This window comes from Pseudomonas sp. LB3P58, from assembly GCF_054897895.1.
The window spans coordinates 2,605,908-2,663,578 of record NZ_JBUBVE010000001.1; the positions used below are offsets into that span (position 1 = coordinate 2,605,908).

Here is a 57,671-nt window from a genome sequence, read left to right on the forward strand (position 1 = left end):
ACATTTAGTACATCGATTCGGGATCACCACTTTCAGCAACAGGTTTCGTCAAATCTAGCGCGCCTTTCAACCATTGCGCCGGTGTTTTTGTGCTTTCAGGGCAGTTGCCCATGTTGATACATAGATTATCACCACTTCTTCCGAGCTGTATCATCGCATAAACGTTATTTTGGTTTGCTGATTCCTCGTACCACTTTTGAGCTTCGGTGGTCATAAACCGCTTTTCTTTGCGCAGTTCTTCGGCTAAATAAAATTGTGCTTCTGCATCTCCGGCTTCTGCTGCAATATGCAACTCAAGTTGCGCATTTTTATATTGGTTGAATAGCAAGATTCCTCGCGATTTGGCAGCTTGCTGATCCGGATTGAGGTGTGCGTTTGCGTTACCTGATAAAGCTAAAGTGAATAACGCACCGATAATGAATTTTTTCATTTTACATCGCAGAGATAGGCGATCTGGCCTCCACTCAAGGACGAGACTTAGCACACTGAAACTCCTATGGGTGGAAGGTATAGGGCTGATTTTAGAATTCAATTTTTTCAGGGTAAAAAGACAGCGGGGGGTGCTCATTTTTCAATTTTTTAGCAAGCTGCGTTGCATGTTCAATTTCTTTGGGGGTCATATCTTTTGCTATTTGCGGTAGCGTTTCTTCGACGTCAACCTGAGCAGTTCCTCCGCCGTCTAGTTCTTTCAATAGCGAAATTAATGCGTAGCCTTTAGTTTTGTCCATCGTAAAGCCTAATGTATTAGGCTCGACAGCCAAAAAATAGCCATAGTTGTAAACGCCGGATTCATATCCAGTAGAAGCTGCTTGCTCTACCCAGTATCGGGCCTGTTCTAGATCTCCATTTTCTCGGTATATTCCAAAGAGCTGCATCATTGCTTTAGGGTTTCCGCCTTTTGCAGAGGCCAAAAACCAAGTCTCAACCGATTGCTGGCGCTTCCAAGGTAGCAATAAACCTTCTCCTTGACGGCCACCGATAGCCATCCGATATTGCGCGACGGGGCTTCCAGCATTAGCAGATTTTTCTAACAATTTATGGTCGGCTGTTAATTCATACATTATATATAGTGATTCAGCGTCACCTTGATCAGCTTTTTCTTGTGCGATCGTTGTCGCTTCTGCCAACCATTCCTCTGGTTTCTTTTTTCCACTTGGGCAGTTGTTCATGGTCCTGCATAGATCGCTGTTACTCCTGCCAAGTCGGATCATTGCGTAAAGATCACCTTGTTCAGCGGCAGCCTCATACCATGTATAGGCTTCGGTAGTGATATATTGCTTTTCTTTACGCAGATCTTCGGCCAAATAGAATTGAGCCTCTGCATTTCCGCCTTCTGCTGCAATCCGCAATTCGGGTTGGGCAGCTTTGTATTGATTGAACAGCATCAATCCCCGAGCTTTTGCTGCTTGCTCAACAACGGTGAGGCCTGCGCATGAAGAGTCTGAAAAAAATAGTGCGAACAGAGCGATTATTCGGAGACGTTTCATAGGCACATGCGACTCACTTTTTCTATAAGCGTCGACGATAAAGTCGGCGATATATCTGCAAAAAATAATTACTTCAGGAAAAGTCGGCCCGCAACTGAGCTCTAGTCGTCAAGCTATTGGTCTCTCAGTATCCAAGTTTGTCAGGATAAAATGAAAGTGGTGGATGAGAGTCTTTCCACTTTTTCGCAAGTATCTTAGCTTCATCGATTTGTCCAGGGGACATTTTTGCTGCTATTTCGGGTAGGACTTCGTCCACATAGGGTTTGATGTTTCCTCCTCCATCGAGCTCGGTGAGTAGGGATGTCAACGCGTACCCTTTAACCAAGTCGAGCGGAAAATCGTAAAGTGATGGCGCGTGTGCCAAGTAAGCACCATAGCTACTCACACCTGTTTCATACCCCGTTTTTGCTGCTTCTTCAATCCAATGACGAGCAACGCTGAGATCACCTCCGTTCTCATAAAGGTATGCTGAGTATTCAAGCATTGCTTTTGAAAAACCACCTTCTGCGGAAGCCTTCAACCACTGCCCAATTACTTCTTGACGTTTCCAGGGTAAAAAAAACGTTTCTCCTTCTTTATATCGATTTGCCAGTAGCCATTGCCCTTGTGCATAGCCAGCTTCAGCTGATTTTTCAAGCCAGTCTAATTTGGTTGTAGCGAGATACATGATGTACATCGCTTCGCCGTCACCGCTATTCGCTTTAGGCTCAGCGATTTTCCATAGATGCTCGAGCCATTCACCTGGGTTCTTCGTGCCTTTAGCGCAGTTGTTCAGCGTGCTGCACAAGTCACTTTTTGATGTCGCAAGTTTAAACATTGCATAGTAGTCACCTTGCGCCGCCGCGGCTTCGTACCATTTTTGGGCGACTGCGGTAATGTATTGCTTCTGCTGACGTAACTCTTCCGCTAAATAAAATTGGGCTTCTCTGTCTCCCGCTTCTGCCGCGATCGTGAGTTCAGGAGTAGCAATTTTGTATTGATTGTAGCGGGCCAAGCCCTGAATTTTACTCAGTTGCTGCTGAGGGGTAAGATCTGCTTGGGCGTGGCAACTCATCATAAATAGAATAGAAATTGCTAGTGCGACGCTGGTTTTTATAGAATGTGCCTTTAGACGCGGTTGTGTTCCTTGATGCGTCCATGGATAGATTCTGGAACTCAAAGTTACAGGCCTAATTTTTCTGGGTAGAAGGACAGTGGTGGGTGTGTGGCTTTCCACTCTTTAGCAAAATGATTGGCTTCGGTAATTTGTTCTGGCGTCATCTTTTCCGAAATAAGAGGAAGTTTTCCTTCGACATAAGCTAGGACGTTACCACCTCCGTCTAGCTCTTTCAGCAACGATACCAGTGCATAGCCTTTTATGAGGTCGATAGGGTATCCGACTTTATCAGGGGTATGAGAAAGATAAGCGCCGTAGCTACTTACAGCGTCTTGGTAACCAGTTTTTGCAGCGATCTCAAGCCAATGACGAACGCCTTCCATATCACCACGCTCATATAAAATAGAAATGTATTCGATCATGGCCTTTGGGTTTCCACCTTCGGAAGATGCTTTCAACCACTTCTCTTCGGCGGATTTACGATTCCACGGTAGTAAAAAACTACCTTCTCCCTCCGAATAACGATTGGCTAACAGCCATTGTGCCGGGGCGTAGCCTGCTTCTGCCGATTTTTCTAGCCATGTTAGATCAGACTTTGCGTTATACATGATGGCCATTGCTTCGCCATCCCCCTTCATAGCCCGAGGCTCCGCCGTTTTTATTAATAACTCTAACCAATCACCAGCACTTTTAATCCCATAGGGGCATTTGTTTGCCACCGCACATAGGTCCCCACCAGCTGTGGCGAGCTGAAACATTGAGTAGTAGTCGCCTTGAGCAGCAGAAGCTTCGTACCACTTTTGAGCTTCGGCGGTCATAAGCTGTTTTTCTTTGCGCAGTTCTTCGGCTAAATAAAACTGTGCTTCTGCATCTCCAGCTTCAGCTGCAATACGTAACTCTGGTGCGGCTATTTTGTACTGGTTGTAAAGGGTGATTCCTTGGGTTTTAGCAATCTGTTGCTCGGGTGAAAGTTGTGCAAATGCATTGTTGGTAAATGCCAATAAAAATAGCGTTGCAGTAAAAAGAGGCTTGAGTAACATTTTTTTTCACCTTGGGTTACTGGGTTTTGCCAATGTAGGTTGCTTTTCCACCCGGTACAAAAGTCCTTCCGTAATATTGGACGCGATGACATGACCCGTCTAGGCGCGCTCCGAGCGTATTTACGTGCGTTTTGTATCTTGCGCGCATTTCATCGTTTTGGTCACCAAATAGCCTTTGAACTGCTTCAGACATAAAATTGTCCATTTTCAATCTATTCTCGCAGTAGCTTTGCTCCGCATTGCTCGAAGCTTTTGTACCAAATCGATTCATGCTCATACATGCTTCTTCAAACTGCGCTTGCGCTAGAGGAATCGTTCCTTGCGCCTTGGCTTGATTCAAAATCCAACCAAGTATGCGCTCAACGGCTTGCTGTTGGAGTAAATGGCATTGATCTTTTGTATAGGCTTTTTCAACAGGCTTGGATTCCGTACCTACAGTCACATACTCTCTAATTTTGAAAGATTCCGCCGCCGAAACAAGCGTCATCAACATAGGACCAAGAGCACCAGGCGTTGCAGTCAGGAACCATTTTTCAAGTTCTGCTTGTTGGCGGTAGGTCATGATGGAATGCGCAATGGATGCACCACGACCACCACCAGTCAACGCCTCATACAAAGACATCACCATATCAATACCGACCATATAAACCATGGCGACTTCCATCCCTGCCGCACCGAGGAAGTTTAGTTTGTCGATATAGTCGGCTGCCTCATCGGTCACAAATATCAGGGATTTATCCTGGTTTTTATGCATTTCGCGGCGTAGCAAGTTGATCAGGTCGGTGACGCCGTCATAACCCACTTCGAACTGGAATTCCCCACCAGCCCCCGGTCCGACGATGAGCGATGCCTTGAACCGCATGATAAAGCGGCCTTCGTTCAGAGAAATGGCGACATCGGCATTTACCCCCAAGCCGTATGCAGCGGTGAAGCCCGCTGTCAGTCGCGCCAAGCTGAACCATTGACTGGTTTTCGCGTTGTTTGCACTGTTTGCCATTCCCGGTGCAGGTGGGGTGCGCAGGGCTGCGATTTCTTTGGGAGGTGCCCAGTTCAACGCACCGGTCAACAAGATCCCTGCCTGTACACCGGCGAACAGGTTGAACTCCGCTTTACCAGCGTCTTCGATCCTGACTTTCGCTGCGTCCCCGGTAAGTTCTTGCCCACTGCGTACCGTTGCGGCTGTTGCTTTAGAGGTTTCTGGCCGTTTGGCATCCTTGATTTCTGGTAGATTTAGACCGCCTTGTACGTTGGCTCGCCCTAGCTGCACGCTGGATGAAAGGAGTAGGGATGCGCCGGTATAGCCCCAAGCTCTGGCTCCCAAGTGAAGGGAGAACCTGCCAAGATTCAAATTTTTGCGGTTTTTCTCGTAATCCAGGTACGGAATCAGGATGTCTTTGGCCTGATCTCTGCCCGGAAGATCCAGTTTCATCAACTCGACTTCGCCACGAGCGAGGTCGATACCTAAGCTCACTTCTGCTTTGGCAGATGCCTTGAAGTTATCCGCCACGCTGAAACTAGGGGCGGTGACCTTTGCAGAGACATGGATTGACGATTGAGGTGGTGTCAGGCACCGAACCAATTGCGCTTGCGGGCTATTGTCGAACAGTCGAAGGGAGCTTCGGACCTCTTCTTTGAATAGAAGCTGGCGCAGGCGCAAGCCCCAGGCTTTGCGCGCGCCTTCGTCATCCAATGTGTCGACTTTATAATTTTTCGATTTCAGGTAGGTGAGAAAGATTTCAACATCAAACCAACCCTTTTCGTCAAACCAGTTACTTTGTTGGTCCTTGATGGCTACGGCGCCTTGTAGGCGTAGCCACTCATGGAAAGGGTTGTCTTCGGTATCCGTTCCCGCTTTAGCAGTGCTATCGCCGGGGTTCTTACTCAGTCCTTTCTTTGCACTGGCGCCGACTTCACTCCAGTCTTTCTTCAACGATTTTTCGATGCCTTCCAGGTTCAGAAGACTCAAGTGTTTCAAGGCCGAGTTCGGACTGTTGAAAAGGGCAACTTCCCGCAGCGGAAAACCCGCCTTGACCAGGCGCTCTTCAGGCTTTGGCTGGAACTGTTCAGGTTCCCAAAGCAGATGTCGTAGTGGCAATGCAGCAGCGACGGCAGCTTCAGCGTCTTCCCGAAGCTGGAAACGAGCCTGTTGAATACGCTGCCATTCAACTTCCTCTGCCTCCACGATGCCTGCGGGTGCGGCGACGTTTTGACCGCTCGCGTCGATCCAAGCTTTATATTTCGATCGAATCTGCTCACTGAGTTTTGTTTGCTGCTGCTCCATCTCAAGATACGACTTGAACTTCTCGACCCCAGCGCTAATGTCTCCGGTGTCTGGAATGAATGCGAACTCCGGCAATGCCAAGCCGTAATCTGCAACCTTAAAAATCGAATCAATATAGGCGGCGAAGTCTTTTTCGACTTTTTTGCGGTCACTGGCGACGCCTTCCAAGTAACTGCACATGCGAGCTTTGCCGTCGATTACGCAGTTGGTAGCGTCGGCATAAGCCTTCTTGTTTTTCTTGAAGTCTTCTTCCTTCAACGTGGTCAGCTTTCCGCTCGCCGTAAGGGCTTGGCGAGCCTTCAGGTAGGTCTGTACGCGTTTGCGTGCCTCTATAGCGCCGGGCGAGAACAGGTTGCCACTTTCATAGAAGTAACCTTCTTCCTTAGCTTGAGCGACAGCGATATTTTTCAGCTTCGTCCACTCGTGATAGAGCTTCTGTAGCTTTTGTCCCTGATTGTTGGCTTCAAGCAAGCTGTCCTGTTGCTGGTTGGCCAGTTCACGATTGCGGGAGTAATCGGATTGATCAGGCATTTTGTCGAGCTTGGCTGCATTTGCAGCTTCTCTGCTGACTGCCTTCAAGCGCATTGCCATTGTCGGCTGCGCGATATCTGGCTCTTGCGCCTCAATCTCCAGCATCCTGCTTTGTTGTTCACCTTTCAGGAAATTTGTCAGCTTGGGTTCCAGAAAGTACTCCAGCAGTCCTGTTGCATTCATCCCTTTCAGCCGTTCCTCTGGCGATTTGCTGGCACTGACATGCTGTTCCAGCTCATTCATCGCTTCTTTAATGGAACTCGCCGCTTTTTCGGGCAGCAGGTAGAACATCTTTTCTTTCGTGGCGTAAATCACTTCGCCATAAGTCGTCGAGCAGGGCGTTTTTACCTTGTCGAAAGCGTTCGAGCAGCTTTGAGGTGCTTCCGGCTGCGGATCTAGTTCTTGAGCCGGCTGTTTTTCGACGGGGGCGGTGCCTGCCGATGGCTGTGTAGCGGGAGTAGAGAAGTCGGCCTTGGGTACAGCGCTGGTATTGGATTCCATAAATGCTTCCATTCATTCGTTACGCGGACGGGTTCATCAGGCGGCGCTGGTAGCGAGTTGCTTCAGCTGTTCAACCTTGATGAACGACTCTTCCCTGGATTGCAGGATGGCCATGGCCTGGGGCTGTGTTTCGAGCAGCGGGCCATTGGCGATGTGGGCCAGTTTGAGTAAATGCCGGCCTTCGTAGATGTTGTGATTGACCAGCACATCAAGGTTTTCCGCGACATTGGGCAGCTCTTCGTCAGTCGGCTCGCCAAATGCGGCGTATTGCTCATCGACCCAGTAGACCCAACCCAATCGCTCTTGAACCTTTGGTGCATCGTCCGGGATGTTGAACGCTGAGACGTCGCCCAGCCATTCGAGTTCTGAGACTGGGCGCCAGCTCAACCAATTACCGTTGCCAGCACCGAAATGAGTCGGCGCAGGGGTGTAGACGTGATGCCACGGACCGAAGAGCTGGTGCGAGGTTTCGCTGGCGGTGTAGGCCAGTGCGGCCCACAGGCTTGGTTTGTGATAGCTCAGCAGGCTTTGGCCGCCGGAGCCGTCATTGGCGCGTAACAGCCAGCGTGCATGGGCCAATGCTTTGGCTGGGTCGTCAGTGGTCAGGGCGATGCCGGAAAAGTTTTCTTCACAAAGCTTTGCAGCTTCGGCGGCCAGGCGGCTGCCCCATGGAGCGTTGAGCCACAAGGGGCCGTCAGCGGCGATCTCGGCGAAATCGGTGCCGATGAACAAGCCTTGGGAGTTCATCGGTTCGCCGACACGGTAAAGGCGGTTCATGGCCTCAGGCTGGCGGGTGCGGTCGATGATGAAGCACAGCGTCTGGCTCGACGGTTCTCTTGGCAGTTGCTCGAACGAATGGCGGGGTTCGGCGAGGAGGGCGTTCAACGCTTTTACATGCATGTGCAATCCTTACGGCTGCAGGCGCCGTTGCTCTGTTTTCCGCACAACGGAGTGATGCCGGACTCGTTCAGGCGTTTTGGCAGTGGTATCGGGACTTTGCCGGCCTTATCCGCATCCGCCACCTTCATCGGTCCTGGCAACAACGGCGCAGCAGGCGTCCCCGACCCCGGACCACCCCCCGAGTTAACCTTGACCTGCGCACCACTAATGGTCACGCCCCCCGCATCAACTTTCACAAAGCTCCCGCCAGCCTTGGCCGTCAGCTCCATGCCACCCTCAACCACAACCTTTTCCCCAGCGTTGTAGTGAATCTCCTGACCCGCCTCGACAAACTGCGCCGTCCCCACTTTCACATGCTGAGTAACGGCAACCGTCAGGTGATCATTAGCCCGAGTTTCAGTCTTGCGGTCGAGATGGGTAATCCGATGCTCTTCAACCTTGAACTCGCTTAAAACATTCGCCTCAACGGTGTCATGCCGCTCATTGCCGATACGGATCTTCTGGTCATGCTCAATGTTTTCATCCCAATCCCGCTGGGCGTGCAGATAAATCTGTTCCGCACCTTTCTTGTCTTCAATCCGAAACTCGTTGTAGCCGTTGCCGCCCGGTGAACTCAGGGTCTTGAAGGTGCTGCGGGTTTTGTTCGCCGGCAAATCGTACGGGACGACGTTTTCCTTGTGGTACAGGCAGCCGGTGATCAGTGGTTGGTCGGGGTCGCCTTCCATAAACGACACCAGCACTTCCATGCCGATGCGCGGGATGGCGATGCCGCCGTAGGCGCTTCCGGCCCAGCCGGTGGCGACGCGCAGCCAGCAGCTGGTGTTGTCGTCGGCCTGGCCTTCGCGGTCCCAGTGGAACTGGACTTTGACGCGGCCGTATTGGTCAGTGTGGATTTCTTCACCTGCTGGGCCGGTGACGATGGCGGTCTGGCTGCCCAGAACTTTGGGTTTGGGGTGTTCGAGGGCAGGGCGGAAGTGCGCGTCCCACGGGGTGGCGAGGAAGCGGTTGCGGTAGCCTTGGTGGAAATCGTCTTTGTTCTGGGTGACGTCGCTGGTGACGTTTGCGCCGAGCACTTGCGGCTGTTTGCCTTCGTGCACCACTTCCAGCAGCAGCCAGAGGTCGTTCCACTCGGCGCGCGGGTGTTCGCTGAGGGCCAGGAAGTGGCCGCTGACCAAGGTTGGCTCGTCGCCTTTGCCTTCGGCCAGTTTGTAGTCGCTGCGGTGGCGTTCCAAGGCGCGGGTCGCCAGTTGCTTGCCGCGTTCGCGGTCGGTGAAGCGGCCGGGGTAGTCGTAGTCTTCCAGGTCCGGGGCGAATTCGCTTTTGGCGGCGCCTTCGGGAAGGATGCGCGGTTTTTCGAAGTCGTAATCGCGGCGGCTGACGCGGGTGGTGCGGGTTTCCAGGCGCAGGTTGAAGCGCTTGATCACCGGTTTCTCGGCAGCCATGCCGGAGTCTTGCTGGTAGGCCACTGGCGCGAGTTTGCGGAACACCGTCTGGTCATCGCCGAACACCAGTTTGTGGCCGCTGGCACTGTGCTGGAAGTGGAAGTGAATGCCTTCTTCTTCGCACAGGCGCTGGATGAAATGCAGGTCGGATTCGTCGTACTGCACGCAGTAATCGCGTTCCGGGTAGATCGCGCCGAGCTGGAAGCTGTAGGCGTCGGCCAGGATGCCGCGCGCTTCGAGGACCTGAGCGATGATCTTCGGCACACTTAAATGCTGGAAAATCTGCTGGTCATGGTTGTGGCGCAGGTAGGCGAGTTGCGGCACCAGGCTGATGCTGTAACGGGTCAGGCTTTTGCCGGAGTCGCCTTGCTCGATGCGGTACACCAGACCGTGGATGATGCCTTTGCCGGTGGCGCCGAAGGTCAGGCAGCCGGGATTGTGCAGCAACTCTTCGAGTTTCAGGTCGGGGCGCGCGCTGACCAGCTCGATGTCGAAACAGAACGGCTGGTTGAGGGTTTCGCGACCGACGAAGCTGAGTACCTGAAGGTCAACGGAAACGCCTTCCAGCGTCAGGGAAATATGGGTTGCGTTCGCGTCCAGCATGCCTTTAATTCCGTCCTTTGAATAAGCTGGGGCGGATGGTGCAGGATTAAAGCGCCTCGTTCAAGGAAACGAACAGTCATTTACCGACTAAAGTCGTCTGTAGCCCGTAAAAGCCTTCTGCCATCATCGCCGCTCACTTCTGTGTGTCCACTTCATCCTGGCAAGTTACTTGTCCGGGGCGAAGGCTATTTTTTTGGCTTATTGCGCCTTGCGCAAACGCTGCACTGTTGGAGCTTTTTTTCATGCGTCCCCCCTTTATTCTCATCACCGCGCGCCAGTCACTCGGCTTCGGCGCTTTAGTCCTGTGCGCCGGTTTTACCGGGTCGGCTTTTGCGAGCGGTTTTATCGACGACACCACGGCGAAAATCGAATCGCGTACGGTGTATTTCAATCGCGACTTTCGCGATGGTCACTCGTCCACCGAGCAGGGCGCTTCGAAGCGTGAAGAGTCGGCTCAAGGTTTTATTCTCAATCTGCAATCGGGTTACACCGAAGGCACCGTCGGTTTCGGTATCGATGCCTTGGGCATGCTGGGGCTCAAGCTCGATTCCAGTGCCGACAGCAGCAACAGTGGTTTGCTGCCGTCCACGGGTCAGGATCCGCGTGGGTCGAAAGACGAGTACGCAAAACTGGGCCTGACCGCCAAAATGCGCGTCTCGCAAAGTGTATTGAAGTACGGCGCACTGCTGCCGGACGTGCCGCTGCTGAAGTACAACGACGGTCGTTTGCTGGCGACGATGTTCAACGGCGCAATGCTCACGTCCAAAGAGGTCAAGGACCTGACCTTTATGGCGGCGCGGCTGGACAAGTACACCGCCCGGGATTCCACCGATTCCCAAGACATCCGCGTGCACTGCAAGAACAAACGTTATGCCTGCAACGTCACCGCCGATCATTTCGACATGTACGGTTTCGACTACAAGATCAACGAGCGCCTGACCGGTCAGTATCACTACGCCGAGTTGGAAGACATTTACCGTCAGCACTTCGTCGGCTTGCTGGCCAACCAGCCGTTGGGCGAGGGCGTGCTCAAGGCTGACCTTCGATTGCTCAAGAGTGCCGACAGCGGCGCTGCTCGTGCAGGCTCCATCGACAACCGCGCCCTGAGCGGCATGCTCGCTTACGCCATCAGCGGTCACACCTTCAGCGCTGGTTGGCAGCGCATGAACGGCGACAATTCGATGCCGTATCTGGATGGGACCAATCCGTACTTGGTCAACTATGTACAGGTCAACGACTTCGCGGCTGCGCAGGAGCGCTCGTGGCAGTTGCGGTATGACTATGACTTCAAGGCGATTGGCATTAATGGGCTGAGCTTCCTGACCCGTTATGTGAACGGTGATCACATCAAGGTGCTGGGCAGTGATCAGGAAGGGAAGGAGTGGGAGCGCGACAGCGAACTCAAGTACGTGGTGCAGAGCGGGACGTTCAAAGATGTCAGCCTGCGGTTGCGCAATGCGACGTACCGGACGAACTACGAGAAGTTTGCCCGGGATGTCGATGAGACCCGGTTGATCGTGAGTTACAACTTTTCGGTGTTGTGACCGGTAGGAGCTGCCGCAGGCTGCGATCTTTTGATTTTGGCCATTAAAAGCAAGATCAAAAGATCGCAGCCTGCGGCAGCTCCTACCAGGAGGTGTGCCAGATGTGTCAGGTGAGTTGCTGGCGATATGGCAAGTCCGGCCCGGTCTTGCTGCACGTCATCGCCGCCGCTTGCACTGCAAATTTGAGCATGGCGTCGATTTGCTCACGACTCAGTTGCTGCACGCCCTCAACCGAATCCAGCTGCTGCTCCGTCAGCCAGGTAATCAGCGCTGCCTGGAACGTATCGCCAGCGCCCACGGTGTCGGCGATTTTCACTGAACTCGCCGGCACCGACCATGAACCATGGGCGCGGCTGAACACCGTCGCGCCCTCGCCACCACGGGTCAGAAACACCAACTGACAGCGATGCTGCAGCCAACCTTCAACCACCCGTTGCGGATCCTGCTCGGGGTACAACAGGCTCAAATCCTCATCGCTGACTTTGATCAGGTCGGCCAGCTCAACCAAGGTCGCAATCCGCGAGCGCCACAGGTCGATATTCGGCTCAGGATTCAGCCGCACGTTGGGATCAAGGCTGATCAAGCGTTTACCGCTTTCCCGTTGCACCAACGCCAACAGCGTGTCGGCAATCGGTTGCACCACCAGCGAAAACGAACCGATGTGCAGGCCGCGTACTTCAGGTCCCAGTTCTGGCAGGTGCTCCAGTTTCAGCTGACGATCCGCGCAGCCTTCACCCCGGAAGCTGTAATGCGGTGAACCATTGGCTCCGACGGCCACCATCGCCAAGGTCGTAGGCGCAGCGAAATCCACCAGGTAATCCGGGCGCACGCCTTCATCCTGCAGCACCTGCTGCAAGCGTCGACCGAGGTAGTCGGTGGACAGGCCGGCAAACAGTGCTGCATCCACCCCCAAACGGCGCAAACCTACCGCCACGTTGAACGGCGAGCCGCCGGCAATCGCCTTGAAATTCACTTTTGAAGCCAGGCCGCTGGCATCGTCTTCACTGAAGAAATCGAACAGCGCTTCGCCACACACCAGGTACATAGTTATTCACTCTTCAAAGGGTTGCGACATGCTGTTGATAGCGTTCGTAGGCCAGCTGACAGGCCGCCACATTGTCTGCGATCGGCAAGGTTTCGCTGGCCGGATCGAGCTTCGCGCAACGCTCGCAAAGGTCCGCGAGGCTGTCTTCATGCCCGTTTTCCCAGGACTTGCACCACGCAGCCTGAATCGCGGCGCCAAGGGCCGCGGCTTCGCTTTGTTCGGTGCAGGTGACCGGGGTGTTCATGATGTCGGCGACGATCTGGCGCCACACCGGGCTTTTTGAGCCGCCGCCGATCAGGCAAATGCTGCGGCTTTGTAAGCCATTCTGGCGCAGCAGGTCCAGTCCATAACGCAAACCGAAGGTCGTGCCTTCGACCACCGCGCGGCACAGGTTGGCCTGAGTCAGGTTGGTCATCGTCAACCCCAGCAAGCTGCCGGTGGCATGGGGCAGGGCGGGGACGCGCTCGCCGTTGAGGAACGGCAGCATGCACACGCCTTCAGCACCGATGGGTGCTTGCGCGACGAGTTCGTTGAACTGCTCGATATCCAGCTCGAACAACTCGCGAATCACCCCGGTCGCGTTGGTCAGGTTCATGGTGCAGATCAGCGGCAGCCAGCCACCGCTGGAGGAGCAAAACGTTGCGACTGAAGCGTCCGGGCTGACTTTCGGCTGGTCGGCATAGGCGTACACCGTCCCCGATGAACCGAGACTCATGGTGATAGCGCCGGGCTTTATGTTGCCGGTGCCGATGGCGCCCATCATGTTGTCGCCACCGCCGCTGGAAACCAGTGCTTGCGGGTTGATGCCCAGGTGTTCGGCGATGCTCGGCAGGATCGTGCCGACCGCTTGATGAGCGTCGATCAGCTCCGGCAACGCGGCTTGCAGTCGCCCGGAGGGATCGATATCCCGCAGCAGCTGCAGATCCCACTGGCGGGTGCGCACGTTGAAATAGCCGGTGCCCGAGGCGTCTCCGTACTCGCTGCAACTGCGGCCGGTGAGCCAATAGTTGAGGTAGTCGTGGGGCAGCAGGATGCGGGTGATGCGAGCGAAAATCTGCGGATGTTGTTCTTTGGTCCAGAGCAGTTTGGAAACGGTGTAGCCCGGCGCGATCACAACGCCGAGGCGTTCCAGGGAGCCTTTTTCGCCACCCAGATGGGCAAGCAGACGGTCGTTCTCCGGGGTGGATTCGGTGTCACACCAGAGTTTGGCCGGACGCAGCACCTGGCCCTGATCGTCGAGCAGCACCAGCCCGTGTTGCTGGCCGGAAACGCCGATGCCGAGGATGTCCTGGCCGTCGACCTTCGCCGCGAGCAATGCACGGCGGGTGGCAAGCGCGAAGGCTTCCAGCCATTGCGAGGTGTCTTGTTCGCGGCGGCCATTGGCGCCACTGATCAAGGTGTGGGCGGCGGCGCCCTGGCCGCGCACCTGACCGCTGACGGCGTCGATGATGATGGCTTTGGTGCCTTGGGTGCCGCAGTCGATGCCGAGGAATAGTTGTTGGTTTGCCATGGAAGATCCTTGGTGTGTCAGGTCGATCTCGGTGAAGCCATTCGCGAGCAGGCTCGCTCCCACATTGGATTGTTGTCGAACACAAAATCTGTGTTCGCTGAGATCTACTGTGGGAGCGGGCTTGCTCGCGAAGACGGCAGCAGGTTCACCACCATTCTTACGCCAGAACCCGCTCCAGCGTCTGCGTCACCCCCACATCGCGCAAGCTGTTACAGCACCACTCAAACGCCGCCACGAATTCCGGCGAATGCGGAATCGCCGCACCAAAAATCTCCTCAACCTCCAGCAAGCGCTGCGTGATCAACGCATCATCCGCCACCAACGCCTGACAAAACGCCGCCCGCGGATCAGGAATGCTGTAGGTTTCGCCATTCTCGTCCACGCCCTTCAAATACAACGCCCATGCGGCTACTACTAATGCCGCCCGTTTGGTCTCTTGCCCATCAGCAATCAATCGATTGATCGTCGGCACGGTGAACTTCGGAAACTTCGACGAACCGTCCGAACACACGCGCTCCAGCTGATCGGCAATCGCTTGGTTGGAGAAGCGCGCCTCCAGGGTGTTTTTGTACTCGGTCAGGTCAATCCCCGGCACGGGTGACAGTTGCGGGGTCACGTCCAGGTCCATGTAGGCACGCATGTAGCGCACGAACAGCGGATCGTTCATGGTTTCGTGAACGAAGCGGTAACCCTTCAAAAAACCCAGATAAGTGAGTGCGAGGTGACTGCCGTTGAGCAGTTTGATCTTCATCTCTTCATAAGGCGTGACGTCGTCGGTGAACTGCACGCCGACCTTTTCCCAGGCTGGACGACCATTGACGAACTTGTCTTCCAGCACCCATTGCACAAACGGTTCGCAGACCACCGGCCAGGCATCGTCGATAGCGTGTTTATCGTGCAGTTGCAGCTTGTGTTCGGTGCTGGTCATCGGCGTGATGCGGTCGACCATAGCGTTGGGGAAACTCACGTGGGTGGCGATCCAGTCCCGCAGACCGGCATCGCACAGGGCGGCGAACGCCAGTAACGCTTTGCGAGTGACCGCGCCGTTGTGCGGCAGGTTATCGCAGGACATCAAGGTGAACGCGGGCGTGCCGGCTGCACGGCGTTTGGCCAACGCGGCGCAGAGAAAACCGAACACGGTTTTCGGGGCGTTGGGGTGTGCCAGGTCGTGCTGGATCTGCGGCTGCTGGGCCATGAACTCGCCGTTGCTGTCGTCGATACAGTAACCGCCTTCGGTAATGGTCAGCGAAACGATACGGATCTCGGGGCTGGCGAGTTTGTCGATCAGCGCTTGTGCGCCGTCTTCGGCCAGCAGCATGTCGCGAATCGCGCCGATGACCCGAACTTCGGTGTCGTCGGTATCGCCCAACTCGAACAGGGTGAAGAGGTAATCCTGCTCCTTGAGATCGTCCCGGGCGCGGCGGTCTTCGGCGCGCAGGCCGACGCCGCAAATGGCCCAGTCCAGACCTTCGCCGGTATTCATCAATGCGTCGGTGTAATACGCCTGATGCGCCCGGTGAAAACCGCCGACGCCAATGTGCGCGATGCCTTGACGCGTGTCGCTCAGGGCGTAGGCGGGCAGGACCACCTCGGGGGCGAGGCGGTTGAGGTTCTGTTTATTCAGTTTCATCACATGCACTCTAAAATCAGGCCGCAGCGCGCAACGGGCGGGTCAGCGCCACACCGTCGGCATCGAATAAGTGGCAGTGTTCGGCGTCCAGATGCAGGCTCAGCGACTCGCCATAACGGCTGGCCAGGTCGCCGCGAACGCGCATGGTCAAGGCTTCGCCCGACGAGGTCACCACGTGGCAGAAGGTGTCGCTGCCCAGGCGTTCGCTGACGTCGGCGGTGACCTGCAAGGTGCAGTCGCCGGTTTGCGCGAGATTCAGGTGTTCAGGACGAATGCCCAACGTCACCGCACCACCGACGCTCAAGTTGGCGCCGCTCAGCGGCAACGTGATGCGGGTGCCGGCGTCCAGCAGCACTTCACAGCTTTGGCGCTCAATGCGGGTGACTTTGCCTTTGAGGAAACCCATTTTCGGCGTGCCCAGGAACCCGGCGACAAACAGGTTGGCCGGCTGGTGATACAGGTCCAGGGGCGAGCCGACTTGTTCGACTTTGCCGCCATTGAGTACCACGACTTTGTCGGCCATGGTCATGGCTTCGACCTGGTCGTGGGTCACGTAGATCATCGTGGCTTTGAGTTCTTTGTGCAGGCGCAGCAGTTCCAGGCGCATCTGTACGCGCAGGGCGGCGTCGAGGTTGGACAGCGGTTCGTCGAACAGGAAGATTTTCGGATTGCGCACGATGGCGCGGCCGATGGCCACGCGCTGACGCTGACCGCCGGACAACTGTTTCGGTTTACGTTCGAGCATCGGCCCGAGTTCAAGGATGCGTGCCGCTTCGCCGACTTTTTTCTCGACTTCGGCTTTCGGGACGCCGGCCAGGTCGAGGGCAAACGACATGTTTTTGCGCACGCTCATGTGTGGGTACAGGGCGTAGGTCTGGAACACCATCGCCAGGTCGCGCTTGGCCGGGCTGACTTCGGTGATGTCGCGGCCATCGAGTTCGATGGTGCCGCCACTGACTTCTTCCAGGCCGGCAATCAGGCGCAGCAGGGTGGACTTACCGCAGCCCGACGGGCCGACGAACACCACGAACTCGCGGTCGTTCACTTCCAGGTCGATGCCTTTGATGATGGAAAAGCCTTCGAAGCCTTTTTGCAGATTCTTGATTTTCAGGTTGGCCATGATGATGGGCCTCCACGTGTTGTTATTCAGTTGAGCCATGCGGTCTTTTTGTAGGCCTTCGCCTGCTCGCGATGAGGCCGTGTCAATCGACATCATTGTTTAATGACAGACCGCCATCGCGAGCAGGCGAAGGCCTACAGGGATCTTCATTTCACGGCGCCGAACGACAGGCCGCGGACCAATTGTTTCTGGCTGATCCAGCCGAAGATCAGGATCGGCGCGCAGGCCAGCGTCGAGACCGCCGACAACTTGGCCCAGAACAGACCTTCGGGACTTGAGTAGGAGGCGATCAATGCGGTCAGCGGCGCGGCTTTCGACGAAGTCAGGTTCAAGGACCAGAACGCCTCGTTCCAGCACAGGATCAGCGACAACAGCACCGTGGAAGCCAGACCGCCCTTGGCGATCGGCAGCAGCACCCGGACCATTTCCTGCCACAGCGTGGCACCGTCGAGGCGTGCGGCTTCGAGGATGTCCTTGGGGATGTCTTTGAAGTAGGTGTAAATCATCCAGACCACGATCGGCAGGTTGATCAGCGTGTAGATCACGATCAGCGCGATGCGCGTATCGAGCAGGCCGAAACTCTTGGCCAGCAGGTAGATCGGCATCAGCACGCCCACCGGTGGCAGCATCTTGGTGGAGAGCATCCACAGCAGCGTGCCTTTGGTGCGTTGGGTTTCGTAGAACGCCATCGAATAGGCCGCCGGCACCGCGATCAGCAGGCACAGGGCTGTAGCGCTGAACGAAATCACCACCGAGTTCCAGGCGAAGCTGAAGTAATCGCTGCGCTCGTTGATGTGCAGGTAGTTCTCCAGCGTGGGCGTGAAGATGAACTGCGGCGGCGTGGCGAAGGCATCGATTTCGGTTTTGAAACTGGTCAGCACCATCCAGAAGATCGGGAAGAAGATCAGGATCGCGATGGCCCAGGCCAGGGTGCCGAGCAGCAGGCTTTGCAGACGGCGGGATTGTTGAAGGGTCATGGCGCAGGCCTCAGGCTTTGTCTGTCAGGTTTTTGCCGATCATGCGCACCAGCACGATGGCCGCGATGTTGGCGATCACCACCGCGATCAAGCCACCGGCGGACGCCATGCCGACGTCGAACTGCACCAACGCCTGGTTGTAGATCAGGTAGGCGAGGTTGGTCGAGGCATAGCCGGGGCCGCCGTTGGTGGTGGTGAAGATTTCGGCGAACACCGAGAGCAGGAAGATGGTTTCGATCATCACCACTACGGCGATCGGCCGTGCCAGGTGCGGCAAGGTCAGGTGCCAGAAAATCGCGATTGGCCCGGCACCGTCGAGGCGCGCGGCTTCCTTCTGTTCCTGGTCGAGGGACTGCATGGCGGTCATCAGGATCAGAATCGCGAACGGCAGCCATTGCCAGGACACGATGATGATGATCGACAGCAGCGGGTAGTGCGCCAGCCAGTCCACCGGTTGCGCGCCGAACAGCTTCCAGACGTAGGCGAGAATCCCTGACACCGGGTGAAAAATCAGGTTTTTCCAGATCAGCGCACCGACGGTGGGCATGATGAAAAACGGCGAGATCAGCATCACCCGTACGATGCCGCGCCCCAGAAACTCACTGGCCTCCAGCAGCGCACTGATCAACACGCCGAACACCACGCTGATCAGCAGCACGCTGCCGACCAGCAACAAGGTGTTGGTGGCGCCGGGCAGGAAACCCGAGTCGCTGAGGAAGTAGCTGAAGTTCTCCAGCCCGACGAACTCGTTCTCGCCGGGGTAGAGCAGGTTGTAGCGGATCAGCGAGAAGTAAACGGTCATGCCCAGCGGCACGATCATCCACAGCAGCAACAACGCCACCGAGGGGCTGACCAGGAACCAGCCGGGGTTAGACAACCGGCTTTTACGCACCGGTTGGGGAATGTCCATGTGAGCTTTGGCAGTTGAAATATTCATGGCGATAGAACCGATAAGGAACAGACAAATGAAGATCAACTGTGGGAGCGAGCCTGCTCGCGAAAGCGGTGTTCCAGTCGCCAGAGATGCATCGGATGTACCGACCTCTTCGCGAGCAGGCTCGCTCCCACATTGAAATGGCGGGTTACTTGGGGTAACCGGCGCGCTTCATTTCACGTTCGGTGGTTGACTGGGCAGCGGTCAGGGCCTGGTCGACCGTGGTCTGGCCGATCAGTGCCGCCGAGAACAGCTTGCCGACCTGGGTGCCCACTGCCTGGAATTCAGGAATGGTCACCAACTGGATGCCGATATACGGCACGGGCTTGAGGGTCGGCTTGCTCGGGTCCGCGGCTTTCAGCGATTCAAGGGTTACTTTGGCGAACGGCGCAGCCTTCATGTACTCATCGCTGTACGTTGAAGCGCGAGTACCTGGCGGCACGTTGGCAATGCCGTCTTTCTCGGCAACCAAAGCGCCATATTCCTTGGAAGTGGCCCAGGCACTGAAGGTTTTCGCGGCGTCCTTGGCCTTGGAACTGGTCGGAATTGCCAGCGCCCAGGAATACAACCAGGCCGAGCCCTTGTCGGTGGTCTCGTGCGGAGCGTAGGTGAAGCCGACGTGGTCGCTAACCTTGCTTTGGGTCTTGTCGGTGACGAAGGAGCCAGCGACGCTGGCATCGACCCAGATCGCGCACTTGCCGCTGTTGAACAGCGCGAGGTTTTCGTTGAAGCCGTTGCTCGACGCGCCCGGCGGGCCGGATTTTTTCATGGTGTCGACGTAGAAGTTCAGCGCGTTTTTCCACTCGGGGCCGGTGAATTCCGGTTTCCACTGCTCATCGAACCAGCGCGCACCATAGGCATTGGCGACGGTGGTGATCAGCGCCATGTTCTCGCCCCAACCGGCCTTGCCGCGCAGGCAGATGCCGTACTGTTCTTTATCCTTATTGGTGAGTTTGCTGGCGAATTCGCTGATCTGGGTCCAGGTCGGGTGCTCGGGCATGGTCAGCCCGGCTTCCTTGAACAGATCGGTACGGTAATAGGTGATGGAGCTTTCGGCGTAAAAGGGCAAGGCATACAGCGAACCCTTGACCGACAGGCCTTCACGCACCGATGGGAACACGTCGTCCAGGGCGTAACTGGCCGGCAAGTCCTTCATCGGCTCCAGCCAACCTTTGGCGCCCCAGAGTGCGGCTTCGTACATGCCAATGGTCAGTACATCGAACTGTCCGCCCTGAGTGGCGATGTCGGTGGTCAGGCGTTGGCGCAGGACATTTTCTTCCAGCACCACCCAATTGAGCTTGATGTCCGGATGCTCGGCCTCGAAGGTTTTCGAGAGCTTTTGCATGCGGATCATGTCGCTGTTGTTGACGGTGGCGATGGTCAGGGTCTGGGCGCCGAGGCTGACGCTGCTGAGGGTCATGCAGGTGAGGGCAAGCAGAGCTTTTACAGAAGGTTGCATCGTGCACTCCTTTTCTGCACCCGGCGGGTACAGAAGGACAGTTATTGTTTTTGTGTCTTCCGACGGCAGGAAGAATGTGCACTGATTACAGCCTTCAATTGATGACGTGACAAATCATCCATCGCACTTGGATCGATACTATTTTGCACTGGTGTTTGGAGGGAGAGGTGCAGGGAACGGCTTTTTAGCGGTTAGACCCTATGGATTCCGTACAGGTTTTCAGGCGTTTAACCCAGGTTCTGCTCGGTCAACCGTTGCACGGCCAATCGCCGGTAATGGGACGGCGTCATGCCCTTGAGTTGCTGAAAACGCCGATTGAAGTTGGAAATATTGTTGAAGCCCGATTCGAAACACACATCGGTTACCGGTTTGTCACCGTCGGCCAGCAGCTCACAGGATTTGCTGATGCGCAGTCGATTGACGAATTCGATGAAGCAGCGGCCGGTGGCTTGCTTGAACACTCGACTGAAATAAGTCGGTTTCATGCCCAAGTGCTCGGCGACTTCTTCCAGCGGCAGTTCACGGGCGTAATGCGCGAAGATGTAATCCACTGCCCGGTTGGTGCGATCGATATTGTGCTCGTCGGCCAATTGCGGTGTCGTAGCCCCGGACAGCAACTGATAGTCGTCAGAGGTCGCCAGCAACTCCAGCAGAATGAAAAAGTGTCCGAGGCGCGTCACGCCTTGGGTATCGGCGATGCGCTGCATCAACGTCATGGCCTGGCGAATGGTGCGTTTGCAGCGAAACTCGATGCCGTACTGGGCGCGCTCCAACAGCGGCGCCAGCGTTTTGAGCTCGGCAAATACCAAGTGGCCGCTGTCGAATAACTCATCCGTGAAGTTGACCAGCATGTCGCGCTTGGGCACCACTTCGTCTTCGGCCACCTGGCTGATCCAGTTGTGGGGCAGGTTGGGGCCGGTGAGGAATAGCGATTCTGGATAGAAGTTACCGATGTAGTCACCGATGAACACTTTGCCGGAGCTGGCGACGATCAGGTGCAGTTCGTACTCCTTGTGAAAATGCCAACGCACCAACGGGCAAGGAAAACCGTGCTGGCGGTAGATGATGGACAACCCGTTGTGGTCGTCCATCAGTTCGTAGGAGGGGTCTGTCACGCGGGCTGTTCGGGTCATGTCAGGGCGCTTTTCTTGTTATCGCTGTCCGATCATGCCTCTTTTGGCGCCTGCTGTGCCAGCCTGCCACGACTTTCGCTTAGGCCGACTGGTGCAACCTGTCTCCGTAAACCGCTTTCATGCTGGTTGCACTCCAGCAGTAGCGGACAATATCCGCCTCGTCAAAGAAATCGGTGCTGATGATGCTGCACCGGGTGACCCAGTCGCGGGTGGTGTGGAACCAGTCGTTGATTTGGTTTTTGATGTGCTGCGGGCCACCCAACAGCGAATAACACGTCGCCGGCAAAGACCAGAGAAATGTATCGTAAGGCGCTCCCACCAGGGTGGTCTGGATATGCGATTGCAGATCGCTGGTGTCGGTGAATACCTTGCCGTTCCATTTGTGAGGTATATGCGGCCAGAAATACTCACTGTCCAGCCCGGGCTTCGTCTGCGCTGCCATGACAATGCGGCGCTGCGAACTGGCGCGCTTGAGCTGTTCCACGGTACTACGCGCGTCCGAAGGACGGATCAAACGCGAGCCCAGGCGGCGCATCAGAAAATCATTGAATTGTCGGTAGTCGAAAGGCTTCGCTGCATCCCCTAACTGGTGGAAGTCGAGGACGATGAATTCGTCCGGGTTTCGAGGAATATCGTCACCGCGTCGATCAGTTCATCAAGAATGCGGTGGGACTGATAGCCGTTGTGATGGAAGTAGAACACCGGTACTACCGGGCCGGCGGTACAGCCAAGCCGGATATCGAACGCCCGTGCCCCGTTGGCCAGTTGCCAGGCAAATGAGTCGTTCTGGCACGTTGTCCAGTTGCCGACCACCACCTCATAGTTGGGCGCTTTTTTGTCCATGCCGGCGTTATGCGTACCGGGCCAGACAATATCAGTCAGCTTCAACTGGCCGATATCCAGTACGTTGCTCATCCATTTTTGTTTGTCGGGTGTGGTTGCTGTATTGCGGGTCATGACAATTCCTTGTCGTTGATTCGCCCCATCCGTGGGGAGAAGAAGTTCATGTGTCGGATGTGGCTGGGTGCCACATCCGTATCACTCGCCTGAGACAAAAGGCTTTCATGACCCAGCATAGAAGTGCATGGCAGTATTGCCAGCGTCGGAAACACTTACACAAGAATAGCTATTTGATGGCGCGAAAATGGTTAATTTCGCTTGCTCGCTTTCGTCAGGTTTACAGTTCGGCAATAAGAGACGATGTTGGACTCTTCAATGAAATCGACATTGATGATGTTGCACTTTGACGCCCAGTCGCTTTTGTTTGGATCAAACCAGGAATTAAGCGCGTCATGAATATCCACGGGGCCACCGAGAGCGCTGTAACTGGTGGCGGAAAGTGACCACGGCGCCCAAGTGCCTGGCGAGTATTTCAGCACATTAATAATGTGCTGTTTCAAATCAGCGGCATCGGTGATGGCGCTGCCAGACCATTTGTGCCCGATCTGCTCGTGAAATACGTTTCGATCAAGAGCACTGTGCCATGGGGCGGCGACTAAAATTCTTTGTAAAGAGCTGATTTGTTTGAGCTGATACAGGCTCAGAGACAGATTTTTGGTGGGGATTATGCGATTGCCAAGATACTGTTTCACCATGCTATTGAAGTTAGTGAAATCAAACCTATCACCCTGCAGTTGATGGAAGTCTAGAATAATGAATTCATTCGGGCTCTCCTGAAGAAATTGTTCCACGTCGGTCACAAGATTCTTCAAGGTGCGAGAATTGCGGGAGCCGTTGTGATGAATGCCGAACTTGTCGAGTCCTTTTGCGCTATCGTCCTGCAATAAACGGATATCGAGAGCCCGAGAACCGTGACACAGCTGGCTGTAGAACGATTCATGCTGACATGCCACCCAATGGGCGGGAGGGCCGAAAAACGGCCAGGACGCTTTCCAGTCGCTGCCTGCGTTGTGTGTACCCGGCAGTGTCAATTCACAGAGTGACAATGTATCAATTGCCGGCGTGGCTAGCATCCAGTTTTTATGCGTACTTTTGTTCTGAACAAAGTTATCCATTTAATGCATCCTTGCATTGTTTTTAAAAAGAGAAGTTGGTTGTGTCGAACTTAACTAACGAAGCTTAAGTTTGGCAGATTTTTATAGGGTGTGGAGTTGGCGTGGTCAACAAGGGTGGCGATGCAAAATATTTATTGTTGGTATAAATTCTATGGCGTAATTCGGTTCTTCGCCTCAATCCATTGCGCCATATATTGCGTGCTTTTATGGTGGTGATGACGCAACATGCTTCCCGTAAAGTTATCGCTTCTAAGTTGTGCCAAGTGTTGTTGGCAATACAACAACTTTTCGATCAGCGCCGGACCATGTTCCGATTGTCGATAACGATCGGCCAGCAATGCCTTCCCTTTGGATTGGGCGTCCGTCCACAGAACCTCGTCCTTGTACAGCTGAACCGCGCAATCGGCGAACGCCTGTGCTGTTCGGGTCACAGCACCCGGCCAGAGATGTTCGCCATGCATCGCTTCTGCGCCGATTGGCGTTGTGATCGTGGGCGTGCCACACAACATGGCGTCGACAATTTTGCCTTTGATTCCGGCACCGAAGCGTAGGGGGGCCAGACAAATCCGTGCGCCAGACATGACTTTTAAAGCATCTTCCGCCCAGTTCATTACATGGAAACCCTGGCCGGGGTTGTGCAACGCAGTCGCTTTGGGCGGTGTGTAAGCACCGTAAATGTGCAATTGAGCCGTTGGCAGTTGTTGGCGGATCAGCGGCCAGATAGTGGTTTTCATCCAGAGCACTGCGTCCCAGTTGGGCGCATGACGGAAGTTGCCGATGCTGAGAAAGTGCGCGCGGTCTTCAAAAGAAACCGGTGGCACGCTCGGTAGATCGACCATCAGCGGGCACCAGTGCAGCAAGTGGCGCGGCAGCTTGAATTGCTCGACCAGCAACTCGATCTCTACTTCTGAAATCATCAGATTCAAGTCACAACGATAAATCGCCGCGATCTCCCGTTTTGCCAGATCGGTCTCGGCCATCAGCTCAAACTCTTCACGCAACGCCGGCGCGAACAATTCATTGAAATCGTTGGCGTCGTCACTGGCCTTCAATCGCTCTTTGAGGCGTTGATGGCGGGCATCCCGCAGGCTTTGCAGGTCGGAGGTCTCAAGCACGCGCAACGCATCGGGGCAGTGTTTTTCGACGCGCCAACCAAACTGTTCTTCCATCATGAACCGATCGAACAGAACGATATCCGGGGTCAGTTCGCTGATGAACGTGTCGAAACTGCCGTTGTTCAATTCGATCGGGACTTCGCGAATGCCCAAGACCGTCAGGTCTGCCCGGTGTTCACCAGTGCCGGCCGGGCTACTGAAAGTAATGTCCCAGCCTTGCTGCAAGAAGGCCTCGAGAATTTGCATCATATGCCCGCCGGCCGCTGAAGAGCGGGGCTCGGGCCAGACGTAACCAATGACCAGGACTTTGGTTGCGCGGGGCTGAGTCATGAACGGACATTCCTTGATGCGAGCAGAAGGCAGGGGACAAAAGCGGGGGCGCAATTAAAGCACAGGCGAAGGCGATCCCGATGCCCGCACTGGTCGATATCAGGCGTTCGCGAGAATGCCTTTGACCTTGTCGCGCAGTTGATCAATGGAAAACGGCTTGCCGATCACCGACATTCCAGCAGGCACATCAATACTTTCGGCATAACCGCTAGCAAACAAAATCGGCAATTCAGGGCGAAGCATCCGCGCCTGTGTGGCCAGTTCACGGCCGTCCATCACCGGCAAACCAACGTCTGTCATCATCAAATCGATGTACTGATCTTCATCGTTGAGAAACTCCAGCGCCTGTTCGCTGCCATCGGCCTCGAGCACCTTGAACTCGAGCTCCTCCAGCACATCGACAATCAGCATGCGTACGATGGCGTCGTCTTCGACGACAAGGATGATGGACGCGGTGGCGGACATAGTGGGGTTCTCAGAGGATGAATTCGCAGTTGTCGGTCGATCGAAATCGCCGGGCTCTTGCTTGAGTAAGTGACGGAACCCGACAAGTTCCCACGCGGTAGAAAAAAGAATAGCCGCACACGTGCCGGCAAGGATAACCGCTCCTTTGCGCTGGAGCAGTGGAATGTAGGATTTTGCTCGAAAAGGTGTCAGAAAATTGGATCAATCCGGCGCTTTTGGGGCAAACTCCTTGGTTTTCAACAGTTCGACAAGGTTTCCCCCATGACATCCGCGTCTTCGGTTGATGAGCAACGATTCCGTAAACTCCTGAGCCGCAACGTCAGCCTGCCGTTGGGTGTCGGCGTGCTCAGTGCAGTGTTCTTTGTTTTGCTGATTACTTATCTGCTGTCGATGATCCAGTGGGTCGAGCACACCGACCGGGTGATCAATAACGCGAATGAATCGATCAAGCTGACCGTCGATTTGGAAACCGGTATGCGCGGCTTCCTGCTCACTGGCGACGAGCACTTTCTTGAACCCTACGAAACGGCCAAGCCGCGAATCGGTGTCGCCCTCAATACCTTGCTCGAACTGACCGCGGACAATCCGGTGCAGACCGACCGCCTGCACCGGCTCCAGGCCTTGCAGAATGAGTGGGCCACTTACGCGCAGGCAATAATTGAGTTGCAGCGATCCAGCGGCGATTACCGCAGCGCGGTCAAGGCCGGGCGCGGCAAGCGGCTGACCGATGAGATCCGCAAGCAATTCGAAGACGTGATCGACATGGAGCAGCAGTTGCGCACTACGCGCAACGAGGAAGTGCGCCGCACCACGATCTGGAGCATCAGCCTTTATCTGTTGTTCATCGCCGGGATCAGCGCCTTGCTGGCCTACATTGGCCGTCGGGATTTGCTCAACCTTTCGCAAAGCTACATCGCCAACCTCGCCGCGCAACAGGCCAGCGCTCGTCGTCTGGAACAGCAGGCCTGGCTGCGCAATGGCCAGACCGAACTGGCCGAGCAAGTGCTGGGGCAACTGTCGCTTAACCTGCTGGGCCGCAACATTCTGCAGTTCTGTGCGCAGTACCTCGGCACCGCGGTGGCGGCTATTTATGTCCGTGAAGAACATGGCGGTCTCAAGCGCATTGCCTCTTACGGTTTCTCCCGCGAGCAGGAAGCGCGCGAACAGCAGATTTACAGCGATGAAGGCATTGTCGGCCAGGTAGCGAACCAGGCTCGCTTGATCCGTCTCGATGACGTACCGAGCGATTACTTCAAGGTCAGCTCCGGTCTGGGCGAAGGTCTGCCGCATAGCGTGCTGGTGGTGCCAACCAGTGATGACGATCGGGTCAACGGTGTGATCGAACTGGGCTTCTTGCGCCCGCTGACGGACCGCGATGTTGAATTGCTTGAACTGATTGCCGGCAACATCGGCACGTCCATCGAGGCCGCTCGCTATCGTCAGCGCCTGCAGGAAGTACTGGCCGAAACTCAACAGCTCAATGAAGAGCTGCAGGTTCAACAAGAAGAACTCAAGACTGCCAACGAAGAACTGGAAGAGCAGTCGCGGATTCTCAAGGAATCTCAGGCGCATCTGGAGACCCAGCAGGTCGAGCTTGAACAAACCAATGAGCAACTCGCCGAACAAGCGCAGATCCTCGCCGACCAGCGCGACGCCATGGACCTGAAGAACAGCGAGCTCCATCAGGCCCAGACTCAGCTCGAAGAACGCGCCGAAGAGTTGCAGCGCTCGAGCAAGTACAAGTCTGAATTCCTCGCCAACATGTCCCACGAGTTGCGCACGCCGCTGAACAGCTCGTTGATCCTGGCCAAGTTGCTGGCGGAAAACCCTCAGGAAAACCTCAGCGCCGAGCAGGTCAAGTTCGCCGAGTCGATCTACTCCGCCGGCAATGATTTGCTCAACTTGATCAACGACATTCTCGACATTTCCAAGGTCGAGGCCGGCAAGCTTGAGATGCGACCGGAGAACACCAGTGTCGCGCGTCTGGTGGACGGCTTGCGCGGGATGTTCCAGCCCCTGGCGACCGACAAGAAACTGGATTTCCAGGTCGAGGTGCAGGCCGGTGCGCCGATGATGATCTTCACCGACCGCCAACGTCTGGAGCAGGTCATCAAGAACCTGCTGTCCAACGCGGTGAAATTCACCGAAAAAGGCACGGTCAGCCTGACGGTCGCCAGCCAGCCCAGCGACGGTATTGCCTTTATCATTCGCGATTCGGGGATTGGCATTGCCGCGGATCAGCAGGACAGCATTTTCGAAGCCTTCCGCCAGGCCGATGGCACCACCAATCGCCGTTACGGTGGCACCGGCCTGGGCTTGTCGATTTCCCGTGACCTGGCCGCCTTGCTCGGCGGTTCCATCAGTGTCACCAGCGAGCCGGGGCAGGGCAGTGTGTTTACGCTGGTTTTGCCGCAGCAATACGTCGAACCGGGCGAGGATCCTGTCGAGGCGATGAGAGCCACGCCGGTTGCCTTTACACCGAGAGTGACGCCCGCTGCGCTGGTACCAGTGATCGCCGAAGTTGAAATTCCGCGTTTCGACGACGATCGCACCAAGGCACCATTCGCCACTCGTTGCATTCTGGTGGTGGAAGACGAGCCGAACTTCGCCAATATCCTTTACGACCTGGCGCATGAGCTGGGGTATCAGTGCCTGGTGGCGCACGGCGCGGACGAGGGTTACGACCTGGCCAAGGAATTCATCCCGGACGCCATTCTGCTGGACATGCGTCTGCCGGATCATTCCGGGTTGACTGTGTTGCAACGCCTGAAGGAACACGCCGAAACCCGGCACATTCCGGTGCATGTGATTTCGGTGGAAGACCGAGTCGAAGCCGCGATGCACATGGGCGCTATCGGTTATGCGGTCAAACCGACTACCCGCGAAGAACTCAAGGACGTGTTTGCCCGCCTTGAGGCCAAACTGACCCAGAAGGTCAAACGCGTCCTGCTGGTCGAAGACGACGATGTGCAGCGCGACAGCATTGCCCGACTGATCGGCGACGATGACATCGAGATCACTGCTGTTGGCCTGGCGCAGGATGCGCTGGATCTGCTGCGCACGACGATTTTCGACTGCATGATCATCGACCTGAAGCTGCCGGACATGCTCGGCAACGACCTGCTCAAGCGCATGTCCACGGAAGATATCTGTTCGTTTCCGCCAGTGATCGTCTACACCGGGCGTAACCTGACCCGGGACGAAGAGGCCGAGCTGCGCAAGTATTCGCGCTCGATCATCATCAAGGGCGCCCGCTCGCCAGAGCGTTTGCTGGATGAGGTCACACTCTTTCTGCACAAAGTCGAATCCACGTTGTCCCATGAACGCCAGAGGATGCTCAAGACCGCGCGCAGCCGCGACAAGGTTTTCGAGGGTCGCAAGGTGCTGCTGGTGGACGACGATGTACGCAACATCTTCGCCCTCACCAGTGCTCTGGAGCAAAAGGGTGCAGTCGTGGTCATTGGCCGTAACGGTCGTGAAGCGATTGAAAGACTGAATGAAGTCGAGGACATCGATCTGGTGTTGATGGACGTAATGATGCCGGAGATGGATGGTTTCGAAGCCACCATCGAGATCCGCAAAGACCCGCGCTGGCGCAAGCTGCCGATCATTGCGGTGACGGCCAAGGCCATGAAGGACGATCAGGAGCGCTGCTTGCAAGCGGGCTCCAATGATTACCTGGCCAAGCCCATTGACCTGGACCGCCTGTTCTCACTGATTCGCGTGTGGTTACCAAAAATGGAACGCATTTAGTGGAACGCAATTTTTCAGTGGAGCGAAATAGCGAAATCGAAATTCGCTTGTTGATCGAGGCGATCTACCTCAAATACAGCTATGACTTTCGCGACTACTCCGGCGCTTCGATCAAGCGCCGGGTCAATCACGCGTTGAGCCAGTTCGAGTGCACGACCATTTCAGCGTTGCAGGAAAAGGTCTTGCACGACCCGACGGCGTTCATGCAGTTGCTGCAACTGCTGACGATCCCGGTCAGCGAAATGTTCCGCGACCCTTCGCATTTCCTGGCGATCCGTCAGGAAGTGGTGCCGCTGCTCAAGACTTACCCCTCGATCAAGATCTGGATCGCCGGTTGCAGCACGGGTGAAGAGGTCTATTCGATGGCCATTCTGCTGCGCGAAGAAGGCTTGCTTGATCGCACCATCATCTACGCCACCGACATCAACCCGCGCTCGCTGGACAAGGCCAAGCAAGGGATTTTCTCCATGGAGAATGTCCGCGCCTACACTCATAACTACCAGCAGGCAGGTGGCCAGCGTTCATTCGCCGACTACTACACGGCGGCCTACGGTTACGCGATTTTCGACAAGACGCTGTGTGAGAACGTGACCTTCGCCGATCACAGCCTGGCGACTGACAGTGTCTTTTCAGAAACTCAATTAATTTCGTGTCGTAATGTTTTGATTTACTTCAACAAAAAGCTTCAGAATCGTGCTTTCGGTTTGTTCCATGAGTCCCTTTGTCATCGAGGATTTTTGGCGCTGGGCAGCAAGGAAACCCTGGATTTTTCGGCCTTTGGCAACCAGTTCGAGCCGTTGGTCAAACAAGAACGGATTTACCGCAAATCATGAACAGTGCAGCGGTTTTGCCTTCTATAGAGGCCATCGTGATCGGCGCCTCGGCCGGCGGAGTGGAGGCGTTGCTGAATATCCTCAGCCCACTGCGAGAAGGCTTCAAGCTGCCGATCATCGTGGTTTTGCACCTGCCGGACGAACGTCGCAGCCAACTGGCCGAGGTGTTCGCACGGCGAGTCGCCATGCCTGTAATGGAAGCCCGCGACAAGACGCAGGTGGAAGCCGGTACGCTGTATTTCGCGACTCCGGGTTATCACTTGTCGGTGGAGCAGGACCGCAGTTTTTCCTTGAGCCTGGAAGCCCACGTGCATTATTCGCGACCGGCCATCGATTACCTGTTCGAGTCGGCTGCTGATGCCTACGGTTCAGCCCTGGCCGCGGTGTTGTTGACCGGCGCCAACCGCGATGGCGCCCGCGGTCTGGCCCAGGTCAAACGTCGTGGCGGCATGACCATTGTCCAGGACCCGGATGAAGCCCAGGTCGCGACCATGCCTCAGGCGGCGCTTGATATACACCAGCCGGACCACATTCTCCCTATACGCGGCATCGGCCGTCTGCTTGTCGAGCTGGAACGAATCGCATGTTAAGTACTATCCAGGCCAAATTGCTGATCGTCGACGATTTGCCGGAGAACCTGTTGGCGCTCGAAGCGCTGATCAAGCGCGAAGACCGTATCGTCTACAAAGCCTTGTCCGCCGACGAAGCCTTGTCGCTGTTGCTGCAACACGAATTCGCCATGGCCATTCTCGACGTGCAGATGCCCGGCATGAACGGCTTCGAACTGGCCGAGCTGATGCGCGGCACGGAAAAGACCAAGAACATCCCGATCGTGTTCGTCAGTGCTGGCGGTCGCGAGCTGAACTACGCCTTCAAAGGTTACGAAAGCGGCGCCGTAGATTTCCTCTACAAGCCGCTGGATATCCACGCGGTCAAGAGCAAGGTCAACGTGTTCGTCGAACTGTATCGCCAAAGCAAGGCGATGAAACAGCAGGTCGAAGAGCTGGAGCAAAGCCGCCGCGAGCAGGAAGCGCTGCTCAAGCAGTTACAGAGTACCCAGCTGGAACTGGAGCAAGCGGTGCGCATGCGCGATGACTTCATGTCCATCGTCGCCCATGAAGTCCGCACGCCGCTCAATGGCCTGATCCTCGAAACCCAGTTGCGCAAGATGCACCTGGCCCGGGATAACGCTGCGGCGTTCACCCTGGACAAGATGCATGCGATGGTCGACCGCGATGAGCGGCAGATCAAAAGCCTGATCCGACTGATTGAAGACATGCTCGATGTATCGCGCATTCGTACCGGCAAGCTGTCGATCCGACCGACGCGCTTCGATCTGTCGGCGCTGGTTCGCAGCTTGTTGCAGAACTTTGCCCCGCAGGTCGATGCTGCCGAGTCCACGGTCACCCTGGAGGCCGAGCAACCGGTGGTGGGCAGCTGGGACGAGTTTCGCGTTGAACAGGTGATTTCCAACCTGCTGACCAATGCTTTGCGCTACGGCGCCAAGAGTCCGATCACCGTTAAGGTGTACAGTGAGAGCGGTCAGGCTCTGGTGGAAGTACGCGATTTCGGGATCGGCATCGGCGAAGAGAACCAGAAGCGTATTTTCCAGCAGTTCGAACGCGTCACGGCCAAACACGCTGTCGCGGGGTTGGGGCTGGGATTGTTTATTTCCGAGCAGATTGTGGCCGCCCATGGCGGTTCCATTACCGTCGAAAGCCGGATTGGCGAAGGCGCCTTGTTTCGCGTTTGTCTGCCGCTGTAGGAAAACAGCCAGATAAACGCAACCTCTGATCGACCCCACGGTCGTATCAGCAGCTATTGACCGAACAAAGGCTTCCCATGAGTGAAGATGCACAAGACGTCGTATTGATCGTCGAAGATGACCCCTCCATTTTGATGGTGCTGTCGGCCTATCTGTCGGGTGAGGGCTACCGGGTGTTGCAGGCCGAAAACGGCGAGCAAGCCTTCGAAATTCTGTCGAGCAAACCCCACTTGGACATGATGATCACCGACTTCCGCCTGCCGGGCGGAATCTCTGGCGTCCAGATCGCTGAACCTGCCGTGAAGCTGCGACCGGAACTCAAGGTGATCTTTATCAGCGGTTATCCGCAGGAGATCCGCGAGACGGACAGCCCTATCACCCGTAAAGCGCCGATTCTGGCCAAGCCGTTTGATCTGGATGTACTGCAAGAGCTTATGCAGGAAATGCTCTCGTAAGGTGCTTTGCTCCTACGGGTAATGCTGTTCACTTAAGGTTGGGGTACATATCCGTTTCTGCGGTAACGGCGGCTGGCGGTTTCGCTTTTACAGCGAGTCACTTTCGAAAAGCGCGAAAGTAACCAAAGCGCTCTTGCCCCTCCATTCGGTGCCTCGCCTGGGCTCGGCATGCCCTCACTCCGGCATTGCTCCGGGGGCCCGCCGCCATCGGCCATCCATGGCCGGGGGCGGCTACCGCGGCATCCTTGCCGCGGTGCCCCCTGCGCAACGCCTGCGTTCGGCCTCTGGGAAAGGGGCAACAGATCAAAATCAAAAGCCACAGAGCAAGATCAAAAGATCGCAGCCTCGTTTCACTCGACAGCTCCTACCGTGGAGAGGGGGTGCACGCACGCTCCTCACCACTCAACAGGCCGAGCGTTAGCTCGCCTGCAGCCTTTGATCTTGATGCACCGCCCCCTCGAGAGGCCGAGTGGAGGTTCTGCGCAGTGGGCAACCCGGCATGGATGCCGGGTTAGCCGCCCCCGGCCATGGATGGCCGATGGCGGCGGGCCCACGGAGCAGGACCGGAGCGAGGGCATGCCGAGCCTAGGCGAGGCACCGAACGACAGGGGCAAGAGCCCTTGGTTACTTGGGGCTCTTCCAAGTGACTCGCTGTAAAAGCGAAACCGATAGCCGCCGTGACCGCAGAAACAGATATGCACACAAAAAAACAGGTCGACCCTTGATCCACCGCCCCCTAGCTACGCATGTGTGTACCTGGAAACCCCGACCTTAAGAGAACAGCTTTACGCTCCTGCAGGGGGCGCGTCAGATCCGGATCATCTCCCGCACCTTCGCCGTCAGCAGGTCGAAGGTGAACGGCTTGGTGATCATCTGCATGCCTGGGTCAAGGAACCCACCGCGCACCGCCGCGTGTTCGGCATACCCGGTGATGAACAACACCTTGAGATCCGGCCGGTATTGCCGGCCAATTTCCGCCAGTTGCCGGCCATTCATGCCGGGCAACCCAACGTCGCTGATCAACAGATCAATACGCTGCCCGGAATCGAGAATTGGCACCGCGCTGTCGGCATCGCCAGCCTCGACGAAGGCATAGCCCAGATCACTCAACACCGTACTGACCAACACCCGCACCGCCGGATCGTCCTCGACGATCAGTACCGTTTCGCCATTCTGGGCGAACGGAGCGTGCTGGACGTCCACCGGGCAGTCCTGAGGCACGTCACCGCCGAATCGCGGGAGGAACAGACTCACCGTGGTGCCTTCGCCCACTTCACTGTGAATGGCGACGTGGCCGCGCGATTGTTTGCTGAAACCATAAATCATCGACAATCCAAGGCCTGTGCCCTGGCCGATTGGCTTGGTGGTAAAGAACGGATCAAAGGCCCGATTGATGGTGCTTTGCGGCATGCCACACCCGGTGTCCGTGACACTCAGCACCACGTAATCACCCGGTTGAAGGTTGCTCTGGGCTTCGGTGAAGCCAATGTCCAGATGCTGATTGCTGGTTTTCACCACCAGTTTGCCGCCATCGGGCATCGCATCCCGAGCATTGATCACCAGATTGAGCAGGGCGCTTTCCAGTTGATTGGGATCGGCCTCGGCCACCCAGAGTTGCTCGTTCAGCTGCATGTCCAGCTGAATGGTTTCGTTGATGCTGCGCTGAAGCAGCTCGCCCATGGAGACCACCAGGGTGTTCATCTCCACGGGTTTGGAGTCCAGCGACTGACGCCGGGAGAACGCCAGCAGACGGTGGGTCAGGCCTGCTGCGCGGTTGGCTGAGGTCACGCCCAGGTCGATAAGGCTGTCCAGATCGTCGGTGCGCCCACGGGCCAGACGTCGGCGCAGCAGCTCCAGGCTGCCGATGATGCCGGTCAGCATGTTGTTGAAGTCGTGGGCGATACCGCCGGTGAGCTGGCCGACCGCTTCCATCTTCTGCGATTGGCGCAGGGCTTCTTCATTGTGTCGCAGCTGGGCGGTGCGTTCCTCGACCTGCTGTTCGAGGGTTTCGAGTGTGTTTTGCAACCGCAGTTCGCTTTGACTCAGATCGATCAGCCGGTCCCTGGCTTCGTACTGTCGTCGACGTCCGCGCAACGCGGTGGTCACCAGGCTGATCAACGTAACCGGGTGAAAAGGGCGCTCAAGAAAGGTCACGTTCCCCAACTGTGGACCGTAGCGCGACGCGGGGTTTTGTTCCGGGCCGCCATGGTAGGTCATCAATACAATCGGGAGGTCCGACCAGGCCGGCTGTTGCTCGATCAGGCCGAGCAGCGGTTCAAGATCACCGCCCAACAAAGCCTCGGAAGAAATCAGCAACAATCCTGCCCCTTGCTCCAGTTCGCGGCACAACGCCACCAGGTCCCGAGTAATCACCCCGTCGTAACCCGCTTCATTGAGCATCATCAGCGCAATCTGGCTGTCGCGACCCAGCGGCGCGAGAATGATCGCGCGCTCGGACATCGCTTCCTGGGCAATCACGGGCTTTGTTCCTCAAGCAAGGGTTTGCTGGCACCCAGATAAGTGGGAACGCCACGCAATACCCCCTGAAATGCATCCAGCGGTTCACCAATGGTCATGCCCTGGGCACTGATGCGGTATTCACGAATGGTCGATTCATGGCTGCCGGTGCGTTTCTTGATGATCGAGATCGCCCGGCGAACCTTGCCCAGTGCCTCGAAGTAGCGCAGCAGGATGACCGTGTCGGCCAGATAGGTGATGTCCACGGGAGCCTGCATGTCACCGACCAGTCCATGTTGGGCGACGGTCATGAAGGTCGCGGCACCCTGGCGATTGAGGTACAGCAGCAACTCGTGCATGTGCAGTACCAGCGCGTTTTCCTCGGGCATCGCCGCCTGATAGCCATTGATGCTGTCGATCACCACGGTCTTGATATTGCTCTCGTCGACGCAGCGACGAACCCGGTAGGAAAACTCTCCGGGGGACAACTCGGCCGCGTCCACTTGCTCGATCAGCAGGTTGCCAGTGTCTTGCAGCGCCTGGAGGTCGATGCCGATGTTCTTCATGCGCTCGAACAGCAACCCGAGCTCTTCATCGAAAATGAACAGCGCAGCTTTTTCGCCACGGGCCACGGCGGCAGCGGCGAAGATCATCGAGATCAGCGATTTGCCGGTACCGGCCGGGCCGAGGATCAATGTGCTGGAACCAGTCTCGATCCCGCCGCCGAGCAGGGCGTCCATGGCCTTGATGCCGCTGGACAATTGCTGGCGGACATAGCGACCGCGGTGCTCGGCCGCCACCAGACGCGGAAAAACATGCACGCCATCGCCCATGATGGTGAAGTCGTGAAACCCGCCTCGGTACTTCTGGCCACGGTACTTCACCACACGGATCCGCCGACGCTCGGCGCCATAATTGGGAGTCAGTTCCTCAAGGCGAATGACGCCGTGGGCCACACTGTGCACGGTTTTGTCGAGGGATTCGGTGGTCAGGTCGTCCAGCAACACCACGGTGGCGTCATAGCGCACGAAGTAATGTTTGATTGCGAGGATCTGGCGACGGTAGCGCAGTGAGCTTTGGGCCAGCAGACGGATCTCGGAAAGACTGTCGAGCACCACGCGAGTCGGCTTGACCCGTTCGACCACTTCGAAAATCTGCTTGGTGGCTTCGCCCAGCTCAAGGTCCGAGGAATACAACAGGCTCTGCTGATGCTCGGCATTGAGCAGGCTTTCCGGGGGCGTCAGCTCGAAGATGTGGATGTTCTCATCCAGCTCCCAGCCGTGGGACAACGCACCCTGTCGCAACTCCCGCTCGGTTTCCGACAACGTGATGTACAACGAGCGCTCGCCGGCACGAGCGCCGGCCAACAGGAAATGCAAAGCGACGGTGGTTTTGCCGGTACCGGGTTCACCCTCCAGTAAAAACACATGCCCGCGGGACAAACCACCGGCCAGGATGTCATCCAGACCTTCGATGCCGGTGGCGGCTTTTGCACTGATCAACTCGTTTGATGTAGACAAAAAATGCCCTCTCATGACTAGGGGAAGCGAGGCAGCAGGCTATAAGTGCCTGAATGGACTGCCTGTTCTCTTGACCCTTGGCCGAGACGACGAGTTCAACGAAATTTTTGCTGTTGTTAAAGCCCTTGCTGCAAGGCCGGGTCGTCGGGATTGAGTTGTTCAAGTTGCGCCAACAGAATCTGCACGTTCTGCAACTGGCCGCTTTCTTTCCAGTAGTTGATCAACAATACCCGGGCTCTCCGGTCGGCCGGGTGGCGCTGGACGATCTCCTGCAACTGTTTCTGCGCCGCTTCCAGCTCCTGTTCATCGTGAAGCGTGGTGGCCAGATCGTAACGGTAATCCTTGTTGTCCGGCTCCAGCTCCACGGCTTTGGAAAGGCCGAGCAGGGCGAACTCACTTTGCCCGTGATGCAGCAGCCAGAGTCCCAAGGCATGTTGCAGGTAGGCCGAGTCGGGCTGAGCTTTTAGCTGCTTGGCCAACAGTTGTCGGGCAGCATCGTTTTGGCCCAGGCGATCCAGCACGTCGATTTGCATCACCAGCGCGGGCAGGTTGCCGGGCGCAAGACGCAAGGTGTTCTGCAGTGCCTGCTGCGCTTCTTTCAATTCGGCATTGTGCAGATGCAGTCGAGCCAGTTGATATTGGTTGTCGGCGCTTTCCGGTTGACTCTTCAGGTCCTGTTCCCAGGCATCGATGGCCTGCTCCAGCGGCCCGAAGTACAAACCGAGATCGTCCGGCGACAGCCCCAGCAAGGCATTCACGGCGGCATAGCGGACGCGCTGTTCGCCGTCATCGAGTAACGGGCCCAGCAGCAGGCTGCGCTGACCGCTGGGCACCAGACCGCTGATGCTTTTGATCGCCGCAATACGCACGTCCGGCGACTCATGCTGCAAGTCCGCATCCGCCAGTTTCAGGGCCACGGAGCTGGGGTAGTTGGGCAGTTCGGCATGCAACCAGACGCGGCGTTTGACCGATATGTCGGGGCGGCCCAATTGCTGGTAGAGCACCCGCGCTGCGCCCGGTTGGCCTGCGCGCGCCTGATTCAGCGCCTCGCTGTAGCCACGCTTGATCGCCTCCGGCACGGCGGGGGTTGTGCTGCGCAGGGAAAACCAGGCAAGGCCGATGGCAAACAGGACGCAAAGGCTGATGATCAGATAGCGGCGGGACTGGGGCATGCAGGAATCCGGAAGCTGGCAAGCTGTTGCAAAGGTGCCAGCTTCGGTCAGGCAAGGCTGTGAGTCAAACCCAGACTCAGTTCATTACGTAAGTCAGTCGATTCAAGGCAGTCTGGCTTTTCAATGATTTTGCCTACAGGTTGCGTCGACATTGAAACCCGTCGAGGCGCGTTGGCAGTGACTACGCTTGCTGGAGATGACTCGATGAGCGCTCCCATGCAACCGCTGCTTCAGTACTTCAAAGCGATACTCAACCCCGGGCCCGGCGTGGCGTTGTTCGCCCTGCGGACCATCGCGGCCGGGCTACTGACGTTGTATCTGGCGTTCCTGTTCGACCTTGAGCAGCCCAAGTGGTCGATCATGGCGGTGGTCATCGTCAGCCAGCCATTGGGCGGCATGGCCCTGGCCCGGAGTTTCGGCCAGGTCATTGGCACCACACTCGGGGCGGTCGTGGCGGTGTTGATCATGGCGATCTTTCCCCAGGCGCCCCTGCCTTTCATCCTCACCCTGGCCTTGTGGCTGGCGCTGTGTACCGCCGGCGGCACCTTATTGCGCTACACCAGTTCCCAGGCATTTGTTTTGAGCGGGTACACGGCGGTGGTCGTGGCACTGCTGGCGGTACCCGATCAGGACGGTACGTTCCTTCTCGCCGTCACCCGCGTGACCGAGACGCTATTGGCGGTGGCTTGCGTGTGCGTGGTCAGCCTGCTCACTGCGCGGCCGGAAGCGGTGGCCCGAGATTACTTCGCCAAGATCGATCAGGTCATCAAGCTGCTCGCGACCCACGCTGCTGCCGTCATTCGAACCGAGGAAAGCGAGGCCGATTTCCATCGGAGGCAGATGCAACTACTCGGCGCGATCAGCGCCCTGGAGGGGGTACGTCGGCATTTGTATTTCGATGCGCCACGGTTGCGCAGCGCCAATGAGTTGGTGCAGTTGCTGGGTAATCAGCTGGTGTTGTTGACGTCGCGGTTGACGGCTTTGCGTCACCAGCGGGAGCTGCTTGCCGAGCGCTGGAAAGGTGCCTTGCCGGAGGAGATACAGCGATTACGCGCCGAAGAACTGGTCTTTCTCGAAGAGTTGGCCCTGGAAGGGCGCTCATTGTCGACCCAAGCCCGGCAGCGTTTCTCGGCGCTGCAACAGCGTTTCGATGACCAGGCCTACAAGGCCGAACAACTCACCGAGACGATGCCAGCCACCCTGCGTTCACTGGCCTGGGCACTGCGCTGGGAACAGGCGCGGATGCTGGAGCAGCTCGGCCAGATTCTCGAACTGAGCGACGCAATCCAGGACGGGCGTGCGGCCAGTAGCATGTTTCGCGGCCAGGACAACCCCTTGCATCTGGATTTCACGTTGGCGGCGATGAACGCGATCCGCGCATTTACCGCGTTGCTGGTGGCCGGCCTGATCTGGATCGAGACCGGTTGGGACGGGGCGCGTGGCGGGATGATCGTGGCGGGAATTCTCTGTTCGCTGATGGCGACTTTTCCCCGGCCGTTGCTGGCCAGCCAAAGCTTTGCCAGAGGGCTGGGTCTGGCCTTGGGGGTATCAGCGCTGTATCTGTTCCTGCTGATACCGATGATCAGTGACTTCGAGTTACTCGCCTTGTTGTTAACCCCATTGCTGTATGCCGTCGCGGTGGGGTTGTCCAGTCCGCCAACCACGGGCACAGGCATTGGTCTTGGACTAACGACAATGCTGTTGTTGGGCCCGCAAAACACAGAAATCGGCCAAAACAGTGCCATTCAGTGGTTCGAGTTTGCCGGTTCTTATATCTGCGCAGCCGCGCTGGCGCTCAGTGTCTATGCCTTGATCTTCCCGTTCAGGCCCGTTTTGCGAATACGCCGGCTGTTCAATGAAAACTGTGAGCAGGTCTACGCTTTGCTGAAGACGCCGGCCACCGATGAGCAGCAATTTGCGTTTGAAAGCCGCATGGTCGACCGCCTGACCATGATGTTGGGACTGTTGCCGGCCACCAACGACAAGCAATCCAGCGAGCTGTTCGAAGTCAGCCTCGGGTGCATGGCACTGGGTGTGGCGTTGAACCAGCTCAGACAACAGGGGCGAAGCAACACGTTGCTCAGTACTGAACAGCAAAACCGTTTGCTCGCTGCTGTCCGTGAGACCGGACGATTGATCGCCGGGCGGCCCGGGATTGACCTTGAACAGCTGCTCGGAAATCTGCGTGTCTTGGGCGACGAAATGGACGACCTCCATTTAGACGTTCATGAACACCTGTGGTCGGTCTTCAGGATGCGCGTGGCGTTGTTGATCGTGGTGTCGTTTCTGGAGCGACATCGCAAATACTTTCAACCCGCAGAAACGGAAGGAGTGCCGACCCTTGCCCATTGATTTTGAATTGGGTGGCGTCTACTTGCCGCCGATTGCCCAGGCGTTACTGCTGGCGCTACCGATTTACCTGGTGCTGGACTGGATCTTGCGCCGCATTGGCGTGTTGCGGTTCGTCTGGCATGAAGCCTTGTTCGAAGGCGCGTTGTACGCCTGCGTTTGCGCAACGCTGATTCTGGTCATGGGAGCTTGATGCTTTGAAGAAGATCCTTGCCCGACTTGCGACGGTGGCGGTGGTGTTGCTGGCCTTTGTTCTCGGCTGGTTTGCCTGGGAACATTACACCCGTGCCCCCTGGACCCGGGATGCACGGGTGCGTGCCGATGTGGTGACCATGTCCGCCGATGTCTCGGGGCGCATCGTCGGCCTGGGCGTGCAGGACAACCAGCATGTGGAGAAAGGCCAGTTGCTGCTGGAGATCGACCCGGCGCGCTATGTCCTGGCGGTTGAGCATGCCAAGCGTTCGGTGGAAGTGGCGAAAGCCACCCTTGGCCAGTCCGAGGCAACGATTGTCGCCAGTGAAGCGTTGCTCCGCCAGCGTCAGAGTGAAGAGCGCCGACGGCGCACGCTCAAACAGCGGCTTGCGATTTCTGGTGAAGAATGGGAGAAATCCAGCACGGAAGTGGCGGTGGCGCAGGCCGAGTTGCTGCGCAACCAGGCCAATCTCGGTTTGGCCCAGGCTAACGTGCAATTGGCCATCGCCGCATTGACCCAGGCCGAACTGGATTTGCAGCGCACGCGGGTCGAAGCGCCCGTGACGGGTTACGTCACCAACCTGCTGACCCGTCAGGGTGACTATGCCGCGGCCGGTGGCGCGCTGTTGGCGCTGGTGGACAGCGACTCGTTTTATGTCAGTGGCTATTTTGAAGAAACAAAGTTGCCGCGAATCGAGGAGGGCGACCGGGTCAGGATCGAATTGATGAGCGGCGAAACCTTCGGCGGCACTGTGCAAAGCATTGCCTTCGCCATTTCCGACCGGGAGAACCTGCCCGGCGGTCGCCTGCTGGCCAACATAAACCCCAGTTACACCTGGGTCAAACTGGCGCAACGGGTGCCGGTGCGGATACAGATCGACCCCGATTACGCGGCCAAAAACCGACTGCGTGCCGGGACCACGGCCACCGTGACAGTCCTTGAGTCTGAACACAGTAAAAATCAGGCAAAAAAAAGCCCCGCGACCGAATGAGGCGCAGGGCAAAGGAATTGGTTGGTTGCGACCAACCAAAGGAGCTCGTTAAAACTTTACTTGCTGGCGACCGTCTCTGGTTGCCAGCCACCGCCCAGGGCTTTGTAAATCGCGACAATCCCGCGATACAGTTCGACTTCGGCCTGGGCCTGAGTGTCCTCAGCCGCCAGACGCTCACGCTGGGCGTCGAGCAGGACGAGGAAGTCCGCCGTGCCTTCGCGGTAACGAATTTCGGCGAGGTCGGCCGCGGCGCGGCTGGATTCGCTCTGACGAATCAGCGAGATCAAGCGTTGTTGACGTTTGCCGTAGTCGCTAAAGGCGTTTTCCGATTCTTCCAACGCCAACAGGACTTGCTGCTCGTAGGTCGCCAGGGCGCCTTCGGCATCCGCATCGGCACCCCGTAGACGGGCGCGCACGCTGCCAAGGTCGAACGCCGCCCAGGTAATGCTTGGGCCCAGTGCCCAGGCGTTGGCCGCCGAGGAACCGATTTGCGAACCACGCCCGGCGGTGAAGCCAAGGAAACCGCTGAGGCTGACCCGTGGGAACAAATCAGCCTTGGCCACGCCGATACGGGCAGTGGCGGAAGCCAGTTTGCGCTCGGCGCTGAGAATGTCCGGGCGACGTTGCAGCAGTTCACCCGGATCACCGATCGGCAGGGCCTTGGCGATCGCCGGCAAGTCTTTGGGACTCAGGTCGACGGTCAGCTTGTCCGGCCGCTCACCCAACAGGGTGGCGATGCGGTTTTTCTCCCGAACCTGTTCAGCCTGCAATTGCGGCACGCTGGCTTCGACGGACGCCAGGCGTGCATCGGCACGCTCCACATCGAGCTGATCGCCGACACCGGCATCACGCAGGCTGACGGTGATCTTGCGCGACTCCTGCTGATTGTTCAGGTTGGCCAGGGCGATCTTTTCCCGCAACTGCGCACCGCGCAGTTGACCGTAGGCGTCCACCAGTTCGGCAATCATCGAGACTTGCAGTTGGTACAGATCGGCTTCGAGCGCTTGCTGTTCGGCGTCGGCGGATTCCAGGTTGCGCTGGATACGCCCAAACAGGTCGATCTCCCACGCCATGTCCAGGCCAAGGTCGTAGCGTTCGCTATTGACCCGTTTGGTGGTCTGGCCCGGAATCTGACCCTTGCCCAGGTCACTGCTGACCCGGCTGGTGATAGTCGGCATGGCGTCATTGCTGACGTCATCACGAATTGCTCGCGCCGCTTTCCAGCGGGCAAAGGCTACACGCAAATCACGGTTGCCTTGCAGCGATTGAGTCACCAACTGGTTGAGGGTCGGATCTTCGAACTGCTGCCACCAGATGCCTTCGAAACGCGAGCGGTCGAAGTTCTTCTGACCGGCGCTGCCATCGGTGGCGGTGGTGATGTTGGCCGGCTCAGTGGCTGGGGTCTTGTAATCCGGGCCGACGGCACAGGCACTCAGGGCCAGTACCAGAAGGCTCGGCAGGAAGGCTTTCAGGCTCATTGTTGCGCCTCCAGTTTCAGGGCCTTGGCCGCTTTGCGCTTTTCACCACGCTCCACAAAGTTACGAATCAACACGTAGAACACTGGCGTCAGCAACAGACCGAAGAAGGTCACCCCGAGCATCCCGGAGAACACCGCCACACCCATGGCATGACGCATTTCGGCACCGGCACCGCTGGAGAACACCAGAGGCACAACACCCATGATGAACGCGAAGGAAGTCATCAGGATCGGCCGCAGACGCAGACGGCAAGCTTCCAGTACCGCGGCGAGCGGGCTGAGGCCTTCGTCCTGCTGTTTATCCTTGGCAAACTCGACGATCAGAATCGCGTTCTTACAGGCAAGCCCCACCAGTACGATCAAGCCGATCTGGGTGAAGATGTTGTTGTCGCCTCCCGAAGCAATCACACCGGTGATGGCCGACAGCAGAGTCATCGGTACGATCAGGATCACCGCCAGTGGCAGGCTCCAGCTTTCGTATTGAGCTGCGAGTACCAGGAACGCCAGCAGTACGCAGAGCGGGAACACGAACAGTGCGGTGTTACCGGACAGAATCTGCTGGTAGGTCAGGTCGGTCCATTCGTAGGTCATGCCGTTCGGAAGTTCTTCCTTGAGCAGTTTCTCGATGGCTTTTTCGGCCTGGCCGGAGCTGTAGCCGGGAGCTGCTGCACCGTTGATTTCCGCGGTGATGAAGCCGTTGTAGTGCATCACACGGTCCGGGCCCGAGGTGTCGCTGACTTTGATGAAGGTCGCCAGCGGGATCATCTCGCCTTTGTTGTTACGCACTTTCAGCTGACCGATCTGGTCCGGTTCGAGACGGAACTGCTGTTCAGCCTGAACGTTGACCTGGTAGGTACGACCAAAGCGGTTGAAGTCGTTGGCATACAGCGAACCCAGGTAGATCTGCAAGGTGTCGAAGATGTCGCTGACGGCCACGCCGTGGGTCTTGGCTTTTTCGCGGTCGATAGCTGCATCGACCTGTGGCACGTTCACGGTGTAGCTAGTGAACAGGGCGGCCAGTTCCGGCACGTTATGGCTCTTGGTGATGATGTTCATGGTTTCTTTGTACAGCTCGTCATAGCCCAGGTTGCCCCGGTCTTCGATCTGCAGGCGGAAACCACCGATGGTGCCCAGGCCTTGTACCGGCGGCGGCGGGAAGATCGCCATGTAGGCTTCCTGGATCCCGGCGTACTGGCCGTTCAACGCACCGGCAATCGCACCGGCGGACATGCTCGGGTCTTTACGCTCGTCGAACGGTTTGAGCGTCACAAACACGATGCCGGCGTTAGGGCTGTTGGTGAAACCGTTGATCGACAGGCCAGGGAAGGCCACCGCACTTTCCACGCCAGGCTGTTTCAGGGCCAGGTCGGACATGCGTTTGATCACGTCTTCGGTACGGTCCAGGCTCGAGGCGTCCGGCAGTTGCGCGAAGGCCACCAGGTATTGCTTGTCCTGGCCAGGTACGAAACCGGTCGGAGTGCTGGAGAAACCGAAGAAGGTCAACACCATCAGGCCTGCGTACAACAGCAGAGCGATGCCGCTGCTGCGGATAACCCGGCCTACAGTGCCGACATAGCCATGGCTGGCCTTGTCAAAGAAACGGTTGAACGGACGGAACAGCCAGCCACCAAAGATCTTGTCGAGGACCTTGGAGAAACGGTCCTTCGGTGCGTCATGGCTTTTGAGCAACACCGCAGCCAGTGCAGGCGACAGCGTCAGCGAGTTGAACGCCGAGATCACGGTCGAGATCGCAATGGTCAGGGCGAATTGTTTATAGAACTGCCCGGTCAAGCCGGAGATGAACGCCGCCGGGATAAACACCGCACACAGCACCAGCGCCGTCGCGATGATCGGACCGGTCACTTCACGCATGGCCCGTTTGGTTGCTTCGACCGGCGTCAATCCCAGTCCAATGTTTCGCTCGACGTTCTCCACCACCACGATGGCGTCGTCCACCACGATACCGATGGCCAGTACCAATCCGAACAATGACAGGGCGTTCAGCGAGAAGCCGAACAGGTGCATCACGGCAAACGTACCGATCAGCGAAACCGGCACCGCCACCAACGGAATGATCGAGGCGCGCCAGGTTTGCAGGAACAGGATCACCACCAGAACAACGAGGATCAGTGCTTCGAAGAGGGTGTGAACTACCGCCTCGATGGAGCCGCGAACGAAGATCGTCGGGTCATAGACGATGCTGAAGTCCATGCCTTCCGGGAAGCTCTTTTTCAGCTCCGCCATCTTGTCGCGCACTTCGTTGGAGATTTCGATCGCGTTGGAACCAGGGCGCTGGAAGATGGGGATCGCTACCGCCGGCTGGTTGTTCAGCAGCGAACGCAAAGCGTATTGGCTGGAACCCAACTCAATGCGAGCAATGTCTTTCAGGCGAGTGATTTCACCGTTTTCGCCGGAGCGAACGATGATGTTCTCGAACTCTTCTTCAGAAACCAGACGACCTTGGGTGTTGACTGACAACTGGAAGGCGGTGGCATTCGGCGCAGGTGGCGCACCCAACGCACCGGCAGCCACCTGACGGTTCTGTTCACGAATCGCAGTCACGACGTCAGTGGCGGTCAGGTTACGCGAAGCGGTCTTGTTCGGATCGAGCCAGACCCGCAGCGAGTAATCGCCCATGCCGAACAGCTGCACGTCACCGACACCACCCAGACGCGCCAGCTCATCCTTGATGTTGAGCAAGGCGTAGTTGGACAGGTAGAGCATGTCGTAGCGTTTGTCCGGCGAGGTCAAGTGCACAACCATGGTCAGGTCGGGCGAAGCCTTGTCCACGGTGATACCGATGCGCGTCACTTCTTCTGGAAGTTTCGGCTCGGTCCGGGTCACGCGGTTCTGCACCTGCACCTGTGCGTTGTCCAGGTCAGTGCCCAGCGCAAAAGTGATGGTCAGGGTGATCTTGCCGTCAGCGGTGGACTGCGAGGACATGTACAGCATGTTCTCGACGCCGGTGATGGCTTGCTCCAGTGGAGCAGCCACGGTTTCACCGATGACTTTTGGGTTGGCACCCGGGAAGTTGGCGCGGACCACAACGGTCGGCGGAACCACTTCCGGGTATTCGCTGATCGGCAACTGGAACAGCGAGATGGCGCCGGCGATCAGGATCAGCAGCGACAGTACCGCTGCAAAGATCGGCCGTGAAATGAAGAATTGGGAAAAATTCATCGTAGTGATCCCTTAACCGCGTGGTGTCGCAGCAGCCAGTTTCACAACCGAACCCGGCGCGACCTTGGCAGGTGCGACTTGGGGCAGGTTGCTGGCTTCCAGCGCTTGTCGTTGTTGTGCGAGTGCCGCGAGGGTTTGTTCACTGGCCATCGGGATCACTTCAGGGGTGACCGGCGAGCCAGGGCGAACCCGTTGCAGACCCTTGACGATGACGGTGTCGTCCTTGCTCAGGCCGCTGCGCACGATGCGCAAACCTTCGATCTTCGGACCGAGCTCGACCGAGCGGTAAACCGTTTTGTTGTCGGCATCCATCACCAGCACGAACTTTTTACCCAGATCGGTACCGACCGCTTCGTCGTTGATCAGCACGGCGGAATAGGTGCCGCTGCCGACCAGTTTCAAGCGTGCATACAGGCCTGGGGTGTAGGCGCCGTCGCTGTTGTCGAACACGGCACGACCGCGGATGGTGCCGGTTTTCGGGTTGACCTGGTTGTCGACGAAGTTCATCACGCCCTGGTGTGGGTTGCCGTCTTCGTTGGAGAGGCCGAGGTAAACCGGCGTGGTAGCACCGCGTTTGCCCTGGCGAGCGAGCGCGGTGTACTTGAGGAACACGCGCTCGTCGGCGTCGAAGTAGGCGTAGACCTTGTCGGTGGACACCACACTGGTCAGCGCGGTGGTATCGGCGGTCACCAGGTTGCCGGCGGTGATTTCCGCACGGCTGACGCGACCACTGATCGGCGCGGTGACACGGGTGAAGCTCAGGTTCAGTTTCGCCAGGTCCAGTTGTGCCTGGAGGGCTCCGACAGCGGCGCGGGCTTCTTGAGCCGCGCTGGTGCGCGAGTCGGCCAGCTCGGCGGAGATCGCGTTGCTGGTGCGCAGACGTTCGCCGCGCTGGGATTCGTTTTCGCTGCGGGTGGCGTTGGCGCGGGATTGGGCAACCAGGGCTTCAAGGCGGCGAACCTCGGCCTGGAATGGACGCGGGTCGATCTGGAACAACAGATCGCCTTTCTTGACCAAAGCGCCTTCAGTGAAGGCCACTTCATCGATCTGGCCTGAGACCCGTGGACGAATTTCTACGGTTTCCGGCGCTTCGAGGCGCCCGGTGAATTCGTCCCATTCATTGACCGGTTGTTCCAGCACCTTGGCCACGCTGACTTTGGCTGCGGGCATAGTGGCGGCCGTGTCCGGAGTCTTGCCGCAGGCGCTCATCACCAGTACGGCCAACAAGGCCAACGGGAAGCGTAAATGTTTGAGTGATTGTTCCATGGATGCATCCGCCAATGTATTGAGAATGGACGGATGATGCTCGGCGAGGTTGTATCGCACGAATCGAATGAGGCAAAGGTAACTATCATTCGGAATGATATAAGTCCGATGCAAGCTCTCTAGCGTGCACCTTTCGTTAGGCGGCTATCAATTAGATTGATGACAATTCAGTGTTGCGGGGAATGCAAAGATAAGGCGTTGGATCGAGTCGCTGCCATCGCGAGCAAGCTCGCTCCCACAGGGTAATGCATTCCAATGTGGGAGCGAGCTTGCTCGCGATAGGGCCAGAAGCCCTAATGCTAAATCAGGATCAAACAAGACTATCCGGATCACCAAAAAACATTTGAATCCGCGACCTTAACCAACGCTCGCCCGGATCATTATCCTGCGACCCACGCCAGGCCATGTGCAATTCAAAACTGCGCACCGGCAACGGCGGGTCTTCAGCCCGCACACCACCGGCCGCCGTCAACGCCTCAGCCGTGTAATCCGGCACGGTCGCGACGATATCGGTGCCGCTGATGAGCGTGCTGAGTCCGTTGAACTGCGGTACCGCGAGCACCACATGTCGTTTGCGCCCGAGCTTTTCCAGTTCTTCATCTATAAAGCCGCTCAGGTCACCGGCGAACGACACCAGCGCATGAGGCCGTGCACAGAAATCATCCAGGCTCAATGGCCCCAGCACCGTGTCGGCCCGCAACAGCTTCGGCATGCTGCGGCGCAGCACCTTGCGCTTGGCGTTGGCCGGCAGGTCGGCGGTGTAGCTGACGCCGATGGAAATCTCGCCCGAGGCCAGCAGGCTCGGCATCAGGATGTAGTTGGCCCGACGCACCACCAGCACGATCCCCGGAGATTCGGCGCGCAGGCGTTTGAGCAGCATCGGCAGCAACGCGAACTCGACATCGTCCGACAGACCGATGCGAAACACTGCGGTGCTGGTGGCCGGGTCGAATTCCGCCGCACGACTGACCGCGGTGGAAATCGAATCCAGTGCAGGCGAGAGCAGGGCGAAGATTTCCACCGCCCGGGCGGACGGTTCCATGCTGCGGCCGGTACGCACGAACAACGGATCATCGAACAGCCCGCGCAGGCGCGAGAGGGCCGCACTGATGGCCGGCTGGCCGAGGAACAATTTCTCCGCAGCGCGGGTCACGCTGCGTTCGTGCATCAATGTTTCGAAAACGATCAACAGGTTCAGGTCGACACGACGCAGGTCATTACGATTCATCTGGAGTCCTGGCAGAGTCATCAAGCTTGACGAGAGCGGCCATATGAGAACAATGGCCGGCGTGAATATTAAGGGGAAAGGCTGCTACTCTGCACCGAGTAATTCAGTTTTCCTGAAAAGGATGCTTCGGTTTTCACGGCATTTGACGATGTCACCGGCGCTGCGGAATCAATGACAGGCATGTCGACTATTAATAGCCACTGATAGTCTTGGGTAGAAAGCCCAGATAGAGTTCAGGGCATTAGAGGTTTCTTTGACGAGGTTTGCGATGTCCCGCACGATCCGTTTTCACAAGTTTGGTCCAGCCGAGGTGCTCAAATGCGAAGAGCATGCGGCCGCTCTCCCTGCGCCGGGCGAAGTGCAGGTGCGCGTCGAGGCGATTGGCATCAGCTGGTACGACATTCTCTGGCGCCAGAACCTGGCATCGTCCCACGCTCGTCTGCCTTCAGGCCTTGGCCATGAAATGTCCGGTGTCGTGACGGCGGTCGGCGAGGGCGTCGATGATCTGGCAGTCGGCGACAAGGTCGCCAGCTTCCCGGCTGAAAGCCCCAACGATTATCCGGTCTACGGCGAACAGATCGTTCTGCCGCGCTCGGCACTTACCCGTTACCCGGACGTGCTCAGCCCGATCGAAGCCAGCGTGCATTACACGCCGCTGCTGATCGCTTACTTCGCTTATGTCGATCTGGCACGGGTCAAACCCGGTCAATTCGCCCTGGTGACCGACGCCAGTCACTGCGCCGGTCCGTCCTTTGTACAACTGGGCAAGGCGCTGGGTATCCGGGTCATTGCCGCGACCAAGACAGCGGAAGAGCGTGAGAACCTGCTGTCCCTGGGTGCCGAGAAAGTCATCGTCACCGAAGAACAGGATCTGCTGATGCAGATCAACAAGATCACCGACAACCGTGGCGTGGACGTTGTGTTCGACGGTCTCGGCGGTCCACAGATGTCGTTGCTTGGCGATGTGCTTGCACCTCGCGGCAGCCTGGTGCTGTACGGCCTGCAAGGTGGCAACCAGACGCCGTTCCCGGCCTGTGCAGCGTTCCAGAAGAACATTCAGTTCTTTGTGCACTGCATCGGCAACTTCACCGGCAAGCCTGAGCTGGGCATCATCCAGGACCAGGTCGCGCTGCAACGCGCCTTGCGCGACATCAACCAGATGACCGCCGACCGCGTGCTGCTGCCGCTCAAGACTCGGGTCTTCCCGTTTGCCGAGTTTGTCGAAGCACACCGCTACATGGACGAATGCCCATGCCGCGAACGGGTCGCCCTCCAGGTTGAACCTGCATAAGCCCTTCAAATAAGCCCCTCTGCAAGAGTCCGTACCCACGGACTCTTCTGTTTTCAGCACCCGCCAAAATGAGACGTCCCATTGCCCCATCAATGGGTCAGTTCAGCAACTGAACTGGTTTTTGCTCTCAATCTGTATCTTCTAATCATCATATAAGCCTTGATAATTGAATGATTACTTTCATCTCAAGGAATGAGTCATGGCTGGGTATCAGGTTGATACTTTTCAATACACACTGTTAATACCTATGCGACCAATAGTTCGTCGTTGCGCAGTTGCCAAAAAAACATGGGTGACTTCTTTCTCTATTTCTTGTGCTAATTGTCTGTGGGACGCTGTCGGACATTTCCTAGGATGTCGCTCGCAGTCGCAAGAGGCCGGCTCTACAGGGGTTGGCGGCCACCTGTCTCTGGCGGGAGCAGGGGAGACTTCTAGTTATTTCAAATAATTACTAAAAGCTTAAGTGCTAGCATTTGGCAATAGCGTCCAGTACTTCAATCGTGGCAAGCAACCCATTGCGCAATGCGTGTCGTTGTTGGCGCGATATCGAACTTACAAGCATCAGGTAAATAAAGATGACCAATATCCATGACCAAGCGATGAACTATGTCTATCAGCAAGTGCTGCAGCGATTGCTGAGTTTCTTCTCGCGCGCCGAACGCACGGCGTTGCAGCTGATGATTCAGCGATTGGTGGTGGCCGCCGGGGGCATGGAGCGTATTGGCGACTACAAGGTCTTGGCGATTCAGTCCGGGTCCCGCGACAGTTGCTACACCCTGGCGCTACTGCGCGCGGCACAACTGAGTATCGCCGGCCGGGCGCCAGCGACATTCCAGTTGCGAGTGGCATCCTTGCGTTTGAACGACGCAAGCCCTGCGGCCCTGGAAAACATTCATCGCAGCTACAGCGCCTTGTTCCTCTACGACGATCCTCGGGTCGAAGTGTTGATGGTTGATAACCGGGAAGTCCTGCCGTTCAACCACCTGACGCCGATTTCCGAAGGCGGCCGTGAGTCGAATCGGCTCAATCTTTTGATGGTGGGTCATCGTCGCGCCTGGAACGGGCCGCTTGATCTGTGGGACGACGGGTATCTGGCCACCGGCGAGTTCTATGGGCAAATAGCTCGGTGGGACAGCGGTGTCGATGCATTGATCAGCAGTGACTCGCCTCGTCAGCAGAAGCAGTTTCTCGACGGGTTGAAACGTGCTGCCGCCAAGGCCGGGCTCAAGACCTCGAACCACCACGAAACCGGCTACGAGGCGCTTTTCGCGCTGCTCGATGAACTGGGCTGCGACTGCTACCGCGCTTTTTATGCTGAGCATGACCAGGTTGCGTGGCGTCCGGCCGAACGATTTGAGGCCTGTCGTCGCACCACGTACATCGACATTCACGACATGCTGGTCAGCAACCTGGAAGAGCGTTGGCCGCTGCTCACAGAGTTTCTCGGTTTTCAACCTGACGAACTGGCGGCTCAGCTCAGCGACAACGAGTACGTCAGCCTTTCTATCTCTGCACACATGCGGGGTTTGCAATCGTGCTTCGTGCACGACCGCGGCTACGAGACGGGTGTCGCCGAATACCTGCAACGGGCCTTGGTGATGATGCGGCGCAAACAACTGGCGGAACGGTTGTGCGAACAAGCGGTAGAGGCGTTCGGCAATCCGGCGACGTTGGCCGAGCTCCGCGTGCTGGCAGCGGCCGAGGCTCAAAAAAACCTTGGCCTGAGCGAGGCTCAACTGGTGTGCCTGCTCTTTTCACCTTTCGTCGAGAATGGCGCGGCGCTTGAGCGTTTTCTGCGCCAGTGCCACCCCGGCATGCTCGTGGCGATGCCTGATTTGCACCGGGCAATGCAGGGCAATCCGGTGCCGGAGCAGGTTCTGCAATGGATGACCGACGTCAGCGGGTTGCCTGTCAGCTTGATCGGCAAGCTTTACCGCATGGGTCCGGTATTTGCGGATGAGGGTAGGGCAGGCGCCCCGGTTCTCGGCGGCGCGGGTTTGCAAGCCGAAGCATCCGACTATGACGACGACACGGCGGTGGCGGATGAATGGTCAGCGGGGCGCTGAAAGTGCGTGGCTTGACAGATTTCTTGACGATGCATGATGACGTTCACACGGCATTCGGCCCTCGCCCATGAAAGGGCCACGAGAAACTGACTTCGCGTATCAGGCGGTGTACCGATATCTGACTAACCTGATCAACGAACCGGTCAGTGACACGCGAGTCCGCCTGCCTTCGTTGCGACAGTTGGCGGAGCGTCTGAGCGTGTCGATCTCGACCATTCAGTACGCGTATTCGCTGCTGGAGAAGGAAGGGCGCGTTTATTCCGTGGCCAAGTCCGGCTATTACGCGTTACCGGTGTCCTCCATCAGCACGCTCAGCAGTGGCAACGACCTGCTCGAAACCGTTTATGTCAACGCCAGACGTCCCGGAATGCTGGTCTTGAGCGCCGATGAACCGGCGTTGTTGCAACCCCTCGACAGTCCGTTGTTACTGCTGGAACGAGAACTGCTGCGCCAGTATCCGCGTCAGCCGCAACCGACATCGCAACCTTGCGGCGAGCTGGAGTTGCGCATTGCCCTGGCAGCGCGCTACACCTCCTCGCCGCTGCGCTGCTGGCATGCCGACGATGTCTATATTGGCGCCGACCTGCGTGGCGTGCTGGAAATACTGATCGCTGTGTTGAATCTCAAGGACGCCACGGTGTTGGTCGAGTCGCCGTGCGACTGGGCGATTCTGCGGTTGCTCCAGGCTGCGCAGGTGCGAGTGATCGAGCTGGCGGTGCAATCCAGCGGTGGCCTGGACGTCGAATGGCTCAAGGAGCTGTTGGAGACCGAGCCGGTGCGACTGGTGATGGTTTCATCCGGGCTGAACATGCCGCGAGGCAGCCTGGCACCCGACGACAACCGACAAGTCGTCGCGCAGTTGCTGGAACGACATGGCAGTTGGGTGTTGGAAAACGACTGCTACGGCGAACTCGGATTCGAACCGGACGGCCAGCGGTTTCGCGACTTGCTGGACCCCGATCGGCTGATCGTGTTTTCCACGTTCGAGAAAATCATTGGACCGGAGGCGCCATACGGCTATCTGCTGTCGCGGCATTTCAGTGCTGAACTGCAACGGTACTTTCTGCTGCGTTCGTTCCGCTTGTCACCGATTCGCCAGAAAGCCATCGCGCGCTTGTACGGCAACGGACGTGTCGATCAGCACCTTCAGGTATTACGGCGGATGCTCAAGGACCGCAAGGTGCAGATGACGCAGCTGTTGCAGGAGCGTCTGGGAGATGCCTTGCACTTTGTCGAACCCCAGGGCGGTGCAACCATCTGGGTTCGTTCGCTGCGCCAGGTCGATGTACGTCGAGTGTTTCAGCGCCTGCTCAAGCACCAGGTGGTAATCGCACCGGGAGAGCTGTTCAGTCTGCAGGGCTTGCACGCGCAACACTTGCGCCTGAGTCACACCTTCGGCGGAGATCACGACCTTGCCGCGGCACTGGGCCTGTTAGGGGATGCATTACGTCTGGAGTCGATCGATTGAGCAGGGCTGCACACCCTCCTTGGCACTCGTGGATCGATCCCATCGCGTTGTGGTCAAACTGCCAGTAAACTGCGTTCCTATTCCTGAACCACTCGACTTCAGAGGTTTTGCATGACACTCAGTCCTTTTGCGGGCAAACCGGCACCGGTAGAACTGTTGGTCGACATCCCGCGACTGGTAACGGCCTATTACACCGGCCAGCCCGATGCCGCCATCTCGACCCAGCGCGTAGCTTTTGGCACGTCCGGGCACCGAGGCAGCTCGTTCGACTTGAGTTTCAACGAATGGCACGTTCTGGCGATCAGCCAGGCGATCTGCCTGTACCGCGAAGCCCAAGGCATCAACGGCCCGCTGTTCGTCGGCATCGACACCCACGCGCTGTCCACCCCGGCCGGCGCCAGTGCCCTTGAAGTGCTGGCCGCCAACGGCGTGACGGTAATGATCGCCGAAGGTGACGAATACACCCCGACACCGGCCATTTCCCACGCCATTCTTTGCTACAACCGCGGGCGTACGTCGGGCCTGGCGGACGGCATCGTCATCACGCCGTCGCACAATCCGCCGCAAAGCGGTGGCTACAAATACAACCCTACCAACGGTGGCCCGGCCGATACCCACATCACCAAGTGGATCGAAGCCAAGGCCAACGAACTGCTGAGCAACAAGCTCGCTGGCGTCAAGCGCATCAGCTACGAGCAGGCGCTGAAGGCCAGCACGACCCATCGTCACGATTACCTCAATACCTACGTCGCCGACCTGATCAACGTGATCGACTTCGACGCCATTCGTGATGCAAAGCTGCGTCTGGGTGTCGATCCGCTGGGCGGAGCCGGGGTGCGCTACTGGTCGGCGATTGCCGAGCATTACCGTCTGGACCTGGAAGTGGTCAACAAACAGGTCGATCCGACCTTCCGCTTCATGACCGTCGACTGGGATGGTCAGATCCGCATGGACCCATCGTCCACTCACGCCATGCAGGGCCTTATCGGTCTGAAAGAGCGTTTCGACGTAGCATTCGCGTGCGATCCGGACCATGATCGCCATGGCATTGTGACCCCGTCCGGTGGTTTGCTCGCGCCGAACAACTACCTCGCGGTAACGATCGACTACCTGTTCCAGAACCGTCCGCAATGGCGCGCTGATGCGGCCGTGGGTAAAACCGTGGTCAGCAGCGGCTTGATCGATCGCGTGGCAAAACGTCTGGGTCGTCGTCTGTACGAAGTGCCGGTCGGCTTCAAGTGGTTCGCTGACGGCCTGTTCGACGGCTCTCTGGGCTTTGGCGGCGAAGAAAGTGCCGGTGCTTCGTTCCTGCGCAAGGATGGCAGCGTCTGGTGCACCGACAAGGACGGCTTGATCCCGGCACTGCTGGCGGCGGAAATGACCGCCCGCACTGGTCGCGACCCAAGTCAGGCCTATCGCGCCTTGACCGACGAGCTGGGCGAACCGTTCTCGGTGCGCGTCGATGCCAAGGCCAATCCTGAGCAGAAGGCACTGCTGAGCAAATTGTCGCCGGACCAGGTCACCTCGACCCAATTGGCGGGCGAAGCGATCCAGAGCATCCTCAGCCATGCGCCGGGTAACGATCAGGCGATCGGTGGCCTGAAAGTCATGACCGAAAACGGCTGGTTCGCGGCGCGTCCGTCGGGCACTGAAGACATCTACAAGATCTACGCTGAAAGCTTCGTCAGTGATGAACACCTCAAGCAATTGGTGGCTGAAGCGCAAACACTGGTGGACGGCGCAATCTCTGCGAAGTAATCCAGAATGTAAAAAGGGGCGGCCATGACGGTCGCCCCTTTTTTTGCCCTGCGTTTGACGATTAAGCCAGGTCCACCAGAACGATTTCACTGTCTTCGATGGCGGTCACCCGCAACACTTGCTCATCGGCAACGGCAATACCGTCTCGAGCTTGTGCACGCAAGCCATTGACTTCAATGACACCGGTAGCCGGTACCAGATAGGCGCGACGGCCATTGTCCAGACGATACTCGGCGGATTCACCGGCCTTGAGGTTCGCGGCCACTAAACGCGCATCGGCTCGAATCCGCAGGCTTTGATCGTCGCCGGCCTTGCCGCTTGCCAGTGTCACGAAACCTTCGCGCTGACCTTTCGGAAAGGGCTTGGCGCCCCAGGACGGTGCCAAACCGGATTCGTTCGGGATGATCCAGATCTGGAAGATCCTGGTTTCGGTCGCTTCCAGGTTGTATTCACTGTGGGCGATCCCGGTGCCGGCGCTCATGACCTGAACGTCGCCCGCTTCGGTACGACCCTTGTTGCCCAGGTTGTCTTCGTGAGTGATTGCGCCTTCACGGACATAAGTGATGATTTCCATGTCCCTGTGCGGGTGTTTCGGGAAACCGGTGCCAGAGGCAATCACGTCGTCGTTCCACACCCGCAGGTTGCCCCAGTTCATGCGTTTTGGGTCATGGTATTCGGCGAACGAAAAGTGGTGATGAGCATCCAACCAGCCATGGTTGGCGCCGCCCAGGGATTTGAAGGGTCTGAGTTCAAGCATGATCGTCTCCTGAAAAGGTTCGTCATGGGGCAGGGCAGAGCGCCTGAGAACCGGTGGTTGATGGCGAGCATCATCTATCAAGCATCAATCGATAAAAAGCGTAAAAAATGCCTCAATACAATCGAATAAACTGATATCAATTCACCTCGAAAGATTCTCACCCAACCTTCACTTCATCGCATAAGCCAATGACCTGTAAGCATTTCACTAGAACTGAAGGGCAAATGCAGACACCATAGCCCCAACAGCCTCACACCCTGGAGTCAGCCCGCGTGCCGCAACACACCCCCGATCTTCCTCCTGAACTTCGTCCCCTGGCCGAGATGCCGCTGCTCAAGCGTCTGGCCGCCCGGTTCTTTGGTCACGGCCTGACGCGTCTGCGCGCACAGCACCGGGCATCCTGGCTGCACGGCCAGGCCGATGGCTTTCGCAGCGGGCACAGTGCCGGGGTGGATTACGGCTATAAGGAAGGCAAGCTTGAAGGGTTGGAAGAAGGTCGGCAGGTATTGCTGATCCGCGACTCGCGCTCGACCGAACACCGGCCGCCCAACGTTGACGAGAATCTGTTCGATGATTGGCGTCTGCCGTTGAACGCTGAGTTGAAGAAGCGCATGAAGACGGATGTCGCTCGACTGCTGCCACCGCACGCCCAGCCCAGTGCCGCGCAGTGGAAAATGATCTTCAGTGACACACCCTCGACCTCGGTAATTGCCGGCGCGGGTGCGGGCAAGTCGACCACGTTGGTGTTGCGTATTTTGCTGCTGACCCATTATCTGGGGTTCGAGCTGAGTTCGATGACGGTGGTGACCTTTACCCGTGAATCGCGCAAAGACTTCATCAACAAACTGATCGAGCTGTTTGCACTCTGGGGCCGGTCGCTCAGTTTCAAAGAGGCGCGTGATCTGGTGCGCACCTTCCATTCGCGAATCCTGCCAATGGTTCGCAGCCTGCCGGGCTTCGAGCGGCTACAAGCCTTCGAAAACCTCAGTCACCGTGCTCAAAGCGGCGATGAGGAGGTCGACAGCAATCCTTTCGACCTGCGCATCAACGACGCCCAACGCCAGCAACTCAACGCTTGCTATCACAGCCTGCACACGCGCAATGAGCGCTTTCGCGAATTGATCAAGCCATTGTCCCGTCACGCGCTGCAGCTAAAAGAGCTGGAGCGCGATCACCCGGACGTGCAGAAACGCATGGCCGTGACCGAACTGGCCGCCAAGCGCGACGAAGAGCTCTGCGACGCTATCGAAGATTTGTGGTTTCGCGCGGGTGCCTGGCCAATCAAAGGCATCGAGCCGAAGCGCCAGACGTTCGATATCAACGGCTCAACGTTTCATTGTCATGGCTATATTCCGAGCCTGGACGCTTGGGTGGTGCTGGGGTTCGATCCCCGGGAAAACCCGCAGGTCAGCCGCCCGAATTCCAAATTGAGCGTGCGTGCGGAATGGGCGGTCAAACGCACCCTGTTTCAAGCTTTCTGTCGTAAACCATTGATATGGCTTGATAGTTACGAGTCATCAAAGCGTGTATTAGCGTCCCTTGGAGGCGATGCCAGTGCCGGGCCGGGCTTCGATTACAAGGTCAAGGGCGAACTCAGCTCTGCGCCGTTACTGGACTGTTTTGTCGCTGCGGCGGGGTTTATCGAGAACCTCGGCCTGGATGTACCCAATGCCGTGGGCCAGATGAGTTTTGCCAAGGACGACCCGGACCGGTTTTTCTTCGAGGCCTTGAGCCTGTACTGGCGAGCGCTGGAAGATCATCTGCTCGATCAGAAGCCACCGGTGATGACCTACAACCGGATGTTCGCCTTGTTCAGCGAACATTCGCCGGAAAACCTGAAGCTGCTGAGTGATGAGCTGCTCAGGCCGATGTCGCACTTGATGATCGACGAATTTCAGGACGTATCGCCACAGATCGTTTCCTGGATTCGCGCGAGCCTGACGGAAATCCGCAGTCGCGGCCCGGCCATGCACGTGGGGCGCGGCGCACAACGTTCGTCGTTGCTCTGTGTCGGCGATGACTGGCAGTCCATTTATGGCTGGCGGGGCAGTTCGCCGACGTATTTCATGGAGTTCAACAAGGAATTCCCTTCGCCGAGCACGACCAAGGTGATGCTGACCGATAACTACCGCAGCCATCAGCACATCATCGATGCGGCCGAACACATCGTTCGCGCGGCGCCGGCGATCGCAGGCAAGAAGGCCAAGGCCAGTGGCGAGCCGAAGGCGTTGTTGCCGGTTAACGTTCTCGATCGCGACGATCAAGGCATGGCCAAACGCCTGATGGAACACTACAGAAAGGGCGATTCAATCTTGATGCTTTATCGAAAAATCAGCGATAAGCTATTGATAGAAGAGCATATTCAGTCTGTAGTTAATGTTGATTCTAGCTTGCCGTACGAAGCACGACGGCTCAAACAACTGACTTACCACAGCGCCAAGGGACTTCAGGCTGACGCCGTGTTCCTGCTGGGTGATTGTCAGCACCTGACCAGTTCTCCGTACAAGAACCAGGTCTACCGCATGGCCGGACTG

The 57,671-nt window shown here is 57.3% G+C and carries 41 protein-coding genes and 1 pseudogene (2 of these 42 cut by a window edge); 14 read left to right on the forward strand and 28 right to left on the reverse strand.

Translation table 11 applies throughout. The annotated features are described in order from the left end of the window. The 8 genes from ACYZTZ_RS12290 to ACYZTZ_RS12325 all read right to left on the reverse strand — a co-directional run. On the reverse strand, positions 1 to 4 hold the beginning of the coding sequence (locus ACYZTZ_RS12290) for a sel1 repeat family protein (RefSeq protein ID WP_461998380.1). The gene continues 539 nt to the left of window position 1, outside the view; the window shows 4 of its 543 coding nt (coding positions 1-4); its start codon is at positions 2 to 4; the stop codon falls past the left edge of the window. Then, entirely contained in the window at positions 5 to 430 is a 426-nt protein-coding gene (locus tag ACYZTZ_RS12295; protein WP_461998381.1) for an SEL1-like repeat protein, read from the reverse strand. A 91-nt stretch (positions 431 to 521) separates the two neighbouring features. Beyond that, positions 522 to 1,487 (reverse strand): tetratricopeptide repeat protein, encoded by a 966-nt coding sequence (locus ACYZTZ_RS12300; protein ID WP_462000668.1) that lies wholly within the window; start codon positions 1,485 to 1,487, stop codon positions 522 to 524. A 124-nt stretch (positions 1,488 to 1,611) separates the two neighbouring features. After that, the gene (locus ACYZTZ_RS12305) at positions 1,612 to 2,646 is read right to left on the reverse strand and encodes a tetratricopeptide repeat protein (protein WP_461998382.1); all 1,035 of its coding nucleotides are present in this window, start codon (positions 2,644 to 2,646) and stop codon (positions 1,612 to 1,614) included. 2 nt (positions 2,647 to 2,648) lie between these two features. Continuing rightward, complete coding sequence (locus ACYZTZ_RS12310) at positions 2,649 to 3,623, reverse strand: tetratricopeptide repeat protein (protein WP_461998383.1); 975 nt, start codon at positions 3,621 to 3,623, stop codon at positions 2,649 to 2,651. Positions 3,624 to 3,639: 16 nt separating this feature from the next. Then, a complete protein-coding gene (locus tag ACYZTZ_RS12315; protein ID WP_461998384.1) occupies positions 3,640 to 6,936 on the reverse strand; it encodes a hypothetical protein in 3,297 nt (1,098 codons plus the stop codon). A 36-nt stretch (positions 6,937 to 6,972) separates the two neighbouring features. After that, positions 6,973 to 7,836, reverse strand: a complete 864-nt coding sequence (locus ACYZTZ_RS12320) for a DUF4123 domain-containing protein (protein ID WP_461998385.1) — start codon at positions 7,834 to 7,836, stop codon at positions 6,973 to 6,975. Beyond that, complete coding sequence (locus tag ACYZTZ_RS12325; protein ID WP_461998386.1) at positions 7,827 to 9,881, reverse strand: type VI secretion system Vgr family protein; 2,055 nt, start codon at positions 9,879 to 9,881, stop codon at positions 7,827 to 7,829. The genes ACYZTZ_RS12320 and ACYZTZ_RS12325 overlap by 10 nt, the downstream gene beginning before the upstream one ends. 242 nt (positions 9,882 to 10,123) lie before the next feature. On the opposite strand from ACYZTZ_RS12325, the gene ACYZTZ_RS12330 reads away from it, so the two are divergent. Continuing rightward, positions 10,124 to 11,425: an OprD family porin gene (locus ACYZTZ_RS12330; protein ID WP_461998387.1), complete on the forward strand. Its 1,302-nt coding sequence runs from the start codon at positions 10,124 to 10,126 to the stop codon at positions 11,423 to 11,425. A 106-nt stretch (positions 11,426 to 11,531) separates the two neighbouring features. Here the strand turns inward: ACYZTZ_RS12330 and ACYZTZ_RS12335 are convergent, their stop codons facing one another. From ACYZTZ_RS12335 to ACYZTZ_RS12390, 12 genes and pseudogenes are all read right to left on the reverse strand, one after another. Next, a complete protein-coding gene (locus ACYZTZ_RS12335; RefSeq protein WP_461998388.1) occupies positions 11,532 to 12,470 on the reverse strand; it encodes a carbohydrate kinase family protein in 939 nt (312 codons plus the stop codon). Between the two features lie 13 nt (positions 12,471 to 12,483). Further along, on the reverse strand, positions 12,484 to 13,980 hold the full coding sequence (gene xylB / locus ACYZTZ_RS12340; RefSeq protein ID WP_461998389.1) for a xylulokinase: 1,497 nt from the start codon (positions 13,978 to 13,980) through the stop codon (positions 12,484 to 12,486). Between the two features lie 157 nt (positions 13,981 to 14,137). Beyond that, a complete protein-coding gene (locus ACYZTZ_RS12345) occupies positions 14,138 to 15,610 on the reverse strand; it encodes a mannitol dehydrogenase family protein (RefSeq protein WP_461998390.1) in 1,473 nt (490 codons plus the stop codon). Between the two features lie 16 nt (positions 15,611 to 15,626). Then, positions 15,627 to 16,730: an ABC transporter ATP-binding protein gene (locus tag ACYZTZ_RS12350; protein ID WP_046047129.1), complete on the reverse strand. Its 1,104-nt coding sequence runs from the start codon at positions 16,728 to 16,730 to the stop codon at positions 15,627 to 15,629. Positions 16,731 to 16,876: 146 nt separating this feature from the next. Next, positions 16,877 to 17,707: a carbohydrate ABC transporter permease gene (locus ACYZTZ_RS12355; RefSeq protein ID WP_007936731.1), complete on the reverse strand. Its 831-nt coding sequence runs from the start codon at positions 17,705 to 17,707 to the stop codon at positions 16,877 to 16,879. A gap of 10 nt (positions 17,708 to 17,717) precedes the next feature. Next, positions 17,718 to 18,644: a carbohydrate ABC transporter permease gene (locus ACYZTZ_RS12360; RefSeq protein WP_046047221.1), complete on the reverse strand. Its 927-nt coding sequence runs from the start codon at positions 18,642 to 18,644 to the stop codon at positions 17,718 to 17,720. A gap of 145 nt (positions 18,645 to 18,789) precedes the next feature. Next, positions 18,790 to 20,100, reverse strand: a complete 1,311-nt coding sequence (locus ACYZTZ_RS12365) for an ABC transporter substrate-binding protein (protein ID WP_095129876.1) — start codon at positions 20,098 to 20,100, stop codon at positions 18,790 to 18,792. Positions 20,101 to 20,327: 227 nt separating this feature from the next. Next, positions 20,328 to 21,233, reverse strand: coding sequence for an AraC family transcriptional regulator (locus tag ACYZTZ_RS12370; protein WP_046047126.1), 906 nt, complete (start codon positions 21,231 to 21,233; stop codon positions 20,328 to 20,330). Between the two features lie 79 nt (positions 21,234 to 21,312). After that, positions 21,313 to 22,190, reverse strand: a pseudogene (locus ACYZTZ_RS12375) (phospholipase). Positions 22,191 to 22,381: 191 nt separating this feature from the next. After that, positions 22,382 to 23,248: a phospholipase gene (locus tag ACYZTZ_RS12380; protein WP_461998391.1), complete on the reverse strand. Its 867-nt coding sequence runs from the start codon at positions 23,246 to 23,248 to the stop codon at positions 22,382 to 22,384. 149 nt (positions 23,249 to 23,397) lie between these two features. Continuing rightward, positions 23,398 to 24,693: a glycosyltransferase gene (locus ACYZTZ_RS12385; protein WP_461998392.1), complete on the reverse strand. Its 1,296-nt coding sequence runs from the start codon at positions 24,691 to 24,693 to the stop codon at positions 23,398 to 23,400. A 99-nt stretch (positions 24,694 to 24,792) separates the two neighbouring features. Continuing rightward, a complete protein-coding gene (locus ACYZTZ_RS12390) occupies positions 24,793 to 25,158 on the reverse strand; it encodes a response regulator (RefSeq protein WP_461998393.1) in 366 nt (121 codons plus the stop codon). A gap of 261 nt (positions 25,159 to 25,419) precedes the next feature. Here ACYZTZ_RS12390 and ACYZTZ_RS12395 point away from each other — a divergent pair, with 261 nt between their 5' ends. The 5 genes from ACYZTZ_RS12395 (at position 25,420) to ACYZTZ_RS12415 (ending at position 31,964) form a co-directional block, all read left to right on the forward strand. Continuing rightward, positions 25,420 to 28,911 (forward strand): response regulator, encoded by a 3,492-nt coding sequence (locus ACYZTZ_RS12395; RefSeq protein WP_461998394.1) that lies wholly within the window; start codon positions 25,420 to 25,422, stop codon positions 28,909 to 28,911. Next, entirely contained in the window at positions 28,911 to 29,744 is an 834-nt protein-coding gene (locus ACYZTZ_RS12400) for a CheR family methyltransferase (RefSeq protein WP_461998395.1), read from the forward strand. The genes ACYZTZ_RS12395 and ACYZTZ_RS12400 overlap by 1 nt, the downstream gene beginning before the upstream one ends. After that, positions 29,741 to 30,334, forward strand: coding sequence for a chemotaxis protein CheB (locus ACYZTZ_RS12405; RefSeq protein ID WP_056740080.1), 594 nt, complete (start codon positions 29,741 to 29,743; stop codon positions 30,332 to 30,334). The genes ACYZTZ_RS12400 and ACYZTZ_RS12405 overlap by 4 nt, the downstream gene beginning before the upstream one ends. Continuing rightward, positions 30,328 to 31,509: a hybrid sensor histidine kinase/response regulator gene (locus ACYZTZ_RS12410; RefSeq protein WP_461998396.1), complete on the forward strand. Its 1,182-nt coding sequence runs from the start codon at positions 30,328 to 30,330 to the stop codon at positions 31,507 to 31,509. The genes ACYZTZ_RS12405 and ACYZTZ_RS12410 overlap by 7 nt, the downstream gene beginning before the upstream one ends. Positions 31,510 to 31,586: 77 nt before the next feature. Further along, the gene (locus ACYZTZ_RS12415) at positions 31,587 to 31,964 is read left to right on the forward strand and encodes a response regulator (RefSeq protein WP_008146959.1); all 378 of its coding nucleotides are present in this window, start codon (positions 31,587 to 31,589) and stop codon (positions 31,962 to 31,964) included. A gap of 807 nt (positions 31,965 to 32,771) precedes the next feature. Here ACYZTZ_RS12415 and ACYZTZ_RS12420 read toward each other — a convergent pair. From ACYZTZ_RS12420 to ACYZTZ_RS12430, 3 genes are all read right to left on the reverse strand, one after another. Continuing rightward, entirely contained in the window at positions 32,772 to 34,424 is a 1,653-nt protein-coding gene (locus tag ACYZTZ_RS12420; RefSeq protein WP_462000669.1) for an ATP-binding protein, read from the reverse strand. Between the two features lie 14 nt (positions 34,425 to 34,438). After that, a complete protein-coding gene (locus ACYZTZ_RS12425; RefSeq protein WP_461998397.1) occupies positions 34,439 to 35,941 on the reverse strand; it encodes an ATPase domain-containing protein in 1,503 nt (500 codons plus the stop codon). Positions 35,942 to 36,057: 116 nt separating this feature from the next. Beyond that, the gene (locus tag ACYZTZ_RS12430; RefSeq protein WP_461998398.1) at positions 36,058 to 37,113 is read right to left on the reverse strand and encodes a tetratricopeptide repeat protein; all 1,056 of its coding nucleotides are present in this window, start codon (positions 37,111 to 37,113) and stop codon (positions 36,058 to 36,060) included. A 204-nt stretch (positions 37,114 to 37,317) separates the two neighbouring features. Between ACYZTZ_RS12430 and ACYZTZ_RS12435 the strand changes: the two genes are divergently transcribed. The 3 genes from ACYZTZ_RS12435 to ACYZTZ_RS12445 are packed head-to-tail and all read left to right on the forward strand — an operon-like array spanning position 37,318 to position 40,646. Next, entirely contained in the window at positions 37,318 to 39,465 is a 2,148-nt protein-coding gene (locus ACYZTZ_RS12435; RefSeq protein WP_461998399.1) for an FUSC family protein, read from the forward strand. Then, on the forward strand, positions 39,455 to 39,655 hold the full coding sequence (locus ACYZTZ_RS12440) for a DUF1656 domain-containing protein (RefSeq protein ID WP_046048365.1): 201 nt from the start codon (positions 39,455 to 39,457) through the stop codon (positions 39,653 to 39,655). The genes ACYZTZ_RS12435 and ACYZTZ_RS12440 overlap by 11 nt, the downstream gene beginning before the upstream one ends. Before the next feature lie 4 nt (positions 39,656 to 39,659). Continuing rightward, positions 39,660 to 40,646: an HlyD family efflux transporter periplasmic adaptor subunit gene (locus tag ACYZTZ_RS12445; RefSeq protein ID WP_461998400.1), complete on the forward strand. Its 987-nt coding sequence runs from the start codon at positions 39,660 to 39,662 to the stop codon at positions 40,644 to 40,646. A gap of 56 nt (positions 40,647 to 40,702) precedes the next feature. On the opposite strand, the gene ACYZTZ_RS12450 is transcribed toward ACYZTZ_RS12445, so the two are convergent. From ACYZTZ_RS12450 to ACYZTZ_RS12465, 4 genes are all read right to left on the reverse strand, one after another. Continuing rightward, positions 40,703 to 42,124 (reverse strand): efflux transporter outer membrane subunit, encoded by a 1,422-nt coding sequence (locus ACYZTZ_RS12450; protein ID WP_461998401.1) that lies wholly within the window; start codon positions 42,122 to 42,124, stop codon positions 40,703 to 40,705. Beyond that, the gene (locus tag ACYZTZ_RS12455; protein ID WP_461998402.1) at positions 42,121 to 45,303 is read right to left on the reverse strand and encodes an efflux RND transporter permease subunit; all 3,183 of its coding nucleotides are present in this window, start codon (positions 45,301 to 45,303) and stop codon (positions 42,121 to 42,123) included. Before ACYZTZ_RS12455 ends, ACYZTZ_RS12450 begins: the two co-directional genes overlap by 4 nt. A 12-nt stretch (positions 45,304 to 45,315) precedes the next feature. Continuing rightward, on the reverse strand, positions 45,316 to 46,569 hold the full coding sequence (mexE, locus tag ACYZTZ_RS12460; RefSeq protein ID WP_129444243.1) for a multidrug efflux RND transporter periplasmic adaptor subunit MexE: 1,254 nt from the start codon (positions 46,567 to 46,569) through the stop codon (positions 45,316 to 45,318). A 310-nt stretch (positions 46,570 to 46,879) separates the two neighbouring features. Next, the gene (locus ACYZTZ_RS12465; protein WP_461998403.1) at positions 46,880 to 47,797 is read right to left on the reverse strand and encodes a LysR family transcriptional regulator; all 918 of its coding nucleotides are present in this window, start codon (positions 47,795 to 47,797) and stop codon (positions 46,880 to 46,882) included. 268 nt (positions 47,798 to 48,065) lie between these two features. Here ACYZTZ_RS12465 and ACYZTZ_RS12470 point away from each other — a divergent pair, with 268 nt between their 5' ends. The 4 genes from ACYZTZ_RS12470 to pgm all read left to right on the forward strand — a co-directional run bounded on the left by ACYZTZ_RS12470 (position 48,066) and on the right by pgm (position 54,380). Continuing rightward, positions 48,066 to 49,088 carry a zinc-dependent alcohol dehydrogenase family protein gene (locus tag ACYZTZ_RS12470; protein ID WP_056743735.1) on the forward strand — a complete coding sequence of 341 codons (1,023 nt, stop codon included), beginning with the start codon at positions 48,066 to 48,068 and terminating at the stop codon, positions 49,086 to 49,088. Between the two features lie 575 nt (positions 49,089 to 49,663). Continuing rightward, positions 49,664 to 51,154 (forward strand): hypothetical protein, encoded by a 1,491-nt coding sequence (locus ACYZTZ_RS12475; protein WP_461998404.1) that lies wholly within the window; start codon positions 49,664 to 49,666, stop codon positions 51,152 to 51,154. A 67-nt stretch (positions 51,155 to 51,221) separates the two neighbouring features. Beyond that, a complete protein-coding gene (locus ACYZTZ_RS12480; protein WP_461998405.1) occupies positions 51,222 to 52,622 on the forward strand; it encodes an aminotransferase-like domain-containing protein in 1,401 nt (466 codons plus the stop codon). A gap of 111 nt (positions 52,623 to 52,733) precedes the next feature. Continuing rightward, positions 52,734 to 54,380, forward strand: coding sequence for a phosphoglucomutase (alpha-D-glucose-1,6-bisphosphate-dependent) (pgm, locus tag ACYZTZ_RS12485; protein WP_056743729.1), 1,647 nt, complete (start codon positions 52,734 to 52,736; stop codon positions 54,378 to 54,380). Positions 54,381 to 54,441: 61 nt separating this feature from the next. On the opposite strand, the gene ACYZTZ_RS12490 is transcribed toward pgm, so the two are convergent. Continuing rightward, positions 54,442 to 55,137 carry a pirin family protein gene (locus ACYZTZ_RS12490; protein ID WP_056743751.1) on the reverse strand — a complete coding sequence of 232 codons (696 nt, stop codon included), beginning with the start codon at positions 55,135 to 55,137 and terminating at the stop codon, positions 54,442 to 54,444. A gap of 272 nt (positions 55,138 to 55,409) precedes the next feature. Between ACYZTZ_RS12490 and ACYZTZ_RS12495 the strand changes: the two genes are divergently transcribed. Beyond that, positions 55,410 to 57,671: the 5' portion of a UvrD-helicase domain-containing protein gene (locus ACYZTZ_RS12495; RefSeq protein ID WP_461998406.1), read on the forward strand. Its footprint extends 213 nt past the window's final position; only the first 2,262 of its 2,475 coding nucleotides appear in the window; its start codon is at positions 55,410 to 55,412; its stop codon lies off the right edge, out of view.

What these genes read in the sequence shown, in the direction of transcription:
- ACYZTZ_RS12295 (WP_461998381.1), bottom strand. Translation starts at nt 430, where the DNA reads ATGAAAAAATTCATTATCGGTGCGTTATTCACTTTAGCTTTATCAGGT.
- ACYZTZ_RS12300 (WP_462000668.1), bottom strand. Translation starts at nt 1,487, where the DNA reads ATGAAACGTCTCCGAATAATCGCTCTGTTCGCACTATTTTTTTCAGAC.
- ACYZTZ_RS12310 (WP_461998383.1), bottom strand. Translation starts at nt 3,623, where the DNA reads ATGTTACTCAAGCCTCTTTTTACTGCAACGCTATTTTTATTGGCATTT.
- ACYZTZ_RS12315 (WP_461998384.1), bottom strand. Translation starts at nt 6,936, where the DNA reads ATGGAATCCAATACCAGCGCTGTACCCAAGGCCGACTTCTCTACTCCC.
- ACYZTZ_RS12320 (WP_461998385.1), bottom strand. Translation starts at nt 7,836, where the DNA reads ATGCATGTAAAAGCGTTGAACGCCCTCCTCGCCGAACCCCGCCATTCG.
- ACYZTZ_RS12325 (WP_461998386.1), bottom strand. Translation starts at nt 9,881, where the DNA reads ATGCTGGACGCGAACGCAACCCATATTTCCCTGACGCTGGAAGGCGTT.
- ACYZTZ_RS12330 (WP_461998387.1), top strand. Translation starts at nt 10,124, where the DNA reads ATGCGTCCCCCCTTTATTCTCATCACCGCGCGCCAGTCACTCGGCTTC.
- ACYZTZ_RS12335 (WP_461998388.1), bottom strand. Translation starts at nt 12,470, where the DNA reads ATGTACCTGGTGTGTGGCGAAGCGCTGTTCGATTTCTTCAGTGAAGAC.
- xylB (WP_461998389.1), bottom strand. Translation starts at nt 13,980, where the DNA reads ATGGCAAACCAACAACTATTCCTCGGCATCGACTGCGGCACCCAAGGC.
- ACYZTZ_RS12345 (WP_461998390.1), bottom strand. Translation starts at nt 15,610, where the DNA reads ATGAAACTGAATAAACAGAACCTCAACCGCCTCGCCCCCGAGGTGGTC.
- ACYZTZ_RS12350 (WP_046047129.1), bottom strand. Translation starts at nt 16,730, where the DNA reads ATGGCCAACCTGAAAATCAAGAATCTGCAAAAAGGCTTCGAAGGCTTT.
- ACYZTZ_RS12355 (WP_007936731.1), bottom strand. Translation starts at nt 17,707, where the DNA reads ATGACCCTTCAACAATCCCGCCGTCTGCAAAGCCTGCTGCTCGGCACC.
- ACYZTZ_RS12360 (WP_046047221.1), bottom strand. Translation starts at nt 18,644, where the DNA reads ATGAATATTTCAACTGCCAAAGCTCACATGGACATTCCCCAACCGGTG.
- ACYZTZ_RS12365 (WP_095129876.1), bottom strand. Translation starts at nt 20,100, where the DNA reads ATGCAACCTTCTGTAAAAGCTCTGCTTGCCCTCACCTGCATGACCCTC.
- ACYZTZ_RS12370 (WP_046047126.1), bottom strand. Translation starts at nt 21,233, where the DNA reads ATGACCCGAACAGCCCGCGTGACAGACCCCTCCTACGAACTGATGGAC.
- ACYZTZ_RS12380 (WP_461998391.1), bottom strand. Translation starts at nt 23,248, where the DNA reads ATGGATAACTTTGTTCAGAACAAAAGTACGCATAAAAACTGGATGCTA.
- ACYZTZ_RS12385 (WP_461998392.1), bottom strand. Translation starts at nt 24,693, where the DNA reads ATGACTCAGCCCCGCGCAACCAAAGTCCTGGTCATTGGTTACGTCTGG.
- ACYZTZ_RS12390 (WP_461998393.1), bottom strand. Translation starts at nt 25,158, where the DNA reads ATGTCCGCCACCGCGTCCATCATCCTTGTCGTCGAAGACGACGCCATC.
- ACYZTZ_RS12395 (WP_461998394.1), top strand. Translation starts at nt 25,420, where the DNA reads ATGACATCCGCGTCTTCGGTTGATGAGCAACGATTCCGTAAACTCCTG.
- ACYZTZ_RS12405 (WP_056740080.1), top strand. Translation starts at nt 29,741, where the DNA reads ATGAACAGTGCAGCGGTTTTGCCTTCTATAGAGGCCATCGTGATCGGC.
- ACYZTZ_RS12410 (WP_461998396.1), top strand. Translation starts at nt 30,328, where the DNA reads ATGTTAAGTACTATCCAGGCCAAATTGCTGATCGTCGACGATTTGCCG.
- ACYZTZ_RS12415 (WP_008146959.1), top strand. Translation starts at nt 31,587, where the DNA reads ATGAGTGAAGATGCACAAGACGTCGTATTGATCGTCGAAGATGACCCC.
- ACYZTZ_RS12420 (WP_462000669.1), bottom strand. Translation starts at nt 34,424, where the DNA reads ATGTCCGAGCGCGCGATCATTCTCGCGCCGCTGGGTCGCGACAGCCAG.
- ACYZTZ_RS12430 (WP_461998398.1), bottom strand. Translation starts at nt 37,113, where the DNA reads ATGCCCCAGTCCCGCCGCTATCTGATCATCAGCCTTTGCGTCCTGTTT.
- ACYZTZ_RS12435 (WP_461998399.1), top strand. Translation starts at nt 37,318, where the DNA reads ATGAGCGCTCCCATGCAACCGCTGCTTCAGTACTTCAAAGCGATACTC.
- ACYZTZ_RS12450 (WP_461998401.1), bottom strand. Translation starts at nt 42,124, where the DNA reads ATGAGCCTGAAAGCCTTCCTGCCGAGCCTTCTGGTACTGGCCCTGAGT.
- ACYZTZ_RS12455 (WP_461998402.1), bottom strand. Translation starts at nt 45,303, where the DNA reads ATGAATTTTTCCCAATTCTTCATTTCACGGCCGATCTTTGCAGCGGTA.
- mexE (WP_129444243.1), bottom strand. Translation starts at nt 46,569, where the DNA reads ATGGAACAATCACTCAAACATTTACGCTTCCCGTTGGCCTTGTTGGCC.
- ACYZTZ_RS12465 (WP_461998403.1), bottom strand. Translation starts at nt 47,797, where the DNA reads ATGAATCGTAATGACCTGCGTCGTGTCGACCTGAACCTGTTGATCGTT.
- ACYZTZ_RS12470 (WP_056743735.1), top strand. Translation starts at nt 48,066, where the DNA reads ATGTCCCGCACGATCCGTTTTCACAAGTTTGGTCCAGCCGAGGTGCTC.
- ACYZTZ_RS12475 (WP_461998404.1), top strand. Translation starts at nt 49,664, where the DNA reads ATGACCAATATCCATGACCAAGCGATGAACTATGTCTATCAGCAAGTG.
- ACYZTZ_RS12480 (WP_461998405.1), top strand. Translation starts at nt 51,222, where the DNA reads ATGAAAGGGCCACGAGAAACTGACTTCGCGTATCAGGCGGTGTACCGA.
- pgm (WP_056743729.1), top strand. Translation starts at nt 52,734, where the DNA reads ATGACACTCAGTCCTTTTGCGGGCAAACCGGCACCGGTAGAACTGTTG.
- ACYZTZ_RS12490 (WP_056743751.1), bottom strand. Translation starts at nt 55,137, where the DNA reads ATGCTTGAACTCAGACCCTTCAAATCCCTGGGCGGCGCCAACCATGGC.